This is a genomic window from Streptomyces sp. NPDC090994 (assembly GCF_044768905.1).
Lineage (GTDB): Bacteria > Actinomycetota > Actinomycetes > Streptomycetales > Streptomycetaceae > Streptomyces.
Window position 1 is genome coordinate 1 of sequence record NZ_JBIVWS010000024.1, and the last position, 57,671, is coordinate 57,671.

Consider the following 57,671-nt stretch of genomic DNA (forward strand, 5'->3'; position numbering starts at 1 on the left):
ACGGACGCTTCCTTTGTACTCACCCGAGAGACTCTCTCAGGCTTTCCTCCGGGCGCTTCCCTTCGGTCTTGCGTTTCCGACTCTATCAGATCCTTCTCCGATCCGATTTCCTCGGTGCTTTCCAGGTTCCCGCTTCCGCGTTTCCCTTTCCGGCGGTTCCGACTTTATCAGAAGTTCTGAGTCGGAATTCCCGCTCCCGGGGCTCCGGACCGTGAGTTGGTCGGGTGCCCGCCTGAGCGGAGTTGTAAACGTACTGGAGCGGGGCGCCTCGATGCAAATCGAGGCGCCCCGCTCCGGGTTGGCGCGGACGGACGTCCGACGGTCCGTCAGACCTCCACCACCACGGGGAGGATCATCGGGCGGCGCCGGTAGGTGTCCGAGACCCACTTGCCCAGGGTGCGGCGGATCAGCTGCTGGAGCTGGTGCGGTTCGACGACACCGTCCTGGGCCGAGCGCTCCAGCGCCTCGACGACCTTGGGCAGGACCGCGGCGAAGGCCGAGTCCTCGATGCCCGAACCGCGGGCCTGGACGTGCGGGCCGCCGGTGATCTTTCCGGTGGACGAGTCCATCACCACGAAGACCGAGATGATGCCCTCGTCGCCGAGGATCTTGCGGTCCTTCAGGGCCGGCTCGCCCACGTCACCGACGGAGAGTCCGTCGACGTAGACGTATCCGGCCTGGACCTTGCCCGAGATCTTCGCCTTGCCCTCGACCAGGTCGACGGCGACGCCGTCCTCGGCGATGACGATGCGGTCGTGCGGGACGCCGGTCAGGGCGCCGAGTTCGGCGTTGGCGCGCAGGTGGCGCCATTCGCCGTGGACCGGCATCAGGTTCTTCGGGCGGCAGATGTTGTAGAAGTACAGCAGCTCGCCGGCCGAGGCGTGGCCCGAGACGTGGACCTTGGCGTTGCCCTTGTGGACGACGTTGGCGCCCCAGCGGGTCAGGCCGTTGATCACGCGGTAGACCGCGTTCTCGTTGCCGGGGATGAGGGACGAGGCCAGGATGACCGTGTCGCCCTGGACGATGCGGATCTGGTGGTCGCGGTTGGCCATGCGGGAGAGGGCGGCCATCGGTTCGCCCTGCGAGCCCGTGCAGACCAGGACCACCTCGTGGTCGGGAAGGTCGTCGAGGGTCTTGACGTCCACCACCAGGCCCGGGGGGACCTTCAGGTAGCCGAGGTCTCTCGCGATGCCCATGTTGCGGACCATCGAGCGGCCGACGAAGGCGACCCGGCGGCCGTACTCGTAGGCGGCGTCCAGGATCTGCTGGATGCGGTGGACGTGGCTGGCGAAGCTGGCCACGATGATCCGCTTGCGGGCGTTGGCGAAGACCGTGCGCAGGACGTTGGAGATGTCCCGCTCGGGCGGGACGAAGCCCGGGACCTCGGCGTTCGTGGAGTCGGAGAGGAGGAGGTCGATGCCCTCCTCGCTGAGGCGCGCGAACGCGTGCAGGTCGGTGAGGCGGCCGTCCAGCGGGAGCTGGTCCATCTTGAAGTCGCCGGTGTGCACCGCCATGCCCGCGGGGGTGCGGATGGCGACGGCCAGGGCGTCGGGGATGGAGTGGTTGACCGCGACGAACTCGCAGTCGAAGGGGCCGATGCGCTCCCGGTGCCCCTCCGCCACCTGCAGGGTGTAGGGGCGGATGCGGTGCTCCTGGAGCTTGGCCTCGATGAGGGCCAGGGTCAGCTTGGAGCCGATGAGGGGGATGTCCGGCTTCTCGCGGAGGAGGTAGGGGACGCCGCCGATGTGGTCCTCGTGGCCGTGGGTGAGGACGATGCCCTCGATGTCGTCGAGGCGGTCCCGGATCGACGAGAAGTCCGGCAGGATCAGGTCGATTCCGGGCTGCTCCTCCTCGGGGAAGAGCACTCCGCAGTCGACGATCAGCAGACGGCCGCCGTACTCGAAGACCGTCATGTTGCGGCCGATCTCGCCGAGGCCGCCGAGCGGGGTGACCCGCAGGCCGCCTTCGGGGAGCGGCGGGGGCGAGCCCAGTTCAGGATGCGGATGACTCAAAAGACTCTCCTCACCACGCACGCCACGTACCGGTGGGGCACGTGGCGCGCGTGACGTTCGTGCAGATGCGATGGATGGTGTGGGACGCGGGCACCGGCGGCCCGCTTGTTCAGTTGTGGGGTCTTGCGAAGTCTGTTGTCAGAGCTGTACCCCGCCGGCGGCAAGATCGATCTTGAGCTGTTCGGTCTCCTCGGGCGTCAGCTCGACCATCGGCGCGCGCAGCGGTCCGGCGGGCAGGCCCTGGAGGGCGAGCGCGGCCTTGGAGGTCATGACGCCCTGGGTGCGGAACATGCCGGTGAAGACCGGGAGCAGCTTCTGGTGGATCTCCAGTGCCTTCTGCACGTCGCCCGCGACGTACGCGTCGACCAGGGAGCGCAGCTCGGGGGTGACGACGTGGCCGACGACCGAGACGAAGCCGACCGCGCCGACCGAGAGCAGGGGCAGGTTCAGCATGTCGTCGCCGGAGTACCAGGCGAGACCGGAGTGCGCGATGGTCCAGCTCGCGCGGCCGAGGTCGCCCTTGGCGTCCTTGTTGGCGACGATCCTCGGGTGCTCGGCGAGCCGGACGATGGTCTCCGTGTTGATCGGGACGCCGCTGCGGCCGGGGATGTCGTAGAGCATGACCGGCAGCTCGGCGGCGTCGGCGACGGCCTTGAAGTGCCGGTAGAGCCCTTCCTGCGGGGGCTTGTTGTAGTACGGGGTGACGACGAGCAGGCCCGTGGCGCCGGCCTTCTCGGCGGCGTGGGTCAGCTCGACGCTGTGGTGGGTGTCGTTGGTGCCGACTCCGGCGACGACGTGGGCGCGGTCGCCGACCGCCTCCACGACGGCCCGTACGAGGTCCGCCTTCTCCGCATCGCTGGTGGTGGGGGACTCGCCCGTGGTGCCGTTGACGACCAGGCCGTCGTTGCCTGCGTCCACCAGGTGGGCGGCGAGCCGCTGCGCGCCGTCGAGGTCGAGTGCGCCGTCCGCCGTGAAGGGCGTGACCATGGCGGTGAGGACCCGCCCGAAGGGGGTCTGCGGAGTGGAGGTCGGAGCCATGGGTTACACGCTACTCGTTGCTCGGGGCGGGGTCTGCCCTCGGGGGACGCGGCACCGGGGCGGAGGCGGAGCCCGGCACTGCCTGCTCGGGGGTTCAAGCAGTGCCGGGTCCGTTCGATCAGGCTAGATGAACTTCATGAAATGCCGCAATACGGACACTTCGCGCGGCTGATCGCACATGTGTGCCCTGATGCGCGGGGTTACGGGGCCACGCGGCCGTTGGCGTTGAAGGCCGCGTGGGTCAGGGGCATCAGGCGCTGCCACTCCGCCTCCATCTTCTCGCCGACCATCTCGATCTCCCGCTGCGGGAAGGACGGGACCTTGGCCAGCTCGTGCTGGGTGCGCAGGCCGAGGAAGTGCATCAGCGAGCGGGCGTTGCAGGTGGCGTACATCGAGGAGTACAGGCCGACGGGGAGCACGGCGCGGGCGACCTCGCGGGCGACGCCGGCGGCGAGCATCTCGCGGTAGGTCTCGTACGCCTGGCGGTAGGAGTCCGCCATCGCGCGGCCGACCAGCTCCTGCTGGGCCTCGGTGCCCTCGACGAAGCGGTACTTGCCCGGGCGGCCCTCCTGGACCAGCTTGCGGGAGGCGTCGGGGACGTAGAAGACCGGCTGGAGCTCGCGGTAGCGGCCGGACTCCTCGTTGTAGGACCAGCCGACGCGGTGGCGCATGAACTCGCGGAAGACGAAGATCGGGGCGCTGATGAGGAAGGTCATCGAGTTGTGCTCGAACGGGCTGCCGTGCCGGTCCCGCATGAGGTAGTTGATCAGGCCCTTGGAGCGCTCCGGGTCCTTGTCCAGCTCGGCCAGGGACTGCTCGCCGACCGTCGAGACCCGGGCGGCGAAGAGCACGTCCGCGTCGGAGGCGGTGTGCTTCACCAGCTCGACGGTGACGTCGCTGCGCAGGTCGATCTTGAAGTCGTCTTCGGGCGTGTCGGGGGTCACGGTGGGGAGGGCCTTCCGGTCTCGGCAGCTTGCGGACGCCACTCTACGGCGGACACCAAACGGGGCGTTCACGGCCGTGCCGCGATGAAGTCGGTGAAACAGGGCACCTTCGGTGGTGTCCGTTCGTCTGTACAGACAGATGTTCTTCGAGTTCCGGAAGGAGACGTCCTCATGATGCGCCGGCGTGAACCCGTCCCGTTCGCCTTCGTCGCCGAGGCCGACAGGTTCCGCAGCAATGTCACTCCCCCGCCCCCTGAGCGCATGTCGTTCGGCCAGCTGGCCGGGCGCTGGCTGCTCGGGTTGACCATAGTGGCGGGGCTCGTGGGTTCCCTGGTGATCGGGATGCCCGCGCTGTCCCTCGACCACTCCTCGCAGCAGACCCAGCAGTCACAGGCGTCGTCCGGCAAGCGCTGAGCCGCCACCGGGCCGCCGGGGCGCGGCCGGGGGCCGACACTCCATCCGGGCCCCCGAGGGTGGTGACCGGGGACACAGGTCGATAACCTCACCGGGCACAGCCCACGCATGGAGCGAGTGAGGACCAGCCGTGCCCCTGACCTTCCTGACGGCCGACCGTGCCTTCGACACGGCCGACGACGTCGCGTTGCCGTACGACGACCGGGACCGGTGGCGGCGGCCCTACCGCCCCGGTCCCTGGCGCGTCGGGGCGTCCGCGCTGATGCTGCTGCTGGCGTCGTTCGTGCTGTTCTCGACGGTGGCCATCGCCGCGACGGGGACCGTGGCCTCGGCCGGCGCGGTCTTCGGCGTCGCCCTGGCCGTCATCGTCTGCGCGCTGCGGCTGCTGCGGATGGGTACGTGGGTGAGCGCGCGGGGCGTGCGCCGGGTGGGCTTCCTGGTCAGCCGTACGGTGCCGTGGGAGCGGGTCGTCGAGCTGCGGACGGTGCAGCAGCCGGTGCGCTGGCTCGGGCTGCCCCGGACGGTGCAGGGGCAGGCGCTGGTCATCTCCTGCCGGGGCCGGGACACCGGCGCCCTGCCGCCGCTGCTGACCACGCACAACGCCGACTTCCTCGCCCGGCCGGAGGGGTTCGACCGGGCCGCCGACGCGGTGGAGGCGTGGGGCGCGGAGTACCGGATCGGCTGAACGGCGTACGACGACATGCCGGTGGCCCGGCCCCGTGCAGGCGGGGGCCGGGCCACCGGCATGTCGTGGGCCTGGTCAGGCCGTCTCGGTGTGCGGCTCGGCCGTGCCGTCGTGCAGTCTGATCGCGCGCTGCATCGCCTTGCGGGCGCGCGGGGTGTCCCGGGCGTCCTGGTAGGCGACGGCCAGGCGGAACCAGCTGCGCCAGTCGTCGGGGGCCGCCTCGGTCTCGGCCTTGCGGCGGGCGAAGACCTCGTCGGCCGAGTCGCGGTCGATCCGGCCGCTCGGGGTGCGCTTCAGCTCGTCGACGGGCAGGGCGCCCTCGGCGTCCAGTTCGGCAGCGAGCCGGTTGGCCTTGCGGACGAACTGGGTGTTCTTCCACAGGAACCACACCCCGATCACCGGCAGCACCAGCACCGAGACGCCGAGGACCACGGTGACCGGGGTGCCGGCCTCGATGAGCAGCACGCCGCGGCTGCCGACCAGGACGAAGTAGAAGACCAGGACGGCGGCGGTGACGGCGTAGGTGATCTTGGCGCGCATGGGAATCAGGGGCTCAGTTCAGGTCCAGGAAGTGTTCCAGGCCGAAGGTGAGGCCGGGAGTGGTCACCACGCGGCGGGCGCCGAGCAGGATGCCGGGCATGAAGCTGCTGTGGTGCAGGGAGTCGTGCCGGACGGTGAGGGTCTCGCCCTCGGCGCCCAGCAGGACCTCCTGGTGCGCGAGGAGCCCGCGCAGCCGGACCGCGTGCACCGGGACGCCGTCGACGTCCGCGCCGCGGGCGCCGTCCAGGGCGGTGGCAGTGGCGTCGGGCGCCGGAGCGGTGCCTGCCTTCTGCCGCGCCTCGGCGATGAGCTGGGCGGTGCGGGTGGCCGTGCCGCTGGGGGCGTCGACCTTGTTGGGGTGGTGCAGCTCCACGACCTCGACGGACTCGAAGTAGGGGGCGGCGATCTGCGCGAACTTCATGGTGAGGACGGCGCCGATGGAGAAGTTGGGCGCGATGAGCACGCCCGTCCCCGGTGACGCGTCGAGCCAGGCCCTGAGCTGCGCGAGGCGGTCGTCGGTCCAGCCCGTGGTGCCGACGACGGCGTGGATGCCGTGGCGCAGGCAGTGGTCGAGGTTGTCCATGACCGAGGCGGGGGTGGTCAGCTCGACGGCGACCTGGGCGCCGCTCTCGGTCAGCGTCTCCAGGGAGTCGCCGCGGCCGAGGGCGGCCACCAGCTCCATGTCCTCGGCGGCCTCGACCGCCCGTACCGCCTCGGAGCCGATCCGGCCCTTGGCGCCGAGGACGGCCACGCGCAGCTTGCTCATGTCTGTTGCTTCCTTACCGACGGGTGGGTCAGGCGACGGCGTCGTGCAGCCGGGCGGCCTGCTTGTCCTTCAGCGGGCCGATGACCGACAGCGAGGGCCGCCGTCCCAGGATGTCGCGGGCGACCTCGCGGACGTCGTCCGGGGTGACCGAGGCTATCCGGCCCAGCATGTCGTCGACCGACAACTGCTCGCCCCAGCACAGTTCGCTCTTGCCGATACGGTTCATCAGCGCGCCGGTGTCCTCCAGGCCGAGGACCGTGGAGCCGCGGAGCTGGCCGATGGCGCGGTCGATCTCCTCGTCGGGCAGGCCGTGCTCGGCGACCTGGTCGAGTTCGTCCCGGCAGATCTTCAGCACGTCGTGCACCTGGGAGGGCCGGCAGCCCGCGTAGACGCCGAAGAGACCGCAGTCGGCGAAGCCCGAGGTGTACGAGTACACGCTGTAGGCCAGGCCGCGCTTCTCGCGGACCTCCTGGAAGAGGCGGGAGGACATGCCGCCGCCGAGGGCGGTGTTCAGCACGCCCAGCGCCCAGCGGCGCTCGTCGGTGCGGGCCAGGCCCGGCATGCCGAGGACGACGTGGGCCTGCTCGGTCTTGCGGCCGAGCAGTTCGACGCGGCCCGCGGTGCGGATGGCGCGGCGGCCGTCGCGCGGGGCGATCGGCCGGGCGGCCGGGTCCTTGAGGGCGCCGGCCTTCTCGAAGGCGGCGCGGACCTGACGTACGACCTTGTTGTGGTCGACGTTGCCGGCGCAGGCGACCACCAGGTGGGTGGGGTCGTAGTGCCGCTTGTAGAAGCGGCGGATGCGGTCGGCGGTGAGGGCGTTGACCGTGTCGACGGTGCCGAGCACCGGGCGGCCCAGGGCGGTGTCGCCGAACATGGTGTGCGCGAACAGGTCGTGCACGCAGTCGCCCGGGTCGTCCTCGGTCATCGCGATCTCTTCGAGGATGGCGCCGCGCTCGACGTCCACGTCCTCTTCGAGGATGAGCGAGCCGGTCAGCATGTCGCAGACGACGTCGATGGCGAGCGGCAGGTCGGCGTCGAGCACGCGCGCGTAGTAGCACGTGTACTCCTTCGCCGTGAACGCGTTCATCTCGCCGCCGACCGCGTCGAGCGCGGCGGAGATGTCCAGGGCGCTGCGCCGGGCGGTGCCCTTGAAGAGCAGGTGCTCCAGGTAGTGCGTGGCGCCGTTCAGGGACGGGGTCTCGTCGCGCGAGCCGACGTGCGCCCAGATGCCGAAGGTCGCGGAGCGGACCGAGGGCAGGGTCTCGGTGACGATGCGCAGGCCGCCGGGGAGGGTGGTGCGGCGGACGGTGCCGATGCCGTTCTCGCCCTTGATCAGGGTTTGGGTACGGGCGACGGCCCGCGCCTCCGGGGAGGTGCGGGCCGTCGCCTTGGAGCCACGGGACGTCACTGGTCGGCGTCGTCCTTCTTCGTCTCGTCGGCGGACTCTTCGCCCTCGATCACGGGGATCAGGGAGAGCTTGCCGCGGGAGTCGATCTCGGCGATCTCGACCTGGACCTTCTGGCCCACGCCGAGCACGTCCTCGACGTTCTCCACGCGCTTGCCGCCGGCGAGCTTGCGGATCTGCGAGATGTGCAGCAGGCCGTCCTTGCCGGGGAGGAGGGAGACGAAGGCGCCGAACGTCGTCGTCTTCACGACCGTACCCAGGTAGCGCTCGCCGACCTCGGGCATCGTCGGGTTGGCGATGCCGTTGATCGTCGTACGGGCGGCCTCGGCGGAGGGGCCGTCGGCGGCACCGATGTAGATGGTGCCGTCGTCCTCGATGGTGATCTCGGCGCCGGTGTCCTCCTGGATCTGGTTGATCATCTTGCCCTTGGGGCCGATGACCTCACCGATCTTGTCCACCGGGATCTTGACGGTGATGATCCGCGGGGCGTTCGGGGACATCTCGTCCGGCGTGTCGATCGCTTCCATCATCACGTCGAGGATGTGGAGGCGGGCGTCGCGGGCCTGCTTGAGGGCGGCGGCCAGGACGGAGGCGGGGATGCCGTCCAGCTTGGTGTCGAGCTGGAGGGCGGTCACGAACTCCTTGGTGCCGGCGACCTTGAAGTCCATGTCGCCGAAGGCGTCCTCCGCACCGAGGATGTCGGTGAGGGTGACGTAGTGCGTCTCGCCCTCGATCTCCTGGGAGATCAGGCCCATCGCGATACCGGCGACGGGGGCCTTCAGCGGCACACCGGCGTTCAGCAGCGACATGGTGGAGGCGCAGACCGAGCCCATGGACGTCGAGCCGTTGGAGCTCAGCGCCTCGGAGACCTGGCGGATCGCGTAGGGGAACTCCTCGCGCGTCGGCAGCACCGGCACGAGGGCGCGCTCGGCGAGGGCACCGTGGCCGATCTCGCGGCGCTTCGGGGAGCCGACGCGGCCGGTCTCGCCGGTGGAGTACGGCGGGAAGTTGTAGTTGTGCATGTAGCGCTTGCGGGTCACCGGGGAGAGGGTGTCCAGCTGCTGCTCCATGCGGAGCATGTTGAGGGTGGTGACGCCCAGGATCTGGGTCTCGCCACGCTCGAACACCGCGGAGCCGTGCACGCGCGGGATGGCCTCGACCTCGGCGGCGAGCGTACGGATGTCCGTGACGCCGCGGCCGTCGATGCGCTTCTTCTCCTTGATGACGCGCTCACGGACCAGGGTCTTGGTCAGCGAGCGGTACGCGGCGGAGATCTCCTTCTCGCGGCCCTCGAACTCCGGCAGGAGCTTCTCGGCGGCGAGCGCCTTGACGCGGTCCAGCTCGGCCTCGCGCTCCTGCTTGCCGGCGATGGTGAGCGCCTGGGCCAGCTCGGGCCGGACGGCGGCGGTGAGCGCCTCCAGGACGTCGTCCTGGTAGTCGAGGAAGACCGGGAACTCGCCGGTGGGCTTGGCGGCCTTGGCGGCGAGGTCGGCCTGGGCGCGGCAGAGCACCTTGATGAAGGGCTTCGCGGCCTCGAGACCGGCGGCGACGACCTCCTCGGTGGGGGCCTCGGCGCCGCCCTCGACCAGCTTGATGGTCTTCTCGGTGGCCTCGGCCTCGACCATCATGATCGCGACGTCGCCGTCCTCCAGGGTGCGGCCCGCGACGACCATGTCGAAGACGGCGTCCTCGAGCTCGGTGTGGGTCGGGAACGCCACCCACTGGCCGCGGATCAGCGCGACGCGGACGCCGCCGATCGGGCCGGAGAAGGGCAGGCCGGCCAGCTGGGTGGACGCGGACGCGGCGTTGATCGCGACGACGTCGTACAGGTGGTCGGGGTTGAGCGCCATGACCGTGCAGACGACCTGGATCTCGTTGCGCAGGCCCTTCTTGAAGGACGGGCGCAGCGGGCGGTCGATCAGACGGCAGGTGAGGATGGCGTCCTCGGAGGGACGGCCCTCGCGCCGGAAGAAGCTGCCGGGGATCTTGCCGGCGGCGTACATCCGCTCCTCGACGTCCACCGTGAGGGGGAAGAAGTCGAGCTGGTCCTTGGGGTTCTTCGAGGCGCTGGTGGCCGACAGCACCATGGTGTCGTCGTCCAGGTAGGCCACGGCGGAACCGGCGGCCTGCTTGGCGAGGCGGCCGGTCTCGAAGCGGATGGTGCGGGTGCCGAAGGGGCCGTTGTCGATGACGGCCTCGGCGTAGTGGGTCTCGTTCTCCACTATGGTCTTCTCCATTACGTTCAGTTACATGTCGTCTTCCGTCCCGCCTCGCCCGTGTGGCGGGGGGACGGTGATGGAGAAGCGTCCGGTGCGGGCCGGTCTTCGATCGAAGCCCCCGGCGTTCTTTTCCCCGAGGGCCACTACCGAGGACCGGCGGCGGCGCGGTGACGCTTCTCCTCGTCTCTTCGTCTCGTCGGTGTGGTGCGGTCGCGTTCTCTACCACACTACAAAGTGGCGGTGACACCGCGCACGTACAGCAAAGGGAGCGGCTCCCGATCGTGGGGAACCGCTCCCTTCACGGCGTCTTACTTGGCGCCCGCCGCACCGCGGCGGATGCCGAGGCGGTCGACCAGGGCGCGGAAGCGCTGGATGTCCTTCTTGGCCAGGTACTGCAGCAGCCGGCGGCGCTGACCGACCAGGATCAGCAGACCACGACGGGAGTGGTGGTCGTGCTTGTGGGTCTTGAGGTGCTCGGTCAGGTCGGAGATCCGACGGGACAGCAGGGCGACCTGGACCTCGGGGGAGCCGGTGTCGCCCTCCTTGGTACCGAACTCGGAGATGATCTGCTTCTTCACTGCGGCGTCGAGAGACACGCGTGCTCCTTCAAGGTCTTCATGAGCCTTCGAGCGCCCCCGGTCTGCTTCTCGGGGGAACTTCCGTGAACTCGGAAGGCGGGGTCCGCTGGGCGCGGCCTCCAGGCACCTCAGGTGATGTGGGGGCGCGTACACAGACGTCCAGGGGTCAGCCTACCAGGGTGGCTGCGGGGCCCCGTCCGGGGGCTGGGGCCGTACGTCCGGGCTCAGCGATAGCATGCGCGACCGTGACGGAGAACGCGGAAACGGCGGTGCACCACCCGGGGACGGCTGCGGCGTGGCGGCGCATGGTACGGGTGCGGTGGGCGTGGCTGGCCGGTGAGCTGCTCGTGTGGGCCGGGACCGTGGGGTTCGGGGCGGTGACCGGTCGCCGGTCGGTCATCCCGTTCGCCGTCATGTTCACGGTCGCCGCACTGATCGTGGTCCCGGTCACCGTGACGCTCATCGTCTCGGCCCGTCGTGCGGGCCGCGTCCTGCGGGCCTATCCGTGGCAGGAGCAGCCGTGCGTGTTCCGGCGCCAGGGGCGCGATGTCCTCGTGGTGCTCATGCCGGAGCGGGGGTACGAGGTGCCGCTGCGGCCCAGCCCGCTGCGCGTCGATCCGAGCGGAGGGCATGGGGATGCCCTGGAGAGCATGTGGTTCGCGGGTGACCTGCGCTTCGGCGGTGTGGTGTCGCCGCCCGGCGGGCACCGGGTGGTACGGGTGACGCGACCCAACGCGGCCAAGGCCGCCCGCGCCCGCAGGGGCGCCTCGCCCACCGCCGACGCGTTGGCCGAGCGGGTGGGGCTGATCAGTGGCGGGAAGCCCCGGAGTCTCTGAAAAAAGGACACAAGACGCGTCGTGCGCGTACGACGCGAGACAGCGGGTACGGACGAGAGACAAGCGTGCGCCTACGACGACGGTGGCCGTCCCCCTCACGGGTGGCGGCCACCGTTCGCTGCCCGGGCCCCGCCAGCTCAGCTGGTCATGCCCCGGGCCGCCGCGTACAGGTCGAGGACCGCCAGGCAGAGCGGGACGAGGGAGAGCAGCACCGCGCCCTCGCTGAGGTCGAGCATGCGTCCCCAGAACGGGGTCACACCCTTGCGCGGCACGATCAGGCCGATGGCCACCAGCAGCACGGCGCCCAGGGCGACAGCCGCGGAGAGCCAGATGGTGCGGATGTCGAGCGGGGCGCTGTTCTGGTTGTAGAGCAGTTCCTTGATGATGTCGGCCGGCGGGTTCAGGGCCAGGCCGAGCGCCAGCAGGCAGACCGTGACGATGCCCGACATCATCAGGGTCACGACGTGAGACGTGTACAGAAAGAGCCGGGCCCGCATCAGCATGGCGAGGCCGACGGCCAGGGAGAGCAGCTGGGCCCAGCCGTTGGAGGAGAAGCCGAGCACCACACCGGCGGAGGCGACGCCGGCCACCGCACAGCCGCCGACCAGGCCGAGCAGCAGTTCGTGGCCGCGGCGTGCCTGGTCGAGGATGACCTGGTAGTCGACCGGTTCCTGCTCATGCTGGTCCTCGGCGCGCCCGCGCTTGGCGATCTGGTCGGGCGAGCGGAAGCCGATGGGGAGCTTGGCGAAGCGGGCGGACCAGCCGGGCAGGAAGCCGATGGCGGCGGCCATGACCACGGCGGTGACGGCCGCGGCCTCCCGGGGCTCGGACTCGCTGACGATCGTGGCGAACGTGGCGAGGACGCCGACGCCCGCGCCGAACGCGGCGGCGACGAAGGGCGCGTCGTTCTGCGGCAGCATCAGGACGAGCAGCACCCCGGCGACGAGGACGACGGAGAAGCCGATGAGGAGCTGGAGCCGTCCGGGACCCTCGCCCGCGGGGACGCCCAGGATGCCGGAGCCGCCCACCATCAGGTGGGGCAGCGAGGCCAGGCCGAGGGCGGCGGCCGCGTGGTGGTCGTCGTAGACCCGGGCCCGTACGGCCGCCAGGGCGACCAGGACGACGCCGGTGACGCCGGCGATGACGCCGGGCAGGCCGTGCATGTCGTGGGCGAGCGGCTCGGAGAACCACAGGACCAGCGCCATCATGGTCAGCAGCAGCGCGCCGGCGGCGAGGCCGACGGTACGCATCATGCCGTCGTTCCAGCTGCGGCGGTCGGTCTCGACGGCGGCGGCCACGGCGTCCACGACGTCGTCGTAGACGGCGGGCGGCAGCGAGTCCGCGAACGGCCGCAGGAGCAGCAGCTCACCGTCCCTTATCTGCTGTTCGGCGAGCGAACGGCCGTCGTCGAGGACGGAACCGTCCCTGCGTACCAGGTTGTACCCGGTGGGCGCGGCCTCCTCGGGTGTCTGGCCCGACAGCCGCAGCACCTCCGGGTACACGTCCGACAGTGGCACGTCCTCCGGGAGTGCCACGTCGATCCGGCTGTTCGGCGCCGCCACCGTGACTCTGCAGAATCCGGTTGCTGAAACCGTGCTCACCTGACGGTTCCCCCTCGTCCAGTGTTCGGTGATCCGGCGCGGTTTGCCCGGGTGATTCCCTGGCCGCGCCTCATTCGGTGCGTCACCCTACCGTCCCCACCCGCTCTCTCCTCATCCCCTACCGGCCCAGGAGCCCCGCAGAACAGTAGGATCAACGCCCGACTCATGGGCCCGGCGGAGACGGGCGAGTTGACGTACATACGGGGGCCGTCACAACGGGGGCGGTTCAAGATTGCGATTGCGTGAAGGACTGGTGCATCGGTGAGCGTCGTCATCGTCAAGCGCCCGCCGCGGGTGTTCCCGCCGGAGGTGCCGAGTGAGGAGGTCAAGCTCGAATCTCCACCGGAACTCCCCAGGACCGAGGACGACAGCCTCCTCATGAACCTGCTGCCCATGCTGGGCATGGGCTCGTCGGCGGCGTTCTTCTTCATGCCGGGCGCCCAGGGCTTCATGAAGATCATGGGCATGCTGATGCTGGCGTCCACGGTCGCCATGGTCATCGCCCAGATCGTGCGGGCCCGCAAGGGGTCGTCCGGTCAGATGGCGGAGACCCGGCGGGACTACCTCAAGTACCTGGCGCAGAAGCGGCGGGAGGTGCGGCGTACCGCGCTCAAGCAGCGCGACGCGCAGCACTATCTGCACCCGGCGCCGGAGCAGTTGTGGGCGCTGGTCGCCGAGGGGTCGCGGCTGTGGGAGCGGCGGTCCACGGACCCGGACTTCGCGCAGGTGCGGATCGGTCTGGGGCCGCAGCAGCTGGCGACACCGCTGGTGGCGCCGGAGACCGCGCCGGTGGACGAGCTGGAGCCGCTGACCGCGCACGCGATGCAGCAGTTCATCGCCGGGCACGGCACCCTCAACGAGCTGCCGCTGGCAGTCGGGCTGCGGTCCTTCTACCACGTGACGGTCTCGGGTGACACGGAGACGGTCTACGGCCAGACCCGGGCGGTCCTCGGTCAACTGGCGTCGCTGCAGTCGCCCGAGGACGTGGTGATCGCCGTCGTGGCGGCGCCGGGTGCGGCGGTGGAGTGGGAGTGGACCAAGTGGCTGCCGCACATGCAGCACAAGGAGTCCGACGGCGCGGGTACGCGGCGGCTGCTCTGCTCCGACCTCGGCGAGCTGGAGGAGATGCTCGCTCCGCAGCTGGAGGGCCGGCCGCGGTGGAGCCGGGAGGGCCAGCCGGTCCTCGACCAGCCGCACCTGATCGTCGTGCTGGACGGCGGCGGGGTGCCGGCGGACTCGGTGCTCGCCTCGGCGGAGGGCCTCCAGGGCGTCACCATCCTCGAAGTCGTCCCCGGTGAGCTGGACGAGCCGCGCGGCTCGCTGTCGATCCGGGTGGTGCCCGACGCCCTCGAACTGGAGGCGGGAACGGGTGTGTTCACCGGCACGCCCGACGTGCTGTCGCAGGCCCAGGCGGAGTCGCTGGCCCGCCAGCTGGCGCCGCTGCGGCTGGGTGCGGCGGACGCGGACGAACCACTGCTGGCGAACCTGGACTTCACCGACCTGATGCAGATCGGCGACGCGGCGAGCGTGGACGTCTCGCGCACCTGGCGACCGCGCACGCTGCACGAGCGACTGCGCGTGCCGATCGGTCTCGGCGAGAGCGGCGAGCCGGTCATGCTGGACATCAAGGAGGCCTCGCAGGAGGGCATGGGCCCGCACGGCCTGTGTGTCGGCGCCACCGGTTCCGGCAAATCGGAGCTGCTGCGCACCCTGGTGCTGGGTCTGGCGGTGACGCACTCCTCGGAGACGCTCAACTTCGTCCTCGCGGACTTCAAGGGCGGTGCGACCTTCACCGGCATGAGCAACATGCCCCACGTCTCCGCGGTGATCACCAACCTGGCCGACGAGCTGACGCTGGTGGACCGCATGCGCGACTCCATCACCGGCGAACTGACCCGCCGTCAGGAACTGCTGCGGCAGTCCGGCAACTACGCCAACATCACCGATTACGAGAAGGCCCGCGCGGCCGGCGCCGCGCTCGACCCGCTGCCGTCGCTGGTCCTGATCATCGACGAGTTCAGCGAACTGCTGGCCGCAAAGCCGGACTTCATCGAGATGTTCATCCAGATCGGCCGCATCGGCCGTTCCCTGGGCGTGCACATGCTGCTGGCCTCGCAGCGCCTGGAAGAGGGCAAACTGCGCGGTCTCGACACCTTCCTCTCCTACCGCATCGGTCTGCGGACCTTCTCCGCGGCGGAGTCCCGTACCGCGATCGGTGTGCCGGACGCCTACCACCTGCCGAACGTTCCCGGCGCGGGCATCCTGAAGTACGGCACGGACACGATGGTGCAGTTCAAGGCCGCGTACGTGTCGGGCACCTACCGGCCGAACGGGCCGGTGGCCGAGGGCGGCGGCCGGATCGACCGCTCGCCGGTGCTGTTCACCGCCGCGCCGGTACCGGTGCGCATCCTCACCGATCCGGAGCCGGAGGTCCGCCCGGACCGGGTCGACGACGCGCTCGCCGACACCGTGCTGGACGTCATCGTCGGCCGCCTGGACGGTCAGGGTCCGCCGGCCCACCAGGTGTGGCTGCCACCGCTGGACGAGCCGTTCAGCCTCGACCAGGTGCTGCCGGTCCTGAACATCAGCGCGGAGCGCGGTCTGCATGCCGAGGGCTACCACGCGCAGAGCAAGCTCACCATCCCGGTCGGCCTGGTCGACAAGCCCTTCGAGCAGCGGCGTGACGTGATGTACGCGGACCTGTCCGGCTCCGCCGGTCACGCGCTGATCGTGGGCGGTCCGCAGTCCGGCAAGTCGACGCTCGTACGCACCATGATCGCGGCGTTCGCGCTCACCCACACGCCCGCCGAGGTGCAGTTCTACGCCCTCGACTTCGGCGGTGGCGGCATGCTCGCGCTGGACGGCCTGGCGCACGTCGGCGGGGCGGCCTCCCGCCTCGACCAGGAGAAGATCCGCCGTACGGTGGCCGAGGTGCACGGCATTCTCAACGCCCGTGAGGAGTTCTTCCGCTCCAAGGGCATCGACTCCATGGGGACGTTCCGCAACCGCCGGGCGCAGGGTCACTACCCCGACCAGCAGTGGGGCGACGTCTTCCTGATCATCGACGGCTGGGGGACCTTCAAGACCGACTACGAGATGCTCGACCCGGTCATCGCGGACATCGCGACCCGGGGTCTCGGTTTCGGCATCCACCTGATCATCACGGCGACCCGGTACACCGAGATGCGGCCGGCGCTGCGCGACCAGATCCTCAGCCGGCTCGAACTGCGGCTCGGTGACGCGATGGAGTCGGAGTTCGACCGCAAGCGGGCCGAGAACGTGCCGATGGGCAAGCCCGGCCGCGGCCTCTCCCCCGACAAGCTGGACTTCCTCGCCGCCACGCCCCGCATCGACGGGTCGACGGCGGTGGAGGACCTGGCCGACGGCATGGCGAACCTGGTCAGCGGCGTGAACAACGCCTGGCAGGGCCCGCCGGCCCCCAGGGTCCGGATGCTGCCGACCATGCTTCCCGCCTCCGAACTCCCCTCGGGCGGCGACTTCGCCGGCCGCGGCATCGCCATCGGCGTTGACGAACTCACCCTCTCCCCGGTCTTCGTCGACTTCGAGACCGACCCGCTGTTCGTCATCTACGGCGAGAGCGAGTCCGGCAAGTCCTCGCTGCTGCGGTTCATGGCCAAGCAGGTCGCGGAGCGGTACGCGCCCGACAAGGCGCTGTTCGTGGTGTCGGACTTCCGGCGTGCGCTGCTCGGTCAGGTGCCCGAGAGCCACATGTACAAGTACTGCGCCTCGGGTCCGCAGCTCCAGGAGGTCATGGAGTCGCTGGCCGGCTCGATGAGCCGCCGCATGCCAGGCCCGGACGTCACCCCGGACCAATTGCGCAACCGCAGCTGGTACAGCGAGCCGGACGCGTTCATCTTCATCGACGACTACGACCTGGTCGCCACGTCGATGGGCAACCCGATGTCGGTGCTCATGGAGTACCTGCCGTTCGCCCGCGACCTGGGCCTGCGCATCGTCCTGGCCCGCACCACCTCGGGCGCCTCCCGGTCGTCCTTCGAACCGGTCCTCACCCGGATCAAGGAACTGGGCGCCCAGGGCATCGTGCTGTCCGGTGACCCGTCCGAGGGCCCGGTCTTCAACAACGTCAAGGCGGCACCGATGCCGCAGGGCCGCGGGCAGTTCATCTCGCGGCGGTCCAGCGGGACGCTCGTCCAGACCGGCTACCTGCCGGAGAGCTGACGCAAGGGGGAGCAGGCATGACCGACTACTTCAAGACCGACACCGCCGAGCTGGGCCGCTTCAGGAAGACCCTGGAGGACGCCAAGGCCGAGCTGGACAACGTACGCAAGTGGATGCAGGACGTGTCCGCGGAGGGCATCGGCACCAAGGAACTGGACGCCGCCTGTGCGGAGTTCCACGAGCACTGGAAGTACGGCTCCGAGCAGATCGCGGAGCTGACGGGGAAGTTCGCGGAGAGTGTGAACCAGAGCAAGGCCAACTACGAAGAGGTCGACCGGGCGCTGGAAGAAGGCTTCCGCAAGGCCGCGGCGCAGGGAGGCGGCAAGTGAGCGCCAATCCGTACCCGAACCTGGGCTTCGACCCGGCACCGGGCCAGATCTCGGTCGTCTCGGGCCTGACGGAGAAGCTCAAGAAGTCGGCGCAGACCATCGCCGACGCGCATCAGATGATCGAGAACCTGCGGTCGGGCAGCTCCTGGGAGGGCGACGCCGCGGTCGCCTTCCGTGAGCAGCTCGACGGAGCCCTGCCGACGAACCTGAAGAACGCGCACACCTCCATCACCCGGGCCGCCACCGCGCTGGCCGACTGGCAGCGGGCGCTCGACGGCTACCAGGACCGGGCGCGCACGCTGAACGGCCAGGCCAAGGAGGCGCAGGGGAAGGTCGACACGGCCGAGGGCCGCGAGAAGTCGGCCTCCGCCAACCCCGACCTGAAGCTGGCGGGCCAGTCCTTCACCGACGACGCGGAGCTGAAGAGCGCGCAGGCGCGGCTGGACAAGGCGACCGAGGAACTGACCAAGGCACGCCAGGCGGTGACCGACGCGAGGACCGAGTACGACGACGTCATCAGGCGGGCGAGGGAACTGGAGGAAGAGCACGCCACGGATGCCCGGGGCAAGGCCCGGGTACTGCGGGACTCCACGGACAAGCTGGCACCGGAGGAGCCGAACTGGTTCGAGTCGTCCATGGAGTGGGTGGGGGACAACCTCACCGACATCCTGGGCGCGGTGGCGGCCATCGCGGGTCTCGCGGCCTTGTTCTTCGCCGTGCCGGTCGGTCCGATCCTGTTGCTGGTGGCGGCGGCGGCCAGTGCGGCGACGCTGATCAGCCGGTTGTCGGATCCAGTGGTGCGGGCTTCGCTCAAGGACGGTTTCACCAAGGGCGAGTTCGACGCGGACTTCTGGAGCAACGCGGTCGGAGTGGTCGGTGACTCCCTCGGCGTGGTCCCGGGCGTCGGTGCCGTGGCGCGGGGCGTCAACGGCGCCGTGCGGTCGGCGAGCGCCGGCGCGGAGGCCCTCACCCTCGGACAGCGGCTCAGCAGCGCGGGCGGCAAGACCTGGCTGGCCGCCCAGCGGATCCACGCCGCCGACAATCCGCTGACCACCTGGCTGGTGAAGGGCGCCGCCGACCCGTCCGCCATGGCGAAGGCCATCGACGTGTCGGTCTCCGGTGCCGGTGCGCTCACCGGCACGTACGGCGTCGCCAAGAACGTCTGGGAGGACATCAAGAACCCCGCCGCGGAGAGCGCCTCGACCGGCGCGGACGGTGTCCGGGCCGGCACGTTCGACGGAGCCGGCCATGGGGCCACCGCTCTGAAGACCATGAAGATCCTGTTCGGCACGGCGCACTGAAGGAGACGGACACATGACCGACGATGCGGACGACTACGAGTACGCCATCGACGGGTCGGCTCTGGAACGTGGTTGCGATCTGTGGTTCGCGCTCCCTCCCGGCTACGTGGAGCTGCCCTTCCACGATCTGTTCGCCGAACCGGAGTCCCCCGAGGGCGTACGGCTGGCCGAGGCGATCGGATCGCTCCTAGAACTGGTGCCGGAGGAACAGCGGACGGGCTTTCTGGCCCAGCTTGCCCAGGCCAGAGGGCTGACCGCGGAGATGCGGCGGGAAGGCATCGTGCACGTCTCCATCGGCGCGCACGCAGCGGACGACGGCGCCATGCTGGAGTCGGTCGTCACCCTCGCCCGCCGCGAGATCCCCTGGACCCCGCCGAAGCTGGCGGCCGTCCAGGCCGCGACGGCACGCAAGCGCGCGCTGCCCGTCGCCGTGGTGGAACTGCCCTGCGGGCCCGGCGCCTTCACCGAGGCGCTGGTGGAACTGCCGGCGGAGGCCGACGCCCAGCGGCGTGCCCTCTACGAGGCAACCGCATACCTCCCCTTTCCGGACGGGCGGAACCTCGCGGTCCTCTCCCTGACGACCACGGCCGTGGCGGCCCGCGAGTACTACCGCGACATCCACCGCGGTATGGCGAAGATGGTGAGCTTCGACAACCCGCTCCCCGGGGAGTTCAAGGACCAGATTCCCGAGTCCGAGGTCGAGGCGTCCGTACGCGCGGTCTTCGGCTGACAACCTTGGAGTGAAACCAGTGGACGTTCCTTTGACGAAGACCGCTTACGAGGACGTCGCCACCCGCAGGGCGTGGCGCCGCACGGCCGTGTTCCGGCTGTCCGCCTTCCTGCTCTCCCTCGGGTCCTTCGTGGCCTGGCTGTACGCGGTGGTCATGACACCGGTATGGACTCTCTGGGTTCTGTTCCCCGCCCTGTTCGTACTGATCTACCTCGTCATGCTGAACACCGCCAGGGTCCTGGGCATCCTGTCCCTGCGCCGGATTCTGCGGGTCTATCCGTGGCAGTCGGTCCCCGGAGCCGCCTCGATCGCGAAGAACGGCACCACCCGGTTCGCCTTCGCCGACCCCGAGCGCCCGGACAAGACCGTGTCGCTCGGCTACGGCGGCTTCCTGGGCAGCGGTTACACCTTCTGGGTCAGGAAGGTCAGGTCCGGCGCCCTCGACGAGGTGTGGTTCGCGGGTGATCCGCGCTTCCTGGGCGTCGTGGCCGTACCCGGGCCGCGGCGACTGTACGGAGTGGCCCAGCGCGAGGCGACGGACGACCGGATGGCGGCGCGCAAGCGCGGTGTGAGCGCGGAGGCGCGGGAGCGGGCCAGGGCGGCGGGGGCTCGGGTCGGGTGACGGACTGAGCCGCGCCGGGAGCGGGTGGCGGGGCCCGGTCCCGGCGGCGCCAGGGGGTACGCGGCGTGGGGGACCGCTCAGCTGGTCCAGAAGTGCAGTACCGCCTGCGCGTAGGCCACCCGGGCGTCCAGGCGGGGTGAGCGGATCCTGTAGGTGTCGGTGATGCCGTAGAACTTCAGGGGCACCCTCCCCAGTCCGGGTCCGCCGCTCGCCCGCCAGGCGGTGCGCGAGGGCAGATGCCAGTCGATGCCGTACCCGCCGACGAGGCTCACCACGCTGTACACGAGTACCAGCGGGGAGAGCACGACGTACAAGGCCCACGCGCCGGTGGTGCCGCGCCGGCCGACCAGTCGGGTGCCGTCCGGCAGTTCCGTCTCGTACCGGGACCGTCCGCCGCCCCGGGCGGGCGGGCGGAGCACGGCGAGCAGGGCTCCGTCCGGTGCCGTCACGGCCAGGTCGCCGTCGCGGCCCGCGCCCGCCGCCCGGGGGGCCACGGTGCACAGGGGCTTGTGGCCGTTCGGGTCCTCGTACAGGGTGAAGTGGCGGGCTAGGTCTTCCGGTGTTCCGCCGTCCGACGACCCTCGCGCGACGTAGAGGGGGTTTCCGCCTCTCACCTTGATGACACTCTGGATGTTGAGAGCGGCGTCCTCTCGGGGAGCCTGCGGGTGCACGCCGAATGCAGTCGTCATCGCCATCTCTTTCCGGTGACCGGCTTCAGCCACGCGGGCAGTCCGTGGTGGGCAAGCCCCGCAGCCGACAAGACCTGAAGGTACCCGTTGACCTGGTCGCGGGTCCCGTCCCGCCGCCAGACGCGGCGGTACCGGAGCGACCGGGCCAGCAGGTACACGCTGAGCGAGAGCAGGAGCACCACCGGGGTGAACAGGATCAGATCGACCGTGGTGTCGGACGTCTCCCAGTCGGTGGTGCCGATCAGGAACCAGGCCGCGGCCGCCGCGGGTCCCAGCAGCAGACCGCCCCAGATGCCGCGCGAGGTCATCCTGCTCAGCGACTGCCGGTGGCGGTGGAGCATCGCCGCGACCTCAGCGTCGGCCAGGTAGTCGACGCCACGGCCGGCGCCGATCGTCCGCGCCGCCTCGGCCGCGCCCGGCACCGCCGACAACCGCGCGGCGCGCACCGGCAACAGGCTTAGTGCCTCCGCGGGGACGGTGCCGTCGTCGCCGCTCATCCGAACACGTCTCGCACGGACTTCGTCTGCAGCGGAGCCTCGGCCCCGCCCGCCGGGTCCGCCGGGGCCGTCGGCCCGGTCTGCGGCAGGTGCTCCGGCTGTTGCGGGAGCGGCACCTGGGCCTGGTCCTCGCCCTCGTTCAGTTCGACGGTGTTCACGAGGTTGAAGAAGAGATCGGAGTACAGGTCCCAGTCCTGCATGCACGGCGTGCTCAGTTCGAACAGGGCCAGCTCCGCCTCCCTGCGCAGCGGCAGGAAGACGGCGATCTTTCCGACCTCCACCTCCTCCGGACGGCCTGAGTCGGTGAGTTCCGCCGGCAGCGTGGTGATGTCCGCGGTGAACCGGACCGCCGCCTCACCCGCCGTGAGCCAGACCGTCTCGACCTGACTCCGCTCCCCGAGACCCGCGAGTTCCGCGGCGACGCTGGAGGCGGTCATCTTCTGGCCGTCCGGCACGGACTCCAGCAGAGTCGCCGTCACCGTCGCCGTGCTGCGCCGCCCGTCGAGGTCGAGCAGACAGAAGCCGGCGTAACTGACTCCGGCCTCCATCATCTGGGCGACCACGGGCAGTTGGGTCGCCGCGTACTGGAACCAGAGCTCGGGGGTACCCTGCGGGTAGACGTCCTGGGCCAGCTCGATCAGCGCCTGGCCGACCTGCTCCTCGGTCTCGTAGACGGGGAGTTCGAAGAAGGCGGGCGGCACACGGAACGTCAGGCGCGGAGCGGTCGCGGCCGAGGGACCGACGGACGCGTCGCCGGGAATCATCGTGTCCATCGGTCTACGCCGCTCCCGCCGCCGACATGAACGCGTTGCTGGACGGTGCGGGGGCCGGCTTGGTGCTCACCGCGTCCGACACCAGGCCGTACCCCAGGGCCGCGCCCTTGACGCCCATCATCGTGCCGCGCATGGTCCAGCTGCCGACGTCCAGCGCCTCGTCGCTGAGTTTCAGTCCTTTGCCGGCCAGCACCAGGCCCTTGTACATGACACCGTCGCCCATGCCCCTGGCGATGTTGAGCGACGTCGGCAACTGGTCGGCATTGGCGAAGACGCCCTTGAGCCGGTTGCCGGTCGCCGCCGCCTTGGCCGCCTTTCCGGCCGCCGTCATGCCCTTGACCGCTCCGATGCCCGGCAGCACGCCGAGGCCGGCACCGACCCAGTCCATCACACCGACCTTTTCGCCACGGGCCGTCTTCACTCCGTAACCGGCCAGGGCGAGGGCGCTGGCGCCGATCGCCAGGCCGCCGAGGATCGCTCCCACCGGCGGGATGGCCATGGTCGCCAGGGACAGGATGGACAGGACCGAGCCGATCTTGGAGAAGAGGTCCGCGTTGTCGGCCAGGAAATCCGTGAAGCCGTCCCAGGCGCCCTTCAGACCGTCCGTGACCTTGTCCCAGATGCTGATGTCCGGCGGACGGTTGTCCGCGGCCTCCCGGATGGCCTGCTCCGCCTTCCCGGCCTGCTCCTCCCAGTACCTGCGCAGCGCCTCGCCGTTCTCGATGACCCGTTCCAGATGCGAGGCGGCGTCCTGGGCGGCCTTCGACGCGGAGTCGGCCTCCTCCGTGAGCGCGTCCGCCTCCTGCTGGGTGAGCTGGCGGAACCTCGACTGCGCGATCTTGGTGTTGACCTGGTCGACCGCGTTGTTCTTCTGCTCCAGCTGCTTGCGGACCTCGACCGCCTCGGCCTCCAGCGACTTGGCCTGCCGCTGCATGGTCTGCAGCTCACTGTGCCAGCTCTTGAGCGCCTGGGAGCAGGCGTTCATCGACTCGTGGCCCTGCTGCAGATACTTGGGCAGCTCGCCGACCTTGTCCTGGAACTTCTGCGCGGCCTCGCCCTCCCACGCGCCGTCGGTCTTGCCGATGGTCACCAGCATCTCGCGCAGCTCGTCGAGCTCGTCGCCGACCGTCTTGACGTCGTACGCCAGTGACTCGATCGTGTGCAGGTCGCCCTTGGCCGGGTTGAACGTCAGTCCGGGCCAGTCGGGATCGTCGAACATCCCCATCGTCTTCTCCCCGTTGGTGTGTGAGTGGTGTCTGATGCCGGTGGTGCCTGGAGCCGTCGGTGTGCGGCGTAGCGCGGTGCGGCGTGGGGCGGTGCGGAGCGGGCTCGGCGGCAGAGCTACTTCTGACTGAAGCCCTTCTGCAGCTCCTCATCGGTCGTCCGGTACGACTCGACCGTCTTCTGCAGGCCCTCGTGCAGTTGCTTGGCGCCGTCGGCGATGCGCTTGATGCCGTCGCCCCAGGCGTCCTGGAACCCGTCGCAGGCGTTGTCCAGACCGTCCGTGCCCAGACCCTTCGGACCCACCTTGTTCAACCTCTGCTGCGCCCCGCGCATGCGGTCGTCGACCTGGTCCAGCCTGTTGATCAGGCTCTGCATGCGATCGACGTCGATCCTGAAGTCCGACATCTCGTGTGCCTCCCCGTGAGAGTGATCGAGTCACCGCCGTTCAGGCTATAGGAGCGACCACTTCCGACTCACGCGGGAGAACAATCCATCACCAAGTCATCGCATGCGCTCCCGGACGTGCAGCACGGGGGGAGGTCCTCCGGTGACCGGACGCCCGGCCCTCAGCTCCGTACCGTCACCTCGAAGGTGTAATACCGCGCCTTGTCCGCCTGGTCGGAGTTGGTGGAGTCCGCATCCGGCTTGGGTGACGCCGTCGCGCCCTTGCCCACGCAGGTGCCGACCGGGCAGTGCAGGATGCGGATCTCGGTGGTGCCCGCGCCGATCGCCTCGAAGTCGAAGAACTGGGTGCCGTCACCGCCGCCCGCCCCGCCCGAGCCCTCATAGTCCTCGCGGTCGCCCTCGCTGCGGACGATCTTCTCGTCGGGTTCCGGGTCGACGCGGTACCACCACTCCCCCTGGGTCGGCTGCATGGGGAAGGAGAGGGTGAACTTGTCGCCGACCTCGGCCTTGATGGACCGCTGGCCGGTTCCGTACTCCTGCGGGCCGGCGGACGAGCCGCAGGCGGTCAGGGCGCACACCGCCCCGAGCAGGAACGCGGTCGGGGCGAGACGCGTGCGGCGGGGCGTGGTCGTCGTGCCGGTCATCCGGTTCACTCCTTCGGTCACTGCGGTACGTGGACGGCGAATGCGTCGGGCATGCGCTCGTCGGACGCCTTGTCCATGTGGCCGTTCACGAAGTCGTCCTCGCTGACCCAGGTGGTGTGGCCCCAGGGATTGTAGATCTGGAGCATGTCGCCTTCCTGGCCGATGATCATCATCTGGTGGCCGACGCGGTTGCCGTCGGCGTCCTTGCCCTCGACCTCCACGGGTACGGGCTTGCCGTCCGCGACGGCACGCTCGATGTCCGGCAGCACCTCGCGCCGGGCGTCCGCGCCGTCCCGCAGTTCCCGGTACTCATACTCCGCGCCGGTGTGGGGGCTGATCTCGGCGTTGGCGACCTCGTTCTGTCCGTCGGCGTCCATGCCGTTCGGGGCGCCGCCCCAGATGTGCTCGTAGTCGCCGTCGCCCTCCTCGTGCACCCGGGTCAGCTCGTCGTCGAGCCGCTCACGGAAGGCCGCGCCGTCGTCCTCCTGGCCGGAGGGGCCGCCGGTGAGCTCCAGAGCGTAGACGGGGTCGACCATGGCCCGCGCGCCGATGGTGGAGCCCGGTACGCAGGTGCTGCCCTTCTGGGACCAGTTCTCACCGTTGAAGGTGAGCGAGTCGCTGACGCCGGGCTGGTCCACGCTGCCGGCCTCGGTGACCGCGGGCGACAGGTGCCGCTGGAGCCATGCCTCGTCGTCGCCGTGCGCGTGGATCTTCCCGCGGAACTCCCGTACGGCGTCGATGTCGTAGCCCGCCGCGACGGCCTTCATCAGGTAGGCCCGCTCCTCCGGTGACTTGGCGTCCTTGAGCATCCGCTCCAGCTCCGCGCGGTCTCCGGGGCTCATCTCGTTCATGAACCGCGCGGAGCGCTCGAGGTCGCCCGCGCTGAGGATCTCGTTGTACTCGCGGTCCGCGCTGTTCTCGTCCACGCTGCTGGTGTCGGCCAGCATCAGCTTGTCCGCGGCCGTCAGGCCCTGGGCGTCCAGCTTGCCCGAACGGGCCTCCGACGCCCAGCGGTTGAGTTCTCCGGCCGCCGTGCGCGCCGCGTCGTCGGCCACGACCGCGGCCTGGTGGCGCCGCTCGACGCCGTCGAGCGCCTTCGCCTTCGCCTGCTGTACGGCGGCGTCCTCCTCGTCACTGTCCCACATGCCGTCGAAGAAGCCGTCCTCGCCGCCCAGGGAGGCGCGCGCCTCGGCGAGGATCTCCCGGCCCGTGCGGTCCTGGCGCTGCGCTTCCTCCACACCGTCCGCGAGCGCGACGAGCGCCTTGGCACTGCCCTCGAACGCCTCCCGCATCTGGTCCGCGGCACGCTGCGCGGCGGCCACCACGTCCGTGGCGGCCACCTGCGTCGTACCGGTCCACACCTCGGGCAGCCCGGAGGCCGCCTTGCCGATCCGCCCCGAGGCCTGGTCGACCGTACTGATGGCCTGTTTGAATTGCTTGGAAGCCGTCTCGATCGCGCCGGGGTCGCCCACCGGCGCCTCGACCGCGAGCGCCTTGTCGATGGCCTCGATGAGGTCGTTCTTGTCACCGGCTCCCTCGACGCTGCCCTTCAGACCGGCCAGCTCGGAACGCCGTGACGTCGTGGACTCCCCCGCCATGCCCCGGTTCTCTTTCCTGCTCGTGTGCGTATACGTACGACAGTGCCGGTACCGCCGGCGGTACCGGTGCGGCCCGGCGGACGCCTACCGTCCCGCGCCGGCCGTGCGGTGCCGCAGCGCGAGGATCTCGGCGACGGCCTCGAACCAGCGCGCCACGGTCTCGTCGTCGTCCGTGCCTCGGGCCACGACGGCGGCGCTCGTCAGCCAGCCGACGGCGGCCCGTGAGGCGTCGGCGCCGGGGAAGGGTTCCGCCAGACCGGCCGCGTACCGCGTACCGCCGCTGCGCACGATCTTGGCCAGGAACGCCACGGCGCGCGGCTGGACGCCCAGCCGGTCCAGCGTGACGGCCGCGGCGACGGCGCCCTCGCCGAACAGGACGCGGCGCTGGGCGGCGCCCTGGCCGATGCCGTACCGCAGGAGGGCGGGCAGGTCGAGCTGGAGGATCTGTTCTTCGGTGCTCATGCGACAAGGACCTCGTGTGTCAGCCGAACGGAGAGGGCTCGGACGGCGCCGGGGCCGGGGCCTGCCCGCCGGTGTGCGCGGCGCCGTGCACGCGCTGGAGCGCGGAGTCCTCCGCCGCGCCGTAGTTGTTGCCGGTGATCCGGAGCTTGCCGGCGATCTCCTCCAGGGCGGAACGCAGAACGTCGGCCTCGTCGTGCCACGCGGTGACGCACCGTTCGAAGGCGGGACCGGAGTCCGTACCCCCGTAGACGTCGTAGAGCGAGCACTGCTCGCCTGGCATCTGCGACCCGGCCGTGCCGATGTCCTCGGCGGCGGCGTCGAGATGCCGGACGTTCTCCTGATATCCGCTGGAGTCAACCGAATAGGTCGACACATGGCCCCCGTAAGTCATGTGCTGCTGGAGTGCTTGCCCACTCGCCGATTGGCGTGACCTTATCAAGTCGCGCGTCGGTGGGCGATCTTGTTCACGATCCCTTCGCGGCGGCGCCGGGGCGGACCGCTCAAGTTGTCGCCGGCCGGCCGAACGCGACCTGCACCGAGAGGGACGTCCTGGTACCGGTGTGTGACCGGTGGGCTTGTAAGGTGTCATGAGTATTCACGGGGAGGCAGGGGCGGCGGCGCAGTGCCGTCCGCGCGAACACGCCACGGGGGGACGTCAGTTCACCGGGGCTGCCGCAGTCGAGGCCGACCGCGGCAGCGGCATACGACCGGTCCCAGCCGAAGGGACCCGGCGTTCGCGGAGCAGCGCGCCATGTCTGCTGGTGTGCCTCGCGACCACCGCCCTCTCCGACGCCCGCACGGGGGCCACCCGGTTCCGCGCACCAGCGACACCCAGGGAGAGGGAGTCCATGTCGTACCCCCCGCCGCCCGCAGAGCCGGGCAGCGCACACCCGCAGGGGCCGTATCCCCAGCACGGCGGGGCAACCTGCCCGCCACCCCACCCGCACCGGGCCCCACCGCGCATGTACCCGGCCCCCTACCCCCTGCACCGGCCGCCCCAGCCCGCACCTGGCGGCAACGGCCTGCGCAAGATCCCCTTCGCGCTGGCCGAGTGCTCCGTCCTCGACCAGAACGGCTCGGGTGAGAACGACTACGGCGACGGGGCGACAGTCGCCGTCGACGTCGCTTTCGTCCACAAGATCGAGGACGTGGACGTCCGCCCGGTGTCCGAGTGGTACCGGTGGGTCGTCCAGCGGGACTCGCCCGGCACCGAGCCCACCGTCACCAAGGTCGGCCCCTCGCCCGGCGCGTACGACTTCGAGACCTACGTGTACTGCCCGGCCCCCTGGGACCTCTACGACCACATGCACGTCGTACGTCAGGCCCACTCGCTGACGATCTCCGACAGGAAGTACGCGGCCGACACCGACCGCTTCGCGCCGTACGTCGAGGAGGCGGCGGTGGACGACATCGAACTGTGGAGGTCGAGCGGCCCGGAGGCGACCGAGACACCTACGGGGTTCCTGACCGTCCTCGAACCCGACCTCGAGTTGTACGGCAAGCTGTACGGCTCCCCCTCCGTGGAGTGGGAGGCGGGCCAGAGCGTGCCGATGCCGGCCTTCGACGCCGGCTTCGGCAGCGACGAGAAGGACCTGGAGTACGGCGGCGCCCGGATCAAGATGGACAGCTCGCAGTCCCGCTTCACGGCGGCGACGCGGTGGCAGCAGGACGTGGAGGACATCTCCCACCACGAGTTCGCGCACGCCCTCGTGCAACCGTTGGAGGCCGAGTTCAGCACGGGCACCGAGAGCGTGCGCCAGTGGGTCGTGGAGGGCTTCGCCGAGTGGGTGGCGCTGCGCTTCGACACCGAGCTGGCGTCGTGGCGGATCGAGAACAACGTCTCCGGCCAGGGGTTCGACGGGAAGCTTCCCGACTGGGACTCGGACGCCACCAGCGCGTCCATGGGCTGCACGACCAGCTATCTGGCCTTCCGTTTCATCGCGGAGAAGAGCGGTGACGCCGCCGCGCTGCGCTTCGTCACCGACCACTACCGCCACCCCGACCAGCTCGACGGGCAGTTGCGGGAGGCCGTGGGCATGGGGGCGAGCGAGTTCGAGGCCGCCTGGGCCACGTACCCGAGGAGTCACCGCTGATGTCGATGAACGGTGCGCAGGGAGCGGGCGGAACGCCCGGCCCACAGAGCCCGCAGAGCCCGCAGAGCCCGCCGGGACCGGGAGACGGTCACCCGGAGCGGCAGCCGGTGCCGGGTTACGGAGTCCCCCAGCAGCCACCGGCACCCCCGGCGCCACCCCAGCCGTACGGGTACGGCGTGCCGCAGCAGACCCCGCAGCACATGCCACATATGCCACCGCAAGGGCACGGGCAGCCACACGGATACGGCCGGCCACCGGCGTACGGCCCTCCGCAACAGCCCCCGCATCCCGGCCACGGCTACCCCCAGCAGCAGTATGCCTACCCCCAGTACCCCACCCAGCAGTACGCGCACGGCGGTTCCGGTGGCCCGGGCGGTCCCATCGGCGCTTTCCCTCAGGGGCCGCCGCGCAAGAAGCGCACGGGACTGATCGTGCTGCTGGTCCTGGCCGTGCTCGTGCTGGGCGGTACCGGATTCGGGGCCTGGTACATGTTCCTGGGCTCGGCGAGCAACAACGTGCTGTGGAGCGTGCCGATCCCCCAGTCCGAGCTGGGGCAGACCGCCGCCACCCAGGACAAGGCGGAGACGCGCGGCACCTGGTTCACCGGCGAGGCGGTCGTCCACGCGGTACGGGACGGCATCAAGGCCTACGACCCCGACACCGGGCAGCAGTTGTGGGCCACAGCCCTCCCCGGCGACGTCACCCAGGCGTGCGTCGCCCCGGAGGACTCCACCCGCGACATCGGCATCGTCGCGTACGGCGAGGGCACGCTGTGCGACCACGTGGCGGCGTACGACCTCACCAGCGGCAAGGAACTGTGGCACAAGGATCTCAAGCCGGGTGACAGCAGCTCGGCGAGTGACGTGTCGGTCGCCCGTGTCGGGGATGTGGTCGTCATCACCGCGGGGAACAGGACCCGGGCGTTCGACGCAGCGGACGGCACGTCGGCCTGGGACCCCGGGGAGTACGCGACGGAGGACTGCGGCAGCGGCACGTTCGTCGGCGGCGAGGCCCTCATCAGGGTCCGCGGCTGCATGATCATGGACTTCGACGACCCGGACTACGGCAAGGAGTGGGACGAGGTCGCGTCGATCGACCCAGCCACCGGCAAGGCCCGCTGGACGTACCACCACGCGCTGCCCGAGGACAGCGTCGGCGGCGAACTCGACGCCCGCAACGTCATCTCCACCTCTCCCCTGGTCCTCCTCAAGAACGGCGCCGACGGCGAGGCCCTCTTCTCCCTCGACGACGAGACCGGAAAGGTGCGCAGCGAGTTCTCGCCCCGCACACCGGCCGAGTACGTCATGACCGACGACTCGGCGGGCGCCCCTTGGTCGGAGGCTGCTGTCGTCGGTGACACCTTCGTCATCGGCGCGAGCGAGCGCACGGAGAAGCGCCTCATGGCCGCGTACGACCTCGACAGCGGCAAGCAGCTGTGGAAGACCGAGGCTGTCGAGTACCGGGAGCTCTACCCGCTGCCGGCAGCCGGCGACGGCCGCATCCTCGCCTACATGACCAACAACGACTCCGACAAGGGGCCCGCGTTGGTGGAACTGGACGCCGAGGACGGAGCGATCACGACCGTCGTCGAGTACCCGACGGACGTCGACAAGGGCATGTCCATCTGGGCCAGGCCCTACTGGCACGAGGACCGGCTCTACGTGTCCGCAGTGGACGCGCCCATCACGTTCGGGGACGAGAAGGCGTACTCCCTGGTCGCCCTCCCCACCACCGACTAGCACCGCCGATGACCCCCGAACAAGCCCTGGCCATCGTCCGCGAGCACCATGCGCAACCGCGACTGCCGGACGGCACACCAGTGCCCCTGGCTGTCTACGAGTTCGATACCGGCTACGTGGTGTACGCGGACTTCCCCGCCGGTACGGAGGACGGGCGCCCGCCCCGGCCCGCGCCGCCGGGCGGCAGCAAGATCGTCGTCGCCAAGGACACCGGCGCATGCGTCGTCCTTCCCGCCTACCCGAACGAGACGGCCGTCGAGCTGTACCGGCGCCGGCACCGTCGTGCTCGCCCGCAGGATGATCAGTAAGGGAGCCCGCCCATGACGTACCCCCCGCCGCCGGGAGGCGGCAATCCGTACCTGCAGCCACCGCCTCAGGGAGGCTGGCCACAGCAAGGCCAGAGCCCGGGCCCGGGCCCGCTGCCGCCGATGCCACCGCAGTACGGAGCACCTCAGCAAGCCCCGTACCCCCAGGCCGGCCCGTACTCCACTCCCCTCGGAGCCCCGCCCACCGTTCCCGCCCCCGGAGCACCCCTGCCGCCCAGCGGCGGAAGCCGCACCGGCCGGAAGGTCGCCGGGACCCTGCTCGGCATCGTCGGCGCGCTCGGCCTGCTGGGGGGCGGCATGCTGGCGACGCACGCGTACAACAACAGCCGGCAGAACGTGCCCAACGCGGAGGCCTACGGCCCGGTGCTGTGGCGCAACGAGACCGCCGAGACCCTCTTCCCCGCGACCGTCGGCGATCCGCCCAACCACCGCTACGAGGTGTCCGACGAAGAGCTGGCGCACTGGCGCCGCATGGGTATCTCCGAGGACACGTCGTGCTCCGCGGGCCTCAGCGGGGAGACCAGGGAGACGGCGGAGCGCCTCGGTTGCGAGGCCGTGCTGCGCGCCACCTACGTCGATCTCACCGGCGAGATGGTCGCCACGGTCGCCGTCATCGTGATGCCCGCGGGCAGGGACGCGGCGGAGGAACTGGGCCAGTACGTCTACGACCAGTCGAACGAGGACCTCCCCGACGCCGCAGTCATCCCGTACAAGGTTCCGGGCACCCTCGCGGCCAAGTGGGACGCGGACGGGCGCAACGGCATGGGCGGCTCCGGAATCGGCGGCAACCTCCCCTATGTCGTCGCCGTCACCACCGGCGCGGTCGACGGCCGTCTCGCGTCCCATCTCCCCGACGAATTCAACGGATACGGCATCGACACCGAGGACCGGAAGCCGTGGATGGACGAGGCCGAGTCACTGAGCGGCATGTTCCGCACCAACATCATGAACCTGGAGAGGTGAGACGGGCATGACGTTCCAGACCGTGCGTGCGACCTGCACCGCCCTCGCGCTCGCCGGGCTCTACTGCGCCCTGGCCGCCGTTCCGGCACACGCGGACACCCCGGTCGGCTGGGAGGGACAGGCGCTCGGCCTGTCCGCCGCGCAACAGCAGAGCCAGGGCGAGGGGGTGACGGTCGCCGTGCTCGACTCCGGTGCGGAGGCCGGCCATCCGGCGCTCGAGGGCCGGGTGACCACCGGTCCCGACTTCCTCAAGGACGGCTTGCAGTCAGGTGACCCCGAGTGGGGAGGCCACGGCACCGCCATGGCCTCCGACGTCCTCAAGGTGGCACCGAAGGCGAAAGTCCTCTCCGTACGCGTGATCAACGACGAGGAGGATGACGAGACGACCTACCAGGAGCTGCAGGAACTGCGCAAGCTGGGCAAAAGCCCGATCGCCGAGGGCATTCGCTACGCCGTGGACCACGGGGCCGACGTCATCTCCATGTCGCTCGGCACAGCCGACTCATGGGGCGCCGACTACTCCGGCGAGGAAACTTCCGCCGTGGCGTATGCCCTGAACAAGGGTGTGCCGGTGCTCGCCTCGGCGGGCAACGCGGGAGACGAGTTCAACGGCACCTCGTACCCAGCCGGCTACGCGGGCGTGATCGCCGTGGCCGCCACGCAGCAGAACGGCGAGCGTGCCGACTTCTCCACCGTGCACACCTACAACGACGTGGCCGCGCCCGGCGTCGCCATCATGAGTGCCAAGAACACCGGTGGCTACGAGGCGGTGAACGGCACCTCCCCGGCCTGCGCGCTGGCGGCCGGCGTCGTGGCGCTGATGTACGCGAAGAACCCCGACCTCACCCCGGCCCAGGTCAACGACATACTGATCGCCACCACCAACCGTCCCCCCGAGGGCGGCGGCCCCCTGCTCGGCTACGGCGCGATCGACGCTGCGGCCGCGGTGGCAGCCGCAGCCTCACCCCCAAAGGACGAGACGGCCCCGATCGCCCACAAGGGCAAGCAGCACCTGGCGACTCCGGACGGCACCCCGAAGACCACGCACCCCGACCTGGAACAGGGCCTGTGGACAACAGGCCTGGCGGCGGCCGGCACAGGCCTGGCCCTCCTGACCGGCGGTGCCCTCCTCATCCGCTCGGCCCGCCGCGAACCACCGACGGGGACGGCCAGCATCCCCCCACCACCCGGCCCCTCGACCGGCTGACCCCCGGACCGGCCCCGATACGCACTCCTGTCACCCGACAGCCCGCCCAGCCGACCGGGGCCGGTCCGCGCCCACCCGGCCGACCAGAACCGAGCACCGACCGGTGCATCGCATCAGCGACACCCCGGCGGGAACCCGCACGGGCAATAAGGAGACCGGCTCGTCCCGTGCCGTCATGCCGTGCCCGTCCGCGCGACCGCTGGCTCTGCCCGAGGGCAAGCCACCCGGTTCCTATCCTCCCGTGGACGGGGCGGCCCGCCGGCATCGACGAAGGACAACTACGAACAGACCGAGCAGGCGATCCGCAAGGCCTTCACTCAGGCGCAAAGCGCCGCACAGCCCTCTCCCTCACCGAGGACATCGGCGACTCCGTCGGCTCCCGCTTCTCCCACCACGGCAGGTCCCCGATGAGCGGCACACCGAATTCCCCCGCCTTCGGCTTCGACCCGGCGCCCGGCAAGGTCAAGAGTGTCAGCCATCTGGTCACGAGGCTCGACACCACCCTGAGCAGACTGGACAGTGCACACCAGATTCGGCGTTCCCTCCGCGGTGAGGATGGCGGCCGAGCCCGGAAGGGAAAAGCCGCGCAAGCTGCCGCCGACAGGGTCGGTGCCCTGCCCACCTACGTGGGCAACTACCGAGACGCCATACGCGGCCTCGGCACAGCTCACCTCTGGCACCGCATGCTCACCGCTACCAGCCCAAGGCGAGCCAGTACGAGCCCGAGGCGGCCACCGCCAAGCAGCGTGTGCAGACGTTCGGCGGTCAGTACGACAGCGTGGTCAGCGCCTACAACCAGGCGGCAGCGGGCCTGGCGTTCGCGCTTTTCCGGTACCTACTACACCGACCAGGCCGCGCTCTGGGACGCGCAGGCGATGAAAGTGACTTAAAGTGGGCACTTTCAGCGGTGCCGCTTTAAGTTGAGGACGGCTGCGGTTCACGTCATTCGATCCGGGCTACACCTGGATATGAGAAAAATCCGTCAGGACTCCAGTCATGCGACGCCGCGTTCGACCGGTGCCCGGGCTGCGGGCATTGCACAGTTGACGGACTGCCGGGTTGGTGTGAGGTCGCACCCCCGTAGGGCGCACCTGCAACTCGTCCACGCGTCAAGCGCAGGCTCCTCACTGGAAGGAACGGCACAGCCGAGAGCGCGAGTCACGGACCTTCCAACGTCACTTGGACCCCCGATCGGAGTGATGTGATCAGTGGTAACCACGAGACCGGCTTCGTCGACGGTTCCTGGTGTTCGGTCGAGTTCATCGGTCAGGGCTGGCGCCGCATGTCACAATTCTTCCCGGTCCGGCTGAGCCACCGTGACGAATTACCCGCTTCTAAAAGCCCCACCGTCTCTCCGATGGCTCAGTACGTTCCGGAGCCGGAAGCGCTTGAGGCCGTGGTCAGTTGCAATGCTAGCCATCCCACCTGGTTGCGTGCGCCGCCCGCGATGCGCACCAAGGCCAACCACCACACTCAACCACAACGCTTTGCTACCCAAAACTCGGCGGACGTGACGCTGTCCGCGCCACCGCCGCTACTCGTTTGAACCGCCCAACGGCTACTGCTGAGGCGGCCACTGTCCTTGCGTTGGGGCTGAACGCTGCTGGTAAGGATTATGTTGCGGCTGCACCGACTGCTGATAGGGGTTCTGCGGCGGAGTCATATGCTGCCCGTACTGGTGGCCCCCGCCTGTCGCATCGAGGCCACCGGGGCCACCAGCGCCGTTCTTATTACGCCGTGACATCTTCATACTCAGCAGTACAATAAGGGTGACGGCAACCAAGGCGATGACGCCAAGAATAACGAAGAAGAGCATCTGTTTCTGGTCCGCCTTTTTATTCTCAGCCGCGTAATCCGTATCTGACTTACCAGCGCTCGCAGGATTCAACAAGTCCGGCACCTTTAGCGGACCGTACTTTGGGCCCACCGGGATATCTTCAGTCAGCGCAGCCAAGGGCTGGATAGAGCCATAACCATATCTCTCGTCAGGGACAGACACTTCCTTGACCGCATCAGGAAGTGAGGCCGTTTTGACGAGACGGTTCACGAGTTGCCCGGCAGTAAGATCCGGAAACTTCGATCGCAGCAAAGCCACAGCTGCCGAAGCGTACGCAGCCGCATCTGACGTTCCTGAAGCCATGCGGGCTGCGTCACTTCCTGGCCATCCTGCACTGACGATCCGGTCTGCCGGCGCCAGCAGGAGAACTTCTGGACCGTAATTCGACCCCTCCCAGAGGTTGCCATCGCTGCTTGCGCCGCCAACCGTCAGAACACCCGGGTACTTCGCCGGGTACTGGATACCGTCATTCCCACCATTACCAGAGCCGGACACGACCAACACATCATGTTTCAGAGCGTAGACCACCGCCTCGCGATCCTCAGCGAGATCTGCACTTTGCGTTTCGGAGATATTAATGACGGACGCTCCCTGGTCTACGGCATAGCGGATCTCTTCCGCGTAACCCATACCAGTCGAACGAATAGGGAGAATTTTAGCATCCGGCGCGAGCCCCTTGATGCCGTCTTCTCCCTGAGAACCGTGCCCATGGCCAGCAATAATGGAAGCCATGCCCGTACCGTGGGCCGGATTGTCATCAGATTCCTCTGGAGACTGAGCAGCACCACCGTGCTCAAAATCATGACCTTTGAGCAAGTTTCCTTTCAGGTCTACATGATCGAAGTTCATACCACTGCTCTCGATCACGGCAACCGTCACGCCCGCGCCCGTTGAAATCTTCCACACGGCTTCGGTTTGTAGCGCCTTAAGAGCCCACTGATCACGCCTGATCTGGTCTGCAGAAGCGCTGGGAGCCGCCGTCAGAATCAGTAGGCCGGTCAATGCCGTGACACTCAACGCACACATCGTTCGCCTGAAGGCCATACCCATTACACCTCTCCCGTTCACCGACCGTGGGCGCGGCTTGAAGCCACGCCCACGCATCCTGTCACGTGCCGGTGAGCACAGTTCGCTGACGGCTACTCGATGACCCTAGGAGCCGCGTTCGTCTGCGGCGTCCAGGTTTCCTCGTCCTCAACGAGGTAATCCGGCCGCTCACTCTCACGGCGTTCTTCGTCTTTCGGGCGTCCAGCTCGCCCACTGGGCACACCCGCCACGCCACCCTTTCGGACAGCACCCGCGCCACTTGCAGCTCCACGGCTCCGATGCAAACCAGAACCACCAGCCGTACCCCTGCCTCCGGCTCCGGGGCCAGCCTTCGGCGTTCCCCCGACAACACCACCTGCCTGACGAGCCAAGCCGCCGGCACGCCCTGTGCCTCCCCTGACCGCACCGGCACCAGCACCAGCTCCTGCGCCTCCGCGGCCAGCCGCACCACCTGGCGTAGCACGCCCGGCCACGCCGCTCGCCCCAGCACGGCCCACGCCGCCCCCACGACTTGCCCCGGCACCGGACGCGAAGCCCGGACTTCCGGCAGCAGGGCTGGCGCTGCTCGGAAGGTTCCCGCCAGTCGCTCCGCTATTGACCGTAGCGGACCTGCCCACCGATGGCGTGTCAGTGCGCCCACCGGAGATACCGTCAATTGCAGTGCTCACCTGAGGTTGGGACACGTTCGGCTTGTGCGCTCCGCCTGTCACCCCGCTGGGCGGAGTGACAGACTTCGACGGGGTGATCGCACTGACCTGCCCGCCACGGCCACTACCCGCTGCCGTGCCTTTCTCCGGGCTCCGCGGCGTAATACCCGTAGGCATGACGACAGGAGCTGGGGCTACACCACCGGGGTCGCCGGGATAATCGTCCCCAGGGGACTCATCGACCTTCCGCCTCCATGACCCCAACTCCGCAGCACGGCTGTTATAGGCCGCACCAAGGATCTCCATCTTTGCAGCCATCTTCAGCTGCGCCTCACGGCCGGCTGACAAGCTCCCCTCATTGCTGTTGAGGGCATCCTCCGAACCCGCTCCATTCTTCAGGTCATTATCCGCACCTGAAGCATCTCTATCACCAAGGTCGCCGACCCAGTCGAGTTTACTGGAAAGGCCACTTGGCTTCTCCATCGCCATTACCTCGCCTTTGATCGTATCGAGGACTACAGCCGCGCCCTTAAGAGACTGCGAGGTGTTATCCGCGTACTTGGCGCTGTCGGTGATTTTCTGACTGACGACTTGCGCACGCTCCCGGAACAGATCGGCGCTGGCGCCTTCCCAGTGCGCGAGAACGTGCTGGACAGCGGTATCCAGAGCCTCCTTGATACCTCCGCTTCCCACCAGATCTTGACTGAGGTCCAACCAGCCCTGCGCCACTGTGTTCACAGTAGTCGGGTCGGCGTCTCGGACCATGTTTTTCATCTGGTCCATGTCGTAATCGAGCCCGAACTGCGTGGTGTGCTTCACAGCGAAGCACTGATTCGCTTCTTCGTACTCGAAGTTATCGATGCTTTTGTCGCTCACGGCTACCGCTGCCCCCTAACTTCCATGTAACAAAACACCTGTCACTTCCGATTGAAAGCGGCGTAGTTCTGCGCCTCAGCGTCGGCGAATGCGTCGTGCGTCTTTTTCGTCTTCTGCCCGAAGTCGTCCAGCACCTGCTCAAGGTGCGCCACGATCTCGTAGAGGCGTTCCTTCATCACTTCGTGGGCGCTATACAGCGTCTCTGCCTCTTTGAAGCCCGTTCCGAGCGCGCTCTGCGGCAAATACGTCTTGTTCTTGCAGTTGGACGAAGACGTCCCCATGTCCGCCAGGACACGATTCAGCTTGCTGATCGTGCCCTCGATCTCACTCAGATCGACCTTGTACTGCTCAGCCATGCTCAGCTCCCCGTTGACTCCACGTTCTTGCCTACACCCTGCTTCCGCCGCCAGTCACTAAGTACCCGACCACCCCCGAACAGCAGAAGCACCGCCGCGAGACCGGACGCCAGTACGTACAGCGCGTACCGTTCCGTCCGCTCCTGTTCCGACTCGCCCAGGACCAGGGTCGCGGCCTGGACGTCGGCGGCGTCGCCGGCTGGGCCTATCGGGTCGGGGGTCGGGCCGTCCTCGGAGGGTTCCGTCGTGTCCTCGTTGAGGGCCGCGGCCGGGTCCACGACGCCCCAGCCGACGAAGTCGTCCCGCTCCGCCTTGGTGCGGTCGGCCGTCTGCTCGATCTGGGTGATGACCTGCTGGTAAGACCAGTCGGGATGCTTGGCGCGGATCAGGGCCGCGACGCCCGAGACGTACGGGGCCGCGAAACTGGTGCCCTGGTCGACGCAGTGGCCGCCCGCCGGAACCGTCGAGACCATGTCGATGCCCGGTGCCGCGACGCCCACGAAGTCTCCCGACTGGGAGAAGGGGGCGCGGGCGTTGTTGCGGTCGGAGGCGGCGACCGCGAGAACGCCCGGGTAGGCCGCCGGGTACGTCTCCTTGGTCTTGCCGTCCGCGCCGTCGTTGCCGGCCGCGGCGACGATCAGCGCGTCCTTCTCCTGGGCGTACTCGACGGCTGCCTGGAAGGCCGCGTGGACCGACGCGTTCATGGTGGACGCGGTGTCCTGCGAGATGTTGATGACCTCGGCGCCGGCGTCGGCCGCGTACTTGATGGCCTGGATCATCGTGCCGACGTTGCCGCTGCCCTGGTCGTCGTTCTGCCGGATCGGGATGATCGTGGCTTCCGGCGCTATGCCGATGAAGCCGCTCTCGGCGGATTTGCGGGCGGCGATGATGCCCGCGACCTTGGTGCCGTGACCGACGTCGTCGGTCTTGCCGTTGCCGCCCTTGGACAGGAAGTCCTTGCCGGACACGACCGCGGACTTGAGCTGGCTGTTGACGGCGTCGACACCGGTGTCGATGACGGCGACCTTCACGCCCTCGCCCTTGGTGTCCTGCCACAGCTGGTCGAGAACGACGCGCTGCAGGGACCAAGGGGTTCCCTTGATCGGGTCGGAGGGAAAGGAGCAACTGGTGTCGTCGATCTGGAACCGCACGTCATCGTCGGCCAAGGTGGTCCGCACTCCATCGGCGGCGGATGCCGGTACGGTGCCCGCGAGGGGCAGCGCGCAGACGAGGACCGCCAGGGCGGCGGTGCCTGCGGCCGTCCGACGCGCGGCGTGCGATGCCCCGGTACCCACTGTCTTACGTCCTCCCGTTAGTTTTGCTCAGGACGTACGGGCCGACCCCCGGCCGGAAGATCCTTACGCCCCGTCAACCGCCGATGGGGGCGAGCACGCCGTCGCGCACCCGCCCCCATCGAGCGATCACGTCAGCCGCCCCAGATGGCAGTGTTCTTCTGCTCGGTGGCCTGGTAGTTCTGCGCGGCACCGTCGAGGGCCTTGGCGATGGCTTCCAGCGTCTGCTGCATGGAGTTGGCTCGCTGGTCCCACTCGGTCTGCTTGGCCTGGTAGGCCTCCTGCGCCGCGCCTTCCCAGCTGGCGGCGATCTTCTTCACACCGGCCTCCAGTTCGTCCAGCTGACGGCGGATGTTGTTCGCCGTCGAGCGGACGTCCTGGGAAGCCTGGGAGATCGTCTGGAAATTGACGAGGATCTGCCCGGACATGTCTTGTGTCTCCTCAGTGATGTCGATGGTCGGTCACGGCCGTGCGCCGCGGCGCACGGGGCCGATCATCCGAACGGGGACTGGGCAGCGATGCTCTGGATGGACGAGCGCTGCTCCTCTTCCGAAGCCGCGTAAGCCTTGGTGCTCTGGTCGACGGCTTCCTTGATGTCGTTCAAGATCTGGTTGATCTTGTTCGCATCCTGGTTCACCTGAGACTGCAGGTTGTTGTAGGCCGTGGCCGCCGAGCCCTTCCAGCCGCCCGTGATGGTGTCGATCACGGTCTGCAGCCGACGGATCTCGGACTGAATCGAGGAGTTGACCGAGGAGATGCGACCGCTGAACGCGACCATCTCCTCCTCGGTCATGGTGAACTGCTGTCCAGCCATGCTGTGTCCCCCATGAGACGTAGAAGTACTGGTTAGATCCGCAAACACGGCACGTCCGCCACCTCGCGGCGACAGTCGTATCCAGTCTGATCTGGGTCCACTCTAATCGCTTCCACTGACAGAGCGAACAGGAGATAGGACATGTAGTGAGATCGCGATGTGCCCAACGCAACTTGTTCACAAGTCAGTTCGCGCCGTCCGCACCGCCTGCGCGGTACACCGCCCCGAGGGCCACGGGGCAGCGGTCCCTTGAGTGGAAATACTCCTGGGCGTGGGCAACTCGGACGTCCAAGCGCTGAAGTCGAGGCCGTAGACCTTGTCCGAGCGCGGTGGTCCATGGCCGTACCCGTACCGCGCCGACGGGTGCGGCTCGGGCACGTGACAGTCGTCCCGTGGACGGCGGACGCGTCGCCGACTCTTCGCCTGAGCCGTCCCAGTGGGCCGGTCCCCGGTTACGACCCCTGCGCCTGCTGCGCGTTACCACTGCTCAGTTCCGGGCCCGCGGCCAGCAGGTCCGCCCAGGCCGCCGGGACCGACACCGGAGTGATCTTGTCGTAGCCGAGCCTGACCTGCGCAGTGTTGGTCTTCTCGCCCTCGGCCTTCTCACCGCCGGTGACCTGGCTGTCGTTGGTCGCCGGGACCGAGTACCGCAGGCCGGTGTCGGTGACCAGGTAGACGTTGCCGCCGCCGGCGTCGGTGCCGGTCAGCCGCTTGAACAGCAGGCCGCTGCCGGGCGAGACGTAGGTGCTGGAACCGCTCTGGGAAACGTCCTTCGGGTACTCCCGGCCGGTCCAGACGGTCATCTTGGGCAGGCCGGTGTACTGGTCGTCCTTGCCGTGCCAGATGCTGCACGAGACCTTGTTGCCGCCCTCCTCCCAGTGCGTGTTGACCTGGGCGACCGGCTCCTTGGGGAAGTTGGCCTCGGACATCCACTCGCCGTCGGCCGGCTGGATGTCGTTGAAGGTGACCTCCACCGGCTCCGGGTTCTCGGCGCCGTAGACGCCCTCCACCCAGGGGCTGCGCAGCCACAGCTGGGCCGTGAAGTCGGAGACGGGCTGTACCCGGTCCTTGAGCACGATGTACTTCTGCTTGCCCAGGCCCGACGGCGCCTCGACGATCAGGCCCACCTTGGACAGGCTGGGATCGAGGCCCTCGACCTCCGCCTGCGTGCCCACGCCGTCCAGGTTCGGGAAGTCGAGGGCACCCACCACGTTCAGCGTGCTGATGAACTCGGCGCTGACCTTCTGCGGCGAGACGCCGTCGCCGAAGACGGCGCGCTCCAGCGTCTTGATGCCCGACTCCGTCCGGAGCTTCCAGTCCTTGCCGCCCATCAGGTAGGCCCGGCCGTCGGAGGTCACCATGTACCGCGGGGCGGACCCCCCGGCGTCGGCCGGTCCCTCCACGTACAGGGCCTCGTCCTGCTTCAGCTCGTTGCCGCCCTTGTGCAGGAGGGCGGTGTAGTCGGACTGGTCCAGTACGTACGAGGCCTTGACCGGCTGGTTCTCCTCGCCCTTGCCCGGCGCCTCGCACAGCGCCCAGACCTTGACCGTCTCGGCGTCCTTGGAGGAGGGGAGGCGGTCCGGTGCGAAGGGGATGCCGACGGTGGCGCCCATGGAGTACTTGCTCTCGTCGAGCACCGACTCCTTGATCTTGATGACCTGCGGGTTGTCGCCCTTGAGGAGCAGCTTGGCGGAGGCCAGGTTGAGCACCGGGTGCAGGCTGGGCTTGTCCTCTCCCTTGGTACGTACGAGGACGTAGCGCGTCGTCGACTCGCTGCCGACGAGGATGTTCTTGCCCTCCTCGTCCCAGCCCTTCGGCGCCGTCGGACTCAGCATCCCCCACGCGCCGAAACCGATGACGATGAGCGTCGCCACACCGAGACTCGGCAGGACGGTCTTGAAGGGGCGCGGCGCGCCCTCCTCCGAACCGTGCGGGGACGGCTGGAGAAACGCCGCCACCGTGCGCTTGCGCGCGAAGGAATAGGCGTTCAGCTCATCCCTACGTGTCGCCATCGATCGGTCAACTCCCCGTTTTTCACTTTGTTGCCGTTTACGGAATCCCCCCGGAGCCGCCCACCGATCTGTGGCGTTTGCTCCTGCAGGGGCCCCTACTATGCCGTGTGACGATCGCACCGTACGGTACGGGGTACCGTGGTGCGCCGCCAGCTCAAGTCGCGGCCAGACAATGCAAAGGGGTTGTTCCGGGGGATGAGCACTGCGACCAGGTCTCGGCGCCGAAACGGCGGCCATCGCACACCGGAGAGCCAGGGATCGGAAGGGCCGCCGGAGCCGGCACAGACCCCGTCCGCCCGCGCCGGCCGCACCGCCCCGGCCACGCCGTCGCTCGCCCGGCGCCCCGGCAGCATCGGGCCCATCCGGGTCCAGCAGCTGGTCGGCTTCGAACTGGCCGCCGCGGTGCTCCTGATCGGCTGGCTGCTGCGCCCCATCGGCCTCACCGTCGGAATCGTACTGGCCGTGCCGCTGGTCCTCGCCGGGCTGCTGCGCCGGCGTGGCCGCCCGCTGCCCGAGTGGTTCGTCACCGCCCGGGCTCTCAGGGACCGGCGCAAGCGCAACGCCGAGCCCGTGCCGCCCGGTACGGACCCCGGCTTCGCCCCGGCCGTCGAGTGCGACCCGGCGCTGCGCACCTATGCGTTCCACGACCGTGAGCAGCGTGAGATCGGCATGGTCGGCGACGGCACCTTCCTCAGCGCCCTGGTGCAGGTGGAAGCCGCCGACGTTCCGCTGCGTCCCGCAGCCGGCACGCGGGACATCCCCCTCGATCTGCTGCAGGGCCTGCTGGAGGTGGACGACATCCGGCTCGCCTCCGTGCAGGTCGTCCAGCACACCCAGCCCGCCCCGGCCCCGCACCTGCCGCCGCAGGCCATGGCCGTCCGCTCCTACGGGCCGTTGCAGGCGCAGAGCATGACGCCGGGCCTGCGCCTGACCTGGGTCGCGCTCAAGCTCGACCCCGAGCTGTGCCCGGAGGCCGTGGCAGCCCGCGGCGGGGGTATGCAGGGAGCCCGGCGGGCACTGCAGCGAGTCGCCGATCAGTTGGCCAGCCGGCTGATGGGCGCCGGGCTGAAGGCCAAGGTGCTGAGCGAGTCGGAGATCGTCGCGGCCGTCGCCACCTCCAGCTGCGTCAACCCGCTGGCCACCACCGGCGGTGCCGCGCTGGACGGCAGCCGCTCCAACCGCCGTACCGCCGAGACCTCTCGCGCCTGGCGCTGTGACGACCGCTGGCACACCACGTACTGGATCTCCCGGTGGCCGCAGATCGGCGGCGGGGCGTCACCGCTGCCGCAGTTGGTCGGCGCGCTGACCTCCTCCCCGGCGCTCGCCAGCACCTTCTCGCTGACCATCAGCAAGCGCCGGGGCTCGCTCGTGGCCCTGTCCGGGCACGTGCGCCTGACCGGCCGCGGCGAGAACGAACTGGGAGAGGCCGCACAGCACTTGGAGCGCTCCGCGGCCGCGTTCCGGATCGGCCTGGTCCGGCTCGACCGTGAGCAACTGCCCGGAGTTCTGGCCACCCTGCCGCTGGGAGGTACCCGCTGATGTCCGCTCCCACCGCTCCGGCCACCGGCCGTTCCGGCTTCGGCTCGGCGACGCCAGGCTTCCCCGGGCAGCGCGCGGGCCATCTGCCCCGCAATCCCGACCCCGCCCGGCACGGACCACAACGGCGACTGCGGGCCGCATTCGGCCTGCTCGGCCCTCGGCGCGAGCGCCACCTCGTGGACGCCGGCACCCTGTCGCAGCTGAGCCTCCCCGTCGGGGACGACGGCATGGTCCTCGGCATAGACCCCGACAACCAGCCCGCGGTGCTGGGGCTGTGCAGGCCCACCCGGCTGGACATCGTGCTGGTGGGCGGCACCTGGATGGCCCAGGTCATCGCCCTGCGCGCGGCGGCGATCGGCGCGCGGGTGGCCGTGGAGACGGCGCGTCCCCAGCTGTGGTCGCCGATGGCGCAGGCGGCCGGTGGCGGCCAGCAGTGCGTGACGGTGCATCCCGTGGGGCGGATCGCCCCGCAGGGTCCGTCTCCGGCCAGCCCGGTCCTGATCATCCGCGACCTGGGCATCCGTCCGCCGCGCAGCCGTCTGACCACGGCGCCCTGGCAGTCGGTGCTGACGCTGCTCCCCTATCTCGGTCCCACCGCGCCCCGACTGCTGTCCACCGCCGACGTCGTCGGCGTGCAGCGGATCTCCCCGCAGGAGTCCGACATCGTCGGCAAGGTGATGCGGCTGGGCCGCGAGGACATCACGTCCCTGCCGTCCCTGTCCGACAGCGTGGCCCTGTGGTGCACGCAGAAGCACCGGCAGTACGTCATGACCCAGCCGACCGACGCGGAGACCGGGCTCCTCGGGGCTCCGCGCCGGATGGACTGAGCGGGCTCCCCGCCGCATACCGGGGTGCCGCTCGGCCCCCCCAGGGATGAACGGCCGCGGCAGCGGGTGGACGGCAGCGCCCCACGGTGCGTACCGGACGCCCCTGTCACCGCGGTGGTACGGCGAACGAGGCTGTTTCCCGGGAGGGTTGGGACCCTGTTGTTCGTCCGTGCGGGCCGGCAGGGGACAAGTAAGGTGACCGTGCACGTCGCCCGATCACCGAAAGGGGCCCTTTGACCATGGCCGACGCACAGGACAGCACCGCGGGAACGCCGGACGAGGACGTCAGGGCCCGCAAGGAGAGGGAACGGGACGAGCTGTACGCCCTGGACATCTCGGGTGTCGAGTGGCACAGCGCGCCCGGTACCGAGGAGCACGAGGAGCGCGTCGAGATCGCCTACCTCCCGGAGGGCGCGGTGGCCATGCGGTCCTCGCTCGACCCGGACACCGTGCTGCGGTACACGGAGGCGGAGTGGCGGGCGTTCGTCCTCGGGGCCCGGGACGGCGAGTTCGACCTGGAGCCCGCTCCGCACAACGGCGGCACCACGACGGAATGAGATGAACTGTCCGGTTACGACCGTGACATGACGCGGCATACCGAGCCCGGGAAAACGACACCGGCCCGGAGGACGGCTCCTGAGGCAGGCGGCGGTCCGCGGACGCGGACGCACGGCGGACGGGCCTGCCCCGCCGGACGTCATGGCGTTTACGCTTGATGCGGGTGCGGCGTCAGAACCCACGGGTGGGTTGTTCGCGTCCGGGGGAAGCCAGACGGATCGGACGACAGGAACGGTCGCCCCCAGCCCGGCACGTGAGTGCCTTAACGGCACGAGGGTGCTCGACCACACCAGGAGGAATTGTGCACAGCGATCGGGACGGGATGCGCGTGGGCTGGACCACGCCCAGCGATGACCAGTCCGACGCGGAATCGGCCGTCGAGGTGACGGGCGAGTTCACCATCGACTACGCCGCGCCTGCCTGGTACACGCAGAGCTCGTCCACGGGCGGCGGGCAGCCACCCGCTCCTGCCCCCGCGCACAATCCTCCCGCCGATACGTCCGGTTCCGCGCCCGCGTCCACAGCGGCACCGGGCGGCACGCCGTCGACGGCTCCCGGACCGGGAACGGTTCCCGGTGAGGGCACCATCCCTGGGTACGGAGCCCACCCCGGACAGGCGCCCGCGCCCGGCCAGGGGCCGTTTCCCGGCTCCCCGGCGGGCCCCGGGGCGGGAGCCGTGCCGACTCAAGGCCCCTTCCCCGGCCCAGGCGGTCCTGGTCCCCTTCCGGGTCAACCCCCGACTCCTGACGGAGGCTTCGGCCCCGCGCCGGTGACACCTGCGGGACCGACGGGTGCGACTCCCGTGACATCCCCGCCGTCCGCCGCCGCGGCTCCCGTGCCGCCTCCGCCGCCGGCGGGCGCGGCTCCCGTCACGCCTCCCCCGCCGGTCGGCAACCCCTACCCGGCCGTCACCCCGCCCGCACCGAGCGCCCCTTCGCCTGAGTCCGCGGCTCCGGCAGCCCCTACCGCCCCCGGGCCGTACGGTGCCCAGGCGCCCGGCGCTCCCCAGGGCGCTGCGGCGCCGGCGTCCGGTGAGAACGCGGACAGCCTGTCTGCCTCCGCCGACACCCCGTCCGCCCCCGGCCCCGCCGACGGGGCCACGTCCCCCGGTACCCCGCAGGCCTCGACGGACACCGGAACGACGGCCGTCCCCGGTACGCCGGACACTGCGTCCGGGACCGATGGGGACGGCACGCCGGACCGGGACACCGGGACCGAGGACGACGGGGCGGAGGACAGCACCGAGGCCACCGGGGCGGCGGACGCCCACGAGGAGCCGCGTACCGCCGAGGGCATAACCGCGGAGGACGCGGCGGACGGCGGCGCCGAAGCCGACGGTGCCGAGCCGTCCGGTGACGACCCGGCCGCCCAGCGCACCGCGCCGGAGCCGGAGCAGGGCCCGCAGCAGGACGCGGCGTCCGGCTGGCGTCCCCCGCCGGCGCCGGAAGGTGCCGTTCCGCCCCTGCCTCCGCAGTTCCCGTCGGCCGCCACCGGTGGTGCGCCCATGCCGCCGGCCGCCCCGGCGCCGTCCGCCGCCCAGCCGTGGCCGACGGCGGACGGACAGCCGTCGCAGCCGCAGCCGCACCCCGCGCCGCCCGCCGACCCGTCGGCGCCCGCCCAGCAGGCCGCCGCCGCTCAGCCGGGTGCTCCGCAAGCCGCGCCGCCCGGCTGGCCGGCCGCCTCCCAGCCGCCGGGACCGCCCCCGCAGGCGACCCCTCAAGGCACCTTCGGCGCGCCCCAGCCGCCGCAGGGCGGTTACGGCTTCCCCCAGCAGCCCGCACCCCAGCCGCCGCAGGGCGGCTACGGCTTCCCTCCACAGCAAGCGCCCACGCCGCCGGCGGGTTACGGCTACCCGCAACAGCCCCCGGCCCAGGCGCCGCAGGGCGGTTACGGCTTCCCGCCGCAGCCGACTCCGCAGGGTTACGGCTATCCGCAGCAGCCGCCCGCCCAGCCGGGGCCACCCGGTCGGCCGGTGCCGCCGCAGCAGGAGCACTCCCAGGCATCAGGTGCGCCCGGTGCGCCGGGGCAGCCGCCGCAGCCCCAGTACCCCTACGGCCAGCCGGCCGGCCAGCCCGGCGTGGACCCCCGTACCGGTGCCCCCTATCCGCAGGCCATTCAGCACGACCAGCGGGAGCAGGTCAGCCCAGGAGCGCCGCTCGGCTACAACGCGGCCGTCGAGCTGACCTCGGACCGGCTGGTCAACAGCAGGAAGCAGAAGGCCAAGAGCAGCCGTCCCACGCCCGGCGGGTCGCGGTTCAAGCTCGGTGGCCGCAAGGAGGAGCTGGAGCGGCAGCGCAAGCTCGACCTCATCCGCACCCCGGTGCTGTCCTGCTACCGGATCGCGGTGATCAGCCTGAAGGGCGGCGTGGGCAAGACGACCACGACCACCGCACTCGGCTCCACCCTCGCCAGCGAGCGGCAGGACAAGATCCTGGCCATCGACGCCAACCCGGACGCCGGAACACTCGGCCGTCGGGTCCGCCGCGAGACCGGCGCCACCATCCGCGACCTGGTCCAGGCGATCCCGTACCTCAACTCGTACATGGACATCCGCCGCTTCACCTCGCAGGCGCCCTCGGGCCTGGAGATCATCGCCAACGACGTGGACCCGGCCGTCTCCACGACCTTCAACGACGAGGACTACCGGCGCGCGATCGACGTGCTGGGCAAGCAGTACCCGATCATTCTCACCGACTCCGGCACCGGACTCCTCTACAGCGCCATGCGCGGCGTCCTCGACCTCGCCGACCAGCTGATCATCATCTCGACACCGTCGGTGGACGGGGCGAGCAGCGCCAGTACGACGCTGGACTGGCTGTCCGCGCACGGGTACGCGTCGCTGGTCTCGCGGTCCCTCACGGTGATCTCCGGGGTGCGCGAGACCGGCAAGATGATCAAGGTGGAGGACATCGTCACCCACTTCGAGCAGCGCTGCCGGGGTGTGGTCGTCGTCCCGTTCGACGAGCATCTCGCGGCGGGCGCCGAGGTCGACCTCGACATGATGCGGCCGAAGGTCCGGGAGGCCTACTTCGACCTGGCCACGAAGGTGGCCGAGGACTTCGTGCGGGCCCAGCAGGAGCAGGGGCTGTGGACGTCGGACGGCAACCCGCCACCGACCATGGCTCCCCCGATGCCGGGATACCCGACGCAGGGCGGACAGCCGTATCAGGCGCCTCCCGGTACCCAGCCCGGCCAGCCCTGGCAGACCGGCCCGCAGCCCGGGTACGCCCCGCAGCCGTATCAGCAGCCGGGGCAGATGCCGCCGCAGCAGTAGCACACAGGCCAGGGCCCGTACCGACGTGAAGTCGGTACGGGCCCTGGCCTGTGCTCCGCGGTGGACGTCTGCCGCGTCCCTAGTCCCGCTTCTCCGCCTCCGCCTCCGCCACCAGTTCCCGGCACGCCTTGACGTCCTCGCCCATCTGCGCCAGCAGCGCGTCCAGCGTGTCGAACTTCTCCTGCCCCCGTACGAAGGCCAGGAAGTCGACGGCGACGTGCAGGCCGTACAGGTCGAGGCCGACGCGGTCGATGGCGTACGCCTCCACCGTGCGCTCGGTGCCCTCGAACTGGGGGTTGGTGCCGACCGAGATCGCGGCCGGCATCGCCTCGCCGGCCGCGTGCAGCCAGCCGGCGTAGACGCCGTCGGCCGGGACGGCGGTGTGCGGGAGGGGCTCGACGTTGGCCGTGGGGAAGCCGAGTTCGCGGCCGCGCTGGGCGCCGTGGACGACGACGCCCTCGACGCGGTGCGGGCGGCCGAGGATCTCGGCGGCGCCGCGCACGTCGCCCTCGGCGACCAGGCGCCGGGTCAGGGTCGAGGAGAAGGGCTGCCCGTCGCCCGCGTCGCCGGTCACGTACAGGTCGACGACCTCGACCTCGAAGTCGTAGACGCGGCCCTGTTCGGCGAGGAAGCCGACGTTTCCGGCGGCCTTGTGGCCGAAGCGGAAGTTGGGGCCCTCGACGACCGCCTTGGCGTGCAGTTTGTCGACCAGGACCTTGACCACGAAGTCGGCCGGGGAGAGGTTCGAGAACTCCTTGGTGAAGGGCAGGACGAGGACCGCGTCCACGCCCAGTTCGGCGCAGAGTTCGGCGCGGCGGTGGTGCGGGGCCAGCAGGGGCGGGTGGCTGCCGGGGCGGACGACCTCGCTGGGGTGCGGGTCGAAGGTGACGACGACGGCCGGGACGCCGAGCGCGCGGGCCCGGTCCACGGCATGCCGGATGATCAGCTGGTGCCCGCGGTGGACGCCGTCGTAGGAGCCGATGGTGACGACGCTGCGTCCCCAGTCCTCGGGGATGTCCTCCAAGCCACGCCAGCGCTGCACTGTGTCTGCTCCTTGTCGCAAACTCGTCGAGAACCTTGCCGCTTCCGCAGGTCTAAGGGTGCCATGCCGCCCGGCCACGGCCCGCATCGGCATGGAATGTGACCGGACGCACGCGGCCGGTCCACCCCTCACGCGGAGATGCCCAGGCCGGCCAGGCTCTCGACGGTCCTGCGGGTACCGGGGCCGACCAGCCCCGCCCACTCCTCGGGCGCGCCGGACAGCCAGCCGGCCAGGCGGGCGGCGAAGCCGGGGACCTGCCGGGCGAAGGTGACCAGGGCGGTGTCGAAGCGGGCGGCTCCCTCGGGAGTGCGGACCAGCCGGAGGCCGGTGCGCCGGACCAGGGTGCGCAGTGCGTCGGACGGTTCGCGATCCGGTCCGTCGGGCCTTTCGTGGTCCGATCCGTCGGGCCTTTCGTGGTCCGGTCCGGCAGTCGGTTCATGGTCCAGTCCGGCAGTCGGTTCGTGGTCCGGGCCGGCAGTCGGTTCGTGGTTCGGGCCGTGGCCCGGGAGGACGGCTGCGCGCAGGAGCGCGTCCAGCACGGCGGGGTCGTGTTCGTGGTCCAGGAGGAGTTCCCGCAGCTCCGCGCGGAGGGGGGCGCAGGCGGTGGTGCCGGGGGCGCCGAGCACGGTGGCGAGTGCGGTGCGTACCGGCTCGGGTCCGCCGGTCAGCAGCCCGCCGACCAGCGGCAGGAGTGCCTCGCGGGCGGCGTGCGGGTCCTGTCTGAGGCGCCGGTCCACGTACGCGGCGACGTGCGCGGCGTGCTCGGGGCGCCGCGCGACGGCTTCCGCCACCACCTCCGCGATCCGGCCGGCCAGCCCGGGGGTGGCCGCGTCGACGAGCCGGCGCAGCGCCTCCCCGGCGTCCGGGCCGCGCAGCCGGGCCCGGAAGGCGTCCAGGACCGCCTCCGGACGGGTGGACAGGGCGACGGCCATCGCGCTCGGCGGGAGGTACGGGTCGCCCGCTGCGAAGTGGCGCACCGCCCGTTCCAGGTGGCGGTCGCGGCTGTCGGGGTCGTGCACGAGCAGCGCGAGGGCGGCGCCGTGCAGCGGACTGTCGGCGGAGCGGACCAGCAGGGCGAGGGCGGCGTAGCGCAGCAGCTGGCAGTCGGTCTCGTCGCGCGCGTGCGGGGCGGCGCGCAGTCCGTACGTCATGGCCGCCGCACGCCGGGCGTGGCGCTCGTCGCGCGCCCACCGGTCGGCGGCGCGGCACAGGGCGGAGGGTTCCTCCTCGGCGAGGACGGCGAGCAGTTCACCGGCCCGGGGGTGCGCGCTGTCCACGAGCACCTCGACGAGGTCGTCGGGGGCACGGTGCCGGTGGGTGTGCAGCAGCGCCTGCGCGGCCGTGGCCACGGTGGCGTGCGGCGCGGCGGGCAGCGGCCGTTCGTCGTCGAACCAGCGGATCAGCAGCGGTTGTACGGCCCCGGGGGCGGCGGTGAGCAGAGCGGCGACCGCGTCGAGGTGCCGGGGGCCCGGTTCGTGCGGGGGCCCGTCGGCGCGGACCAGCCGGCGGAGCAGGTCGAGGCGGAGGTCGTCCGACAGCGGCAGCGCCGTCCAGAAGGCCGGCCCGAACTCGCCCGGTACCGGCCGTCCTTCCTCCCGTCGCGCCACGACCGCGTCGGCGAGCTGTCGCAGCACCTCCGTGTACGGCACCGCGTCCGGCACACGGGCCAGCACCCCGGCGAGCAGCCGGGCGGCCCACCAGGAGTACGGGCCGGTGTCCAGAGTGTGGGCCAACTCCTGGAGGCGGGCGGCGAGTCGGGGGGTTCCGTGCTGGCGGGCGAGGTGGAGCAGGGCCTCCACGACGGGGCCGATGCGGTGGTGGGGCACGGACGGGGACGGGGACTCGGCGTCGAGGGGACGGTGCTGGTGGACCAGGGCGCGCAGGGCCCCGTCCAGGTCGAGGTGGAGGCCCTGGAGCCAGTCGGCTAGTTCCTCGTGCGCGAAGCGGTAGCCGTGGCCGGCGGGCACCAGGACGCCCTCGGCGAGGACGGCGGACGCCCAGCCGGTGACGCCGCCGAGATGGGCCGGGCCGGTCCCCCAGGGGAACACCGCCTCGAAGGACTCCCGGTCCAGCGCCCCCTCCCCCGGGGCGAGGCTGCGCCGGGCGGCCTCGTGGACCTGCCCGGACACCTTCGCCGCGAGGCGCCGCACGGCCCGGCCGTGCAGGCCGTTCTCCGTGGCCAGCCGGGCCGCGACGCGCAGGCAGACCAGGTCGAGGTGGGCCGCGAACACGTCGTCCCGGCGCAGGGGGACGGGTGGTGCGGCGCCGGTGGTGGGCGGTGGATCGCCCAGGGCCGTCCTGACCTCGGAGTACAGGCGGAGGGTCAGGGGGTGGCGGGCGTCGGCGTCCGCGAGCGCGCCGTCCGGCACGCCGAGCCGTGCCCGTACTCGCCGCGCCTCGTCGTCGGTCAGGTCGCCCAGGAGGACGCGGGGCGGGGCCGGAGAAGGGGCGGTGGCGGGCTCGTACAGCAGGTCGCGGGGGAACTCCGTCCCCGCCCGCTCCCAGTACTCGGCGCGGCACGCCACGATCAGTCGGGCACCCGTGCGCCGCAGCCAGGCCGCCGTGCCCTCGCTCCACTCGGCCAGCCGCCGGTGCAGTCCCCGCGGCATCTCCTCGGGCCCGTCCAGGACGAGGAGCAGGGGGCGGCCCGCCGCCCGGGCCAGCTGGGCCACCCGCGCCGGGGTGACATCCCCGAGCCCCGCATCGCCGGAAGGGCCGGAGCCGTTGCAGCCGTTGCAGCCGCTACAGCCGCCGAGGGCTTCCGGATCTGCCGGTCCAGCCAGTCCAGCCGGTCGTGCCGGTCCAGTCGGCCCGACCGGTCCAGCCTGGTCTCCGGGGCCTCTCTGCTTTTCGGCACCTTCCTGACTTCCGGGACCTCCACCTACAGGTCCTCCTGAGCCAAGCCCCTCCAGCCGGCCTTCCGCCACCGGAGAGCCGACCCGCACCCCACCGAACCCGTTCAACCCGCCCGGCCCCCCGGCAGCGGCCACAACCCGTGCCGCCCGTCCCAGGGCCCGCCCCGCCGCGTCCGCCACGGAGGCGTCGTCGTCCCGGAGGTCAGCTCCCCGCAGCCACAGGGTCGGGGCGGGCCGCGGGCCCCGGCCGCGGCGGTCGGCGAGGGCCGCCAGCTCCGTCGTACGGCCGCTGCCGGGGGCGCCGACGAGGCCGAGGACGTACGCCGGGCTGTCGATGAAGGCGGCGAACTCCCGTACGGGAACGGCCCGTTCCACCGGCGGCGGCGCGAGGACGGTGCCGGTCCGGCCCACCGGGACGCCCGCCGGACGGTCCTGGCCGACCGAGGTCGCCGTCAGCTCCAGTACGCCGGCCAGATTGAGGTCGGTGCCGTACGCCGGGACCGTCGCCGCGTTCTCGGTGAGCAACTCGGCGAGCGGACCGGGGACATGCCCGGGACGCAGCGGCACGGCGAAGCCCAGGTCACTGTGGCCGGACCGCAGCGCGGTACCGAGGACACCGACCACCGCCCCGGTCGTGGCGTCGAGCACCGGCCCGCCGGCCGCCCCGCCGCCCAGCCGCAGCGCGTCCCGGCCCAGGGTGCCGACGGCCAGTTCCAGCGCGTCGCCGATGAAGTGGAAGCCCTCGGTGGACGTGTACGTCACGTCGGCGGTGCCGAGCACGCGTGCCTCGCGCCAGCCGTCGGCGGCGATCCGCACATAGCTCCCGGCGCTGGGGCCGTCCCCCGCGGTGAGGGGCAGCGGCGCGAGACCGAGGCCCTCGGTGCGGACGAGGGCGAGGTCCAGGCCGGGGAGCGGGATGACCGCGTCGGCGGGCACGGTGCAGCGCCGGTCCCGGGCGCCGTGGAGGACCAGCCGGGGCAGGCCGTCGACGGCCTCGTGGCTGGTGACGACCGTGCCGTGGTGGTCGGCGACGAATCCCGTGCCGCGGGGGCGGCCGGCCAGGTCGTGGATCCGGACCAGGCCGGGTCCGGTCGGGGCCGGGGGCGGACCGCCGGCGCCCGGCGGTGTCTGCCGCACCGCGCCCTCGCCCGCCGACGCCGCGCCACCCTCGTCCCGGTCCCTGTCTCGGTCCCTGCCTAGATCCCCGCCCCTGCGCCGGTCCCCGTCCCTGCCCCGGTCCCCGTCCCTGCCCCGGTCCTCGTCCCGGTCCCTGTCCCGGTCCTCGTCCCCGTCCCACGACATCACCGTCGTCAGGTCCCGCGCCGCCCTCGTCTTCCGGTGCCGCGACGTCATCGTCGAACCTCCCCCGCCCCCGCCGTACGCCGTGCTCTGCGTCCGACGGTAGGCGGGTGATGATCAGCGGGACAGATCGTGCGGGGAACGCGCCCCCTTGTGCTCCCCCGGTTCACTCCGAGCGCCTGCCCGGACGGGTGAACAGAGGGGTTCCCTTGGATACACCCTAGGGGGTGGGGGAACCGAGGGGGGACCGTGGAGCGGCGGCAAGGACGACCCCGTGTCCGCCGCTCCACGGGCAGCCTCCCTCAGCCCCCTCCTCAGCCGAAGACGGCCAGGCTCTTCGCCTTGCCCCGCTGCTCCTCGACCAGCGCGAGCAGCCCGCCGCCGGGGCCGAAGACGGCCACCGCGCCGGCGCCGGCGTAGACCTCGGGCATCTCCAGCCGCACCCCGTTGGCGAGCAGGCGGGCCCGCCGCTCGTCGACGTCCCAGCGCGGGAACGCGGCCCCGGCCGCCTCGGCGACCGGCATGACCTCCAGCTCCTGCTGGAGCTGGTCCAGCGTCCACGCCGCGTCCAGCTTGTACGGCCCGACCCGGGTGCGGCGCAGCGCGGTGAGGTGGCCGCCCACGCCGAGACCGGCGCCGAGGTCGCGGGCGAGCGCGCGGATGTACGTACCGGAGGAGCAGACCACCGACACCACCAGGTCCAGGACCGGGGTGCCGTCCTCGGCGACCGCGTCCCGGACGTCGTACACCTGGAAGGAGGAGACGGTGACCGGACGGGCCGGGATGTCGAACTCCTCGCCCTCGCGCGCCCGCTTGTAGGAGCGCACGCCGTTGATCTTGATGGCGCTGACCTTGGACGGCACCTGCATGATGGCGCCGGTCAGCTCGGCGATCCCCGCGTCGATGGCGTCGCGGGTGACCTTCGAGGCGTCGGCGCACCCCGTGATCTCGCCCTCGGCGTCGTCGGTCAGGGTGGTCTGGCCGAGCCTGATGGTCCCCACGTACTCCTTCTCGGTGAGGGCGAGGTGCCCGAGGAGCTTGGTGGCCCGCTCCACGCCGAGGACCAGGACGCCCGTCGCCATCGGGTCGAGCGTGCCGGCGTGCCCGACGCGCCGCGTGCGGGCGATGCCGCGCATCTTGGCGACGACGTCGTGCGAAGTGAAGCCCGACGGCTTGTCGACGATGACAAGGCCGTCGGGCGTGGTGTGCTTCTCGGTCATTTAGCGGTGTCGTCCGTCCCGTCGGCCTCGTCGGCCGCGTCGTCGTCCTCGCCCGGCTTGCGGTACGGGTCCGCGTCGCCGGCGTAGCGGGCGCCCGCGGACGCCTCGCGCACCTTGGCGTCGGACTGCCGCGCCTTGTCGAGGAGGTCCTCGATGTTCTTGGCGGTGTCCGGGAGGGCGTCCATGACGAAGGCGAGGGTCGGGGTGAACTTCACCCCGGCCGCCTTGCCGACCTCGGAGCGCAGGATGCCCTTGGCGCTCTCCAGGCCTGCCGCGGCGGCCTGCCGCTCCTCGTCGTCGCCGTAGACCGTGTAGAAGACGGTCGCCTCCCGGAGGTCACCCGTGACCCGGGTGTCCGTGATGGTGACGTGGGTGCCGAGCCGCGGGTCCTTGATCCCGCGCTGCAGCTTCTGGGCCACCACTTCCCGGATGAGGTCCGCCAGCCTCTTGGCCCGCGCGTTGTCGGCCACTGGTCCGTCTCCCGTTCTTTCCTGATCAATCTCGTTCTTGGGGTCAGTCGTCGTCGCCGTGGAAGCGCCGTCGGACGGACAGCAGCTCCACCTCGGGGCGGCCGGCGACCAGCCGTTCGCACCGGTCGAGCACGTCACTGAGGTGCCCCGCGTCGCCGGACACCATGGCCAGGCCGACGACCGCCCGCCGGTGCAGGTCCATGTGGTCCACCTCGGCCGCGCTCACCGCGTACTTCCGCTGGAGTTCGGCGACGATCGGGCGGACGACGGACCGCTTCTCCTTCAGCGAATGTACGTCGCCGAGGAGGAGGTCGAAGGACAGCGTCCCCACATACATGTGCAACCGGTTCACCCGCCGGTCCGGGATCGATGGCCCCGCCATCCGTGTGGCGGGGACATCAGAACCGTACAACGAACGGCCGGGGCCGATCGACGGATATTGCTTCCGCCGACCGGCCCCGGACCGCGCCGTCTGGAGAAGACGGGGTGGTTACACCCGCGGCTTCTCGCGCATCTCGTACGTCGCGATGACGTCGTCGACCTTGATGTCGTTGAAGTTTCCGAGGTTGATACCGCCCTCGAAGCCTTCGCGGATCTCGGTGACGTCGTCCTTGAAGCGACGCAGACCCTCGATGTTGAGGTTCTCCGCGATGACCTTGCCGTCGCGGATGAGGCGCGCCTTGGTGTTGCGCTTGACCTCGCCGGAGCGGATGAGGACACCCGCGATGTTGCCCAGCTTGGACGAGCGGAAGACCTCGCGGATCTCCGCCGTGCCCAGCTCGACCTCTTCGTACTCCGGCTTGAGCATGCCCTTGAGGGCCGCCTCGATCTCCTCGATCGCCTGGTAGATGACCGAGTAGTACCGGACGTCCACACCTTCGCGCTCGGCCATCTGCGCGGCACGCCCGGCGGCGCGCACGTTGAAGCCGATCACGATGGCGTCGGAGCCCATCGCCAGGTCGATGTCGGACTCCGTGACCGCACCGACGCCGCGGTGCAGGACGCGGATGTCGACCTCTTCGCCGACGTCCAGCTGGAGCAGGGAGGACTCCAGGGCCTCGACGGAACCAGAAGCGTCACCCTTGATGATCAGGTTGAGCTGCTGGACCTCGCCGGCCTTGAGCACCTTGTCCAGGTCCTCCAGGGAGACGCGGCGCGTGCGCTTGGCGAACGCGGCGTTGCGCTCGCGTGCGGCGCGCTTCTCCGCGATCTGGCGGGCCGTACGGTCCTCCTCGACCACGATGAAGTTGTCGCCGGCGCCCGGGACGTTGGTCAGGCCGAGGACCTGGACCGGCGTCGACGGGCCCGCCTCGGGCACGTTGTTGCCGTTGTCGTCGAGCATGGCGCGGACGCGGCCGTAGGCGTCGCCCACCACCATCGTGTCGCCGACCCGCAGCGTGCCTCGCTGCACGAGGACCGTCGCCACGGCACCGCGGCCGCGGTCGAGCCGGGACTCGATCGAGATGCCCTGCGCGTCCTGGTTCGGGTTGGCCCGCAGGTCGAGCGAGGCGTCGGCCGTGAGGATCACGGCCTCGAGCAGCGAGTCGATGTGCAGACCCTGCTTGGCGGAGATGTCGACGAACATGGTGTCGCCGCCGTACTCCTCGGCCACCAGGCCGTACTCGGTCAGCTGACCGCGCACCTTGGTCGGGTCGGCACCCTCGACGTCGATCTTGTTGACCGCGACGACGATCGGGACGTCGGCCGCCTTGGCGTGGTTGAGCGCCTCGACCGTCTGCGGCATGACGCCGTCGTTGGCCGCGACGACCAGGATCGCGATGTCCGTCGACCGGGCACCACGGGCACGCATGGCGGTGAACGCCTCGTGACCCGGGGTGTCGATGAAGGTGATCTTGCGCTCTTCGTCGTTGACCTCGGTCGCGACCTGGTAGGCACCGATGTGCTGGGTGATGCCGCCGGCCTCGCCCGCGATGACGTTCGTCTTGCGGATGGCGTCGAGCAGTCGGGTCTTGCCGTGGTCGACGTGACCCATGACGGTGACGACCGGCGGACGGACGACCAGGTCCTCCTCGGAGCCCTCGTCCTCGCCGAACTCCAGGTCGAAGGACTCGAGCAGCTCGCGGTCCTCCTCCTCCGGGCTGACGATCTGAACCGTGTAGTTCATCTCGTCGGCGAGGAGCTGGAGCGTCTCGTCGGAGACGGACTGCGTGGCCGTGACCATCTCGCCGAGGTTCATCATGACCGCGACGAGCGACGCCGGGTTGGCGTTGATCTTCTCCGCGAAGTCGGTGAGCGAGGCACCGCGCGACAGGCGAATGGTCTCGCCGTTGCCGCGAGGCAGCATCACGCCGCCGACCGACGGGGCCTGCATGGCCTCGTACTCCTGGCGCCTCTGCCGCTTCGACTTGCGACCGCGACGCGCGGGACCGCCGGGACGGCCGAAGGCGCCCTGCGTGCCACCACGGCCACCGGGACCGCCGGGACGGCCGCCGAAGCCGGGACGGCCACCGCCGCCGCCGAAGCCGCCGCCACCGCCGGGACGGCCGGCGAAGCCGCCGCCGCCACCACCGGGACGACCGGCACCGCCGCCGCCACCGGGACGGCCGGCGAAGCCGCCGCCGCCCGGACGACCGCCGCCGCCGGGACGACCGGCACCGCCGGGACCGCGACCGCCGCCGCCGGGGCCCGGACGCGGGCCGGCAGCGGGACGCTGCGGCATCATGCCGGGGTTCGGACGCGGGCCGCCGCCGGGACGCGGACCCGCGGCGCCGCCCTGCGGACGGGGCATCGAGCCCGGGGTCGGACGGTTGCCGCCCGGAGCCTGGGGACGCGGACCGCCGCCCTGGCCGCCGGGGGCCTGCGGACGCGGACCGCCGCCGGCGGGACCGCCGGGGCCGGGACGCGG

The 57,671-nt window shown here is 70.5% G+C and carries 48 protein-coding genes (1 of these 48 running past the window's edge); 18 read left to right on the forward strand and 30 right to left on the reverse strand.

Annotated elements, in window-relative coordinates; genetic code table 11:
* Positions 1-326: 326 nt before the first annotated feature.
* The 3 genes from ACIQR3_RS32250 to thyX form a co-directional block, all read right to left on the reverse strand.
* Entirely contained in the window at positions 327-2,012 is a 1,686-nt protein-coding gene (locus ACIQR3_RS32250) for a ribonuclease J (protein ID WP_403544275.1), read from the reverse strand.
* 138 nt (positions 2,013-2,150) lie between these two features.
* Positions 2,151-3,050: a 4-hydroxy-tetrahydrodipicolinate synthase gene (gene dapA, locus ACIQR3_RS32255; RefSeq protein WP_403544277.1), complete on the reverse strand. Its 900-nt coding sequence runs from the start codon at positions 3,048-3,050 to the stop codon at positions 2,151-2,153.
* 200 nt (positions 3,051-3,250) lie between these two features.
* On the reverse strand, positions 3,251-3,994 hold the full coding sequence (thyX, locus tag ACIQR3_RS32260) for an FAD-dependent thymidylate synthase (protein ID WP_403544279.1): 744 nt from the start codon (positions 3,992-3,994) through the stop codon (positions 3,251-3,253).
* Between the two features lie 171 nt (positions 3,995-4,165).
* On the opposite strand from thyX, the gene ACIQR3_RS32265 reads away from it, so the two are divergent.
* Both ACIQR3_RS32265 and ACIQR3_RS32270 read left to right on the forward strand, forming a co-directional pair.
* On the forward strand, positions 4,166-4,408 hold the full coding sequence (locus ACIQR3_RS32265) for a hypothetical protein (protein WP_403544281.1): 243 nt from the start codon (positions 4,166-4,168) through the stop codon (positions 4,406-4,408).
* A gap of 130 nt (positions 4,409-4,538) precedes the next feature.
* On the forward strand, positions 4,539-5,093 hold the full coding sequence (locus ACIQR3_RS32270; protein WP_403544283.1) for a hypothetical protein: 555 nt from the start codon (positions 4,539-4,541) through the stop codon (positions 5,091-5,093).
* Positions 5,094-5,168: 75 nt separating this feature from the next.
* On the opposite strand, the gene ACIQR3_RS32275 is transcribed toward ACIQR3_RS32270, so the two are convergent.
* The 5 genes from ACIQR3_RS32275 to rpsO form a co-directional block, all read right to left on the reverse strand.
* On the reverse strand, positions 5,169-5,633 hold the full coding sequence (locus tag ACIQR3_RS32275) for a hypothetical protein (RefSeq protein WP_403544285.1): 465 nt from the start codon (positions 5,631-5,633) through the stop codon (positions 5,169-5,171).
* 13 nt (positions 5,634-5,646) lie between these two features.
* Positions 5,647-6,399: a 4-hydroxy-tetrahydrodipicolinate reductase gene (gene dapB, locus ACIQR3_RS32280; protein WP_403544287.1), complete on the reverse strand. Its 753-nt coding sequence runs from the start codon at positions 6,397-6,399 to the stop codon at positions 5,647-5,649.
* 28 nt (positions 6,400-6,427) lie between these two features.
* Positions 6,428-7,807, reverse strand: a complete 1,380-nt coding sequence (locus tag ACIQR3_RS32285; RefSeq protein ID WP_403544289.1) for a M16 family metallopeptidase — start codon at positions 7,805-7,807, stop codon at positions 6,428-6,430.
* Entirely contained in the window at positions 7,804-10,026 is a 2,223-nt protein-coding gene (locus ACIQR3_RS32290; protein ID WP_403544407.1) for a polyribonucleotide nucleotidyltransferase, read from the reverse strand. Before ACIQR3_RS32290 ends, ACIQR3_RS32285 begins: the two co-directional genes overlap by 4 nt.
* 305 nt (positions 10,027-10,331) lie before the next feature.
* Positions 10,332-10,619 carry a 30S ribosomal protein S15 gene (gene rpsO / locus ACIQR3_RS32295; protein ID WP_004924725.1) on the reverse strand — a complete coding sequence of 96 codons (288 nt, stop codon included), beginning with the start codon at positions 10,617-10,619 and terminating at the stop codon, positions 10,332-10,334.
* Between the two features lie 227 nt (positions 10,620-10,846).
* Here rpsO and ACIQR3_RS32300 point away from each other — a divergent pair, with 227 nt between their 5' ends.
* Complete coding sequence (locus tag ACIQR3_RS32300; RefSeq protein ID WP_403544291.1) at positions 10,847-11,437, forward strand: hypothetical protein; 591 nt, start codon at positions 10,847-10,849, stop codon at positions 11,435-11,437.
* A 137-nt stretch (positions 11,438-11,574) separates the two neighbouring features.
* Here the strand turns inward: ACIQR3_RS32300 and eccD are convergent, their stop codons facing one another.
* Positions 11,575-13,038, reverse strand: coding sequence for a type VII secretion integral membrane protein EccD (eccD, locus tag ACIQR3_RS32305; RefSeq protein WP_403544293.1), 1,464 nt, complete (start codon positions 13,036-13,038; stop codon positions 11,575-11,577).
* Between the two features lie 261 nt (positions 13,039-13,299).
* Between eccD and eccCa the strand changes: the two genes are divergently transcribed.
* From eccCa to ACIQR3_RS32330, 5 genes are read left to right on the forward strand one after another with little or no spacing between them, the layout of a single operon-like run.
* A complete protein-coding gene (gene eccCa, locus ACIQR3_RS32310) occupies positions 13,300-17,238 on the forward strand; it encodes a type VII secretion protein EccCa (RefSeq protein ID WP_403544295.1) in 3,939 nt (1,312 codons plus the stop codon).
* A 17-nt stretch (positions 17,239-17,255) separates the two neighbouring features.
* Positions 17,256-17,567 (forward strand): hypothetical protein, encoded by a 312-nt coding sequence (locus ACIQR3_RS32315; protein WP_403544297.1) that lies wholly within the window; start codon positions 17,256-17,258, stop codon positions 17,565-17,567.
* Positions 17,564-18,868: a hypothetical protein gene (locus tag ACIQR3_RS32320; protein ID WP_403544299.1), complete on the forward strand. Its 1,305-nt coding sequence runs from the start codon at positions 17,564-17,566 to the stop codon at positions 18,866-18,868. The genes ACIQR3_RS32315 and ACIQR3_RS32320 overlap by 4 nt, the downstream gene beginning before the upstream one ends.
* Positions 18,869-18,881: 13 nt before the next feature.
* Entirely contained in the window at positions 18,882-19,598 is a 717-nt protein-coding gene (locus ACIQR3_RS32325) for a hypothetical protein (RefSeq protein WP_403544301.1), read from the forward strand.
* 31 nt (positions 19,599-19,629) lie between these two features.
* Positions 19,630-20,220 carry a hypothetical protein gene (locus ACIQR3_RS32330; RefSeq protein WP_403544303.1) on the forward strand — a complete coding sequence of 197 codons (591 nt, stop codon included), beginning with the start codon at positions 19,630-19,632 and terminating at the stop codon, positions 20,218-20,220.
* Positions 20,221-20,297: 77 nt separating this feature from the next.
* Here ACIQR3_RS32330 and ACIQR3_RS32335 read toward each other — a convergent pair whose 3' ends face one another.
* The 9 genes from ACIQR3_RS32335 to ACIQR3_RS32375 form a co-directional block, all read right to left on the reverse strand.
* The gene (locus tag ACIQR3_RS32335) at positions 20,298-20,909 is read right to left on the reverse strand and encodes a hypothetical protein (protein ID WP_403544305.1); all 612 of its coding nucleotides are present in this window, start codon (positions 20,907-20,909) and stop codon (positions 20,298-20,300) included.
* Positions 20,906-21,406 (reverse strand): hypothetical protein, encoded by a 501-nt coding sequence (locus ACIQR3_RS32340; protein ID WP_403544306.1) that lies wholly within the window; start codon positions 21,404-21,406, stop codon positions 20,906-20,908. Before ACIQR3_RS32340 ends, ACIQR3_RS32335 begins: the two co-directional genes overlap by 4 nt.
* On the reverse strand, positions 21,403-22,179 hold the full coding sequence (locus tag ACIQR3_RS32345; RefSeq protein WP_403544308.1) for a hypothetical protein: 777 nt from the start codon (positions 22,177-22,179) through the stop codon (positions 21,403-21,405). Before ACIQR3_RS32345 ends, ACIQR3_RS32340 begins: the two co-directional genes overlap by 4 nt.
* Positions 22,180-22,183: 4 nt before the next feature.
* A complete protein-coding gene (locus ACIQR3_RS32350; protein WP_403544310.1) occupies positions 22,184-23,404 on the reverse strand; it encodes a putative T7SS-secreted protein in 1,221 nt (406 codons plus the stop codon).
* Positions 23,405-23,520: 116 nt separating this feature from the next.
* A complete protein-coding gene (locus tag ACIQR3_RS32355; RefSeq protein ID WP_403544312.1) occupies positions 23,521-23,808 on the reverse strand; it encodes a WXG100 family type VII secretion target in 288 nt (95 codons plus the stop codon).
* Between the two features lie 161 nt (positions 23,809-23,969).
* Positions 23,970-24,452 carry a protease inhibitor I42 family protein gene (locus tag ACIQR3_RS32360; protein WP_403544314.1) on the reverse strand — a complete coding sequence of 161 codons (483 nt, stop codon included), beginning with the start codon at positions 24,450-24,452 and terminating at the stop codon, positions 23,970-23,972.
* Positions 24,453-24,469: 17 nt separating this feature from the next.
* The gene (locus ACIQR3_RS32365; RefSeq protein ID WP_403544315.1) at positions 24,470-26,050 is read right to left on the reverse strand and encodes a WXG100 family type VII secretion target; all 1,581 of its coding nucleotides are present in this window, start codon (positions 26,048-26,050) and stop codon (positions 24,470-24,472) included.
* 84 nt (positions 26,051-26,134) lie between these two features.
* Positions 26,135-26,512, reverse strand: coding sequence for a hypothetical protein (locus ACIQR3_RS32370; RefSeq protein ID WP_403544317.1), 378 nt, complete (start codon positions 26,510-26,512; stop codon positions 26,135-26,137).
* 19 nt (positions 26,513-26,531) lie between these two features.
* Positions 26,532-26,885 carry a WXG100 family type VII secretion target gene (locus ACIQR3_RS32375; RefSeq protein ID WP_403544319.1) on the reverse strand — a complete coding sequence of 118 codons (354 nt, stop codon included), beginning with the start codon at positions 26,883-26,885 and terminating at the stop codon, positions 26,532-26,534.
* Positions 26,886-27,474: 589 nt separating this feature from the next.
* Between ACIQR3_RS32375 and ACIQR3_RS32380 the strand changes: the two genes are divergently transcribed.
* The 6 genes from ACIQR3_RS32380 to ACIQR3_RS32405 all read left to right on the forward strand — a co-directional run bounded on the left by ACIQR3_RS32380 (position 27,475) and on the right by ACIQR3_RS32405 (position 34,386).
* A complete protein-coding gene (locus ACIQR3_RS32380; RefSeq protein WP_403544321.1) occupies positions 27,475-28,605 on the forward strand; it encodes a hypothetical protein in 1,131 nt (376 codons plus the stop codon).
* Positions 28,606-28,805: 200 nt separating this feature from the next.
* On the forward strand, positions 28,806-30,344 hold the full coding sequence (locus ACIQR3_RS32385; RefSeq protein ID WP_403544323.1) for a PQQ-binding-like beta-propeller repeat protein: 1,539 nt from the start codon (positions 28,806-28,808) through the stop codon (positions 30,342-30,344).
* Positions 30,345-30,352: 8 nt separating this feature from the next.
* Positions 30,353-30,652 carry a hypothetical protein gene (locus ACIQR3_RS32390; RefSeq protein WP_403544324.1) on the forward strand — a complete coding sequence of 100 codons (300 nt, stop codon included), beginning with the start codon at positions 30,353-30,355 and terminating at the stop codon, positions 30,650-30,652.
* A gap of 120 nt (positions 30,653-30,772) precedes the next feature.
* A complete protein-coding gene (locus tag ACIQR3_RS32395; RefSeq protein WP_403544326.1) occupies positions 30,773-31,633 on the forward strand; it encodes a hypothetical protein in 861 nt (286 codons plus the stop codon).
* Positions 31,634-31,640: 7 nt separating this feature from the next.
* Complete coding sequence (locus ACIQR3_RS32400) at positions 31,641-32,840, forward strand: S8 family peptidase (RefSeq protein WP_403544328.1); 1,200 nt, start codon at positions 31,641-31,643, stop codon at positions 32,838-32,840.
* A 1,201-nt stretch (positions 32,841-34,041) separates the two neighbouring features.
* Positions 34,042-34,386: a hypothetical protein gene (locus tag ACIQR3_RS32405; RefSeq protein ID WP_403544329.1), complete on the forward strand. Its 345-nt coding sequence runs from the start codon at positions 34,042-34,044 to the stop codon at positions 34,384-34,386.
* 12 nt (positions 34,387-34,398) lie between these two features.
* Here ACIQR3_RS32405 and ACIQR3_RS32410 read toward each other — a convergent pair whose 3' ends face one another.
* From ACIQR3_RS32410 to eccB, 6 genes are all read right to left on the reverse strand, one after another.
* The gene (locus tag ACIQR3_RS32410; RefSeq protein ID WP_403544331.1) at positions 34,399-35,721 is read right to left on the reverse strand and encodes a S8 family serine peptidase; all 1,323 of its coding nucleotides are present in this window, start codon (positions 35,719-35,721) and stop codon (positions 34,399-34,401) included.
* Positions 35,722-37,288: 1,567 nt separating this feature from the next.
* On the reverse strand, positions 37,289-37,603 hold the full coding sequence (locus ACIQR3_RS32415; RefSeq protein ID WP_403544333.1) for a hypothetical protein: 315 nt from the start codon (positions 37,601-37,603) through the stop codon (positions 37,289-37,291).
* Between the two features lie 2 nt (positions 37,604-37,605).
* On the reverse strand, positions 37,606-38,844 hold the full coding sequence (gene mycP / locus ACIQR3_RS32420) for a type VII secretion-associated serine protease mycosin (RefSeq protein WP_403544409.1): 1,239 nt from the start codon (positions 38,842-38,844) through the stop codon (positions 37,606-37,608).
* Positions 38,845-39,029: 185 nt separating this feature from the next.
* Entirely contained in the window at positions 39,030-39,323 is a 294-nt protein-coding gene (locus ACIQR3_RS32425) for a WXG100 family type VII secretion target (RefSeq protein ID WP_403544334.1), read from the reverse strand.
* Between the two features lie 65 nt (positions 39,324-39,388).
* A complete protein-coding gene (locus ACIQR3_RS32430) occupies positions 39,389-39,709 on the reverse strand; it encodes a WXG100 family type VII secretion target (RefSeq protein WP_189424222.1) in 321 nt (106 codons plus the stop codon).
* 452 nt (positions 39,710-40,161) lie between these two features.
* Positions 40,162-41,721, reverse strand: a complete 1,560-nt coding sequence (gene eccB / locus ACIQR3_RS32435) for a type VII secretion protein EccB (RefSeq protein WP_403544336.1) — start codon at positions 41,719-41,721, stop codon at positions 40,162-40,164.
* A gap of 195 nt (positions 41,722-41,916) precedes the next feature.
* Here eccB and eccE point away from each other — a divergent pair, with 195 nt between their 5' ends.
* The 4 genes from eccE (at position 41,917) to ACIQR3_RS32455 (ending at position 47,919) form a co-directional block, all read left to right on the forward strand.
* Entirely contained in the window at positions 41,917-43,260 is a 1,344-nt protein-coding gene (gene eccE / locus ACIQR3_RS32440; protein ID WP_403544338.1) for a type VII secretion protein EccE, read from the forward strand.
* On the forward strand, positions 43,260-44,087 hold the full coding sequence (locus ACIQR3_RS32445; RefSeq protein WP_403544340.1) for a hypothetical protein: 828 nt from the start codon (positions 43,260-43,262) through the stop codon (positions 44,085-44,087). The genes eccE and ACIQR3_RS32445 overlap by 1 nt, the downstream gene beginning before the upstream one ends.
* A 239-nt stretch (positions 44,088-44,326) precedes the next feature.
* Complete coding sequence (locus tag ACIQR3_RS32450; protein ID WP_403544342.1) at positions 44,327-44,644, forward strand: DUF397 domain-containing protein; 318 nt, start codon at positions 44,327-44,329, stop codon at positions 44,642-44,644.
* Between the two features lie 302 nt (positions 44,645-44,946).
* A complete protein-coding gene (locus tag ACIQR3_RS32455) occupies positions 44,947-47,919 on the forward strand; it encodes an SCO5717 family growth-regulating ATPase (RefSeq protein ID WP_403544344.1) in 2,973 nt (990 codons plus the stop codon).
* A gap of 79 nt (positions 47,920-47,998) precedes the next feature.
* On the opposite strand, the gene ACIQR3_RS32460 is transcribed toward ACIQR3_RS32455, so the two are convergent.
* From ACIQR3_RS32460 to infB, 6 genes are all read right to left on the reverse strand, one after another.
* Positions 47,999-48,961: a bifunctional riboflavin kinase/FAD synthetase gene (locus ACIQR3_RS32460; RefSeq protein WP_403544345.1), complete on the reverse strand. Its 963-nt coding sequence runs from the start codon at positions 48,959-48,961 to the stop codon at positions 47,999-48,001.
* Positions 48,962-49,089: 128 nt separating this feature from the next.
* A complete protein-coding gene (locus ACIQR3_RS32465) occupies positions 49,090-53,169 on the reverse strand; it encodes a trypsin-like peptidase domain-containing protein (protein ID WP_403544347.1) in 4,080 nt (1,359 codons plus the stop codon).
* Positions 53,170-53,429: 260 nt separating this feature from the next.
* Entirely contained in the window at positions 53,430-54,335 is a 906-nt protein-coding gene (gene truB, locus ACIQR3_RS32470) for a tRNA pseudouridine(55) synthase TruB (RefSeq protein WP_403544348.1), read from the reverse strand.
* Positions 54,332-54,805 (reverse strand): 30S ribosome-binding factor RbfA, encoded by a 474-nt coding sequence (gene rbfA / locus ACIQR3_RS32475; RefSeq protein ID WP_403544350.1) that lies wholly within the window; start codon positions 54,803-54,805, stop codon positions 54,332-54,334. Before rbfA ends, truB begins: the two co-directional genes overlap by 4 nt.
* Positions 54,806-54,848: 43 nt before the next feature.
* The gene (locus tag ACIQR3_RS32480) at positions 54,849-55,142 is read right to left on the reverse strand and encodes a DUF503 domain-containing protein (RefSeq protein WP_215164473.1); all 294 of its coding nucleotides are present in this window, start codon (positions 55,140-55,142) and stop codon (positions 54,849-54,851) included.
* A gap of 153 nt (positions 55,143-55,295) precedes the next feature.
* Positions 55,296-57,671 carry the 3' portion of a translation initiation factor IF-2 gene (infB, locus tag ACIQR3_RS32485; protein ID WP_403544352.1) on the reverse strand. Its footprint extends 747 nt past the window's final position, so 2,376 of the gene's 3,123 nt are visible here — the last part of the coding sequence; its start codon lies off the right edge, out of view; its stop codon occupies positions 55,296-55,298.

Excerpts from the sequence above, each read along its gene's own strand:
- dapA (WP_403544277.1), bottom strand. The coding sequence starts at position 3,050 with ATGGCTCCGACCTCCACTCCGCAGACCCCCTTCGGGCGGGTCCTCACC.
- ACIQR3_RS32265 (WP_403544281.1), top strand. The coding sequence starts at position 4,166 with ATGATGCGCCGGCGTGAACCCGTCCCGTTCGCCTTCGTCGCCGAGGCC.
- ACIQR3_RS32275 (WP_403544285.1), bottom strand. The coding sequence starts at position 5,633 with ATGCGCGCCAAGATCACCTACGCCGTCACCGCCGCCGTCCTGGTCTTC.
- dapB (WP_403544287.1), bottom strand. The coding sequence starts at position 6,399 with ATGAGCAAGCTGCGCGTGGCCGTCCTCGGCGCCAAGGGCCGGATCGGC.
- ACIQR3_RS32315 (WP_403544297.1), top strand. The coding sequence starts at position 17,256 with ATGACCGACTACTTCAAGACCGACACCGCCGAGCTGGGCCGCTTCAGG.
- ACIQR3_RS32325 (WP_403544301.1), top strand. The coding sequence starts at position 18,882 with ATGACCGACGATGCGGACGACTACGAGTACGCCATCGACGGGTCGGCT.
- ACIQR3_RS32335 (WP_403544305.1), bottom strand. The coding sequence starts at position 20,909 with ATGACGACTGCATTCGGCGTGCACCCGCAGGCTCCCCGAGAGGACGCC.
- ACIQR3_RS32340 (WP_403544306.1), bottom strand. The coding sequence starts at position 21,406 with ATGAGCGGCGACGACGGCACCGTCCCCGCGGAGGCACTAAGCCTGTTG.
- ACIQR3_RS32345 (WP_403544308.1), bottom strand. The coding sequence starts at position 22,179 with ATGGACACGATGATTCCCGGCGACGCGTCCGTCGGTCCCTCGGCCGCG.
- ACIQR3_RS32350 (WP_403544310.1), bottom strand. The coding sequence starts at position 23,404 with ATGGGGATGTTCGACGATCCCGACTGGCCCGGACTGACGTTCAACCCG.
- ACIQR3_RS32355 (WP_403544312.1), bottom strand. The coding sequence starts at position 23,808 with ATGTCGGACTTCAGGATCGACGTCGATCGCATGCAGAGCCTGATCAAC.
- ACIQR3_RS32360 (WP_403544314.1), bottom strand. The coding sequence starts at position 24,452 with ATGACCGGCACGACGACCACGCCCCGCCGCACGCGTCTCGCCCCGACC.
- ACIQR3_RS32365 (WP_403544315.1), bottom strand. The coding sequence starts at position 26,050 with ATGGCGGGGGAGTCCACGACGTCACGGCGTTCCGAGCTGGCCGGTCTG.
- ACIQR3_RS32370 (WP_403544317.1), bottom strand. The coding sequence starts at position 26,512 with ATGAGCACCGAAGAACAGATCCTCCAGCTCGACCTGCCCGCCCTCCTG.
- ACIQR3_RS32380 (WP_403544321.1), top strand. The coding sequence starts at position 27,475 with ATGTACCCGGCCCCCTACCCCCTGCACCGGCCGCCCCAGCCCGCACCT.
- ACIQR3_RS32385 (WP_403544323.1), top strand. The coding sequence starts at position 28,806 with ATGCCACATATGCCACCGCAAGGGCACGGGCAGCCACACGGATACGGC.
- ACIQR3_RS32390 (WP_403544324.1), top strand. The coding sequence starts at position 30,353 with ATGACCCCCGAACAAGCCCTGGCCATCGTCCGCGAGCACCATGCGCAA.
- ACIQR3_RS32395 (WP_403544326.1), top strand. The coding sequence starts at position 30,773 with ATGCCACCGCAGTACGGAGCACCTCAGCAAGCCCCGTACCCCCAGGCC.
- ACIQR3_RS32400 (WP_403544328.1), top strand. The coding sequence starts at position 31,641 with ATGACGTTCCAGACCGTGCGTGCGACCTGCACCGCCCTCGCGCTCGCC.
- ACIQR3_RS32410 (WP_403544331.1), bottom strand. The coding sequence starts at position 35,721 with ATGGCCTTCAGGCGAACGATGTGTGCGTTGAGTGTCACGGCATTGACC.
- ACIQR3_RS32415 (WP_403544333.1), bottom strand. The coding sequence starts at position 37,603 with ATGGCTGAGCAGTACAAGGTCGATCTGAGTGAGATCGAGGGCACGATC.
- ACIQR3_RS32425 (WP_403544334.1), bottom strand. The coding sequence starts at position 39,323 with ATGTCCGGGCAGATCCTCGTCAATTTCCAGACGATCTCCCAGGCTTCC.
- ACIQR3_RS32430 (WP_189424222.1), bottom strand. The coding sequence starts at position 39,709 with ATGGCTGGACAGCAGTTCACCATGACCGAGGAGGAGATGGTCGCGTTC.
- eccB (WP_403544336.1), bottom strand. The coding sequence starts at position 41,721 with ATGGCGACACGTAGGGATGAGCTGAACGCCTATTCCTTCGCGCGCAAG.
- eccE (WP_403544338.1), top strand. The coding sequence starts at position 41,917 with ATGAGCACTGCGACCAGGTCTCGGCGCCGAAACGGCGGCCATCGCACA.
- ACIQR3_RS32445 (WP_403544340.1), top strand. The coding sequence starts at position 43,260 with ATGTCCGCTCCCACCGCTCCGGCCACCGGCCGTTCCGGCTTCGGCTCG.
- ACIQR3_RS32450 (WP_403544342.1), top strand. The coding sequence starts at position 44,327 with ATGGCCGACGCACAGGACAGCACCGCGGGAACGCCGGACGAGGACGTC.
- ACIQR3_RS32465 (WP_403544347.1), bottom strand. The coding sequence starts at position 53,169 with ATGACGTCGCGGCACCGGAAGACGAGGGCGGCGCGGGACCTGACGACG.
- truB (WP_403544348.1), bottom strand. The coding sequence starts at position 54,335 with ATGACCGAGAAGCACACCACGCCCGACGGCCTTGTCATCGTCGACAAG.
- ACIQR3_RS32480 (WP_215164473.1), bottom strand. The coding sequence starts at position 55,142 with ATGTATGTGGGGACGCTGTCCTTCGACCTCCTCCTCGGCGACGTACAT.